At 67.9% G+C, this 55,819-nt stretch carries 50 protein-coding genes and 1 tRNA gene (1 of these 51 cut by a window edge); 30 read left to right on the plus strand and 21 right to left on the minus strand.

Going from position 1 to position 55,819, the window contains the following annotated elements:
• Window positions 1–683 precede the first annotated feature (683 nt).
• Together TSB10GB4_RS19020 and TSB10GB4_RS19025 are read left to right on the plus strand one after the other, a co-directional pair.
• Window positions 684–1,700 carry a TIM44-like domain-containing protein gene (locus TSB10GB4_RS19020; RefSeq protein ID WP_186387321.1) on the plus strand — a complete coding sequence of 339 codons (1,017 nt, stop codon included), beginning with the start codon at window positions 684–686 and terminating at the stop codon, window positions 1,698–1,700.
• A 366-nt stretch (window positions 1,701–2,066) separates the two neighbouring features.
• Window positions 2,067–3,830, plus strand: a complete 1,764-nt coding sequence (locus TSB10GB4_RS19025) for a methyl-accepting chemotaxis protein (RefSeq protein WP_208984880.1) — start codon at window positions 2,067–2,069, stop codon at window positions 3,828–3,830.
• Between the two features lie 93 nt (window positions 3,831–3,923).
• On the opposite strand, the gene TSB10GB4_RS19030 is transcribed toward TSB10GB4_RS19025, so the two are convergent.
• On the minus strand, window positions 3,924–5,063 hold the full coding sequence (locus tag TSB10GB4_RS19030; RefSeq protein ID WP_186397045.1) for an endonuclease/exonuclease/phosphatase family protein: 1,140 nt from the start codon (window positions 5,061–5,063) through the stop codon (window positions 3,924–3,926).
• Between the two features lie 206 nt (window positions 5,064–5,269).
• On the opposite strand from TSB10GB4_RS19030, the gene TSB10GB4_RS19035 reads away from it, so the two are divergent.
• Entirely contained in the window at window positions 5,270–5,602 is a 333-nt protein-coding gene (locus TSB10GB4_RS19035; RefSeq protein ID WP_186387320.1) for a hypothetical protein, read from the plus strand.
• A gap of 97 nt (window positions 5,603–5,699) precedes the next feature.
• Here the strand turns inward: TSB10GB4_RS19035 and TSB10GB4_RS19040 are convergent, their stop codons facing one another.
• Together TSB10GB4_RS19040 and TSB10GB4_RS19045 are read right to left on the minus strand one after the other, a co-directional pair.
• On the minus strand, window positions 5,700–6,623 hold the full coding sequence (locus TSB10GB4_RS19040; protein ID WP_244570966.1) for an alpha/beta hydrolase: 924 nt from the start codon (window positions 6,621–6,623) through the stop codon (window positions 5,700–5,702).
• A 51-nt stretch (window positions 6,624–6,674) separates the two neighbouring features.
• On the minus strand, window positions 6,675–7,439 hold the full coding sequence (locus tag TSB10GB4_RS19045; protein ID WP_186397046.1) for a HugZ family protein: 765 nt from the start codon (window positions 7,437–7,439) through the stop codon (window positions 6,675–6,677).
• Window positions 7,440–7,636: 197 nt separating this feature from the next.
• Here TSB10GB4_RS19045 and TSB10GB4_RS23700 point away from each other — a divergent pair, with 197 nt between their 5' ends.
• The 3 genes from TSB10GB4_RS23700 (at window position 7,637) to TSB10GB4_RS19060 (ending at window position 10,260) form a co-directional block, all read left to right on the plus strand.
• On the plus strand, window positions 7,637–8,176 hold the full coding sequence (locus TSB10GB4_RS23700) for a BA14K family protein (protein ID WP_208984881.1): 540 nt from the start codon (window positions 7,637–7,639) through the stop codon (window positions 8,174–8,176).
• 133 nt (window positions 8,177–8,309) lie between these two features.
• A complete protein-coding gene (locus tag TSB10GB4_RS19055; RefSeq protein WP_208984882.1) occupies window positions 8,310–8,831 on the plus strand; it encodes a BA14K family protein in 522 nt (173 codons plus the stop codon).
• A gap of 172 nt (window positions 8,832–9,003) precedes the next feature.
• On the plus strand, window positions 9,004–10,260 hold the full coding sequence (locus TSB10GB4_RS19060; protein WP_186397047.1) for an amidase: 1,257 nt from the start codon (window positions 9,004–9,006) through the stop codon (window positions 10,258–10,260).
• Between the two features lie 104 nt (window positions 10,261–10,364).
• Here TSB10GB4_RS19060 and TSB10GB4_RS19065 read toward each other — a convergent pair whose 3' ends face one another.
• Window positions 10,365–11,453, minus strand: coding sequence for a DUF2336 domain-containing protein (locus tag TSB10GB4_RS19065; RefSeq protein WP_186397048.1), 1,089 nt, complete (start codon window positions 11,451–11,453; stop codon window positions 10,365–10,367).
• Window positions 11,454–12,520: 1,067 nt separating this feature from the next.
• Here TSB10GB4_RS19065 and TSB10GB4_RS19070 point away from each other — a divergent pair.
• The 4 genes from TSB10GB4_RS19070 to metH all read left to right on the plus strand — a co-directional run bounded on the left by TSB10GB4_RS19070 (window position 12,521) and on the right by metH (window position 20,762).
• Window positions 12,521–14,614: a mechanosensitive ion channel family protein gene (locus TSB10GB4_RS19070; protein WP_208984883.1), complete on the plus strand. Its 2,094-nt coding sequence runs from the start codon at window positions 12,521–12,523 to the stop codon at window positions 14,612–14,614.
• A 430-nt stretch (window positions 14,615–15,044) separates the two neighbouring features.
• On the plus strand, window positions 15,045–16,103 hold the full coding sequence (locus TSB10GB4_RS19075; RefSeq protein ID WP_186397050.1) for a metalloregulator ArsR/SmtB family transcription factor: 1,059 nt from the start codon (window positions 15,045–15,047) through the stop codon (window positions 16,101–16,103).
• A gap of 1 nt (window position 16,104) precedes the next feature.
• Window positions 16,105–17,022, plus strand: a complete 918-nt coding sequence (gene metF / locus TSB10GB4_RS19080) for a methylenetetrahydrofolate reductase [NAD(P)H] (RefSeq protein ID WP_186397051.1) — start codon at window positions 16,105–16,107, stop codon at window positions 17,020–17,022.
• 8 nt (window positions 17,023–17,030) lie between these two features.
• Window positions 17,031–20,762 (plus strand): methionine synthase, encoded by a 3,732-nt coding sequence (gene metH / locus TSB10GB4_RS19085; protein WP_186397052.1) that lies wholly within the window; start codon window positions 17,031–17,033, stop codon window positions 20,760–20,762.
• Window positions 20,763–20,854: 92 nt separating this feature from the next.
• Here metH and TSB10GB4_RS19090 read toward each other — a convergent pair whose 3' ends face one another.
• Window positions 20,855–21,934 (minus strand): DUF2336 domain-containing protein, encoded by a 1,080-nt coding sequence (locus TSB10GB4_RS19090; RefSeq protein WP_186387312.1) that lies wholly within the window; start codon window positions 21,932–21,934, stop codon window positions 20,855–20,857.
• Between the two features lie 367 nt (window positions 21,935–22,301).
• Window positions 22,302–24,323: a methyl-accepting chemotaxis protein gene (locus TSB10GB4_RS19095; RefSeq protein WP_186397053.1), complete on the minus strand. Its 2,022-nt coding sequence runs from the start codon at window positions 24,321–24,323 to the stop codon at window positions 22,302–22,304.
• A gap of 396 nt (window positions 24,324–24,719) precedes the next feature.
• Here TSB10GB4_RS19095 and tsaA point away from each other — a divergent pair, with 396 nt between their 5' ends.
• The gene (gene tsaA, locus TSB10GB4_RS19100; protein ID WP_371328916.1) at window positions 24,720–25,268 is read left to right on the plus strand and encodes a tRNA (N6-threonylcarbamoyladenosine(37)-N6)-methyltransferase TrmO; all 549 of its coding nucleotides are present in this window, start codon (window positions 24,720–24,722) and stop codon (window positions 25,266–25,268) included.
• Here tsaA and TSB10GB4_RS19105 read toward each other — a convergent pair.
• Window positions 25,246–26,322: an acyltransferase gene (locus TSB10GB4_RS19105; protein WP_186397054.1), complete on the minus strand. Its 1,077-nt coding sequence runs from the start codon at window positions 26,320–26,322 to the stop codon at window positions 25,246–25,248. The genes tsaA and TSB10GB4_RS19105 overlap by 23 nt on opposite strands.
• Window positions 26,323–26,443: 121 nt before the next feature.
• Between TSB10GB4_RS19105 and TSB10GB4_RS19110 the strand changes: the two genes are divergently transcribed.
• Genes TSB10GB4_RS19110 through TSB10GB4_RS19120 form a run of 3 tightly spaced genes read left to right on the plus strand, consistent with a single transcriptional unit; the run spans window position 26,444 to window position 28,410 of the window.
• Window positions 26,444–27,403, plus strand: a complete 960-nt coding sequence (locus tag TSB10GB4_RS19110; RefSeq protein WP_371328917.1) for a hydrogen peroxide-inducible genes activator — start codon at window positions 26,444–26,446, stop codon at window positions 27,401–27,403.
• Complete coding sequence (locus TSB10GB4_RS19115) at window positions 27,396–28,043, plus strand: helix-turn-helix transcriptional regulator (protein ID WP_186397055.1); 648 nt, start codon at window positions 27,396–27,398, stop codon at window positions 28,041–28,043. The genes TSB10GB4_RS19110 and TSB10GB4_RS19115 overlap by 8 nt, the downstream gene beginning before the upstream one ends.
• A 25-nt stretch (window positions 28,044–28,068) precedes the next feature.
• Window positions 28,069–28,410, plus strand: a complete 342-nt coding sequence (locus TSB10GB4_RS19120) for a DUF2293 domain-containing protein (RefSeq protein WP_186387308.1) — start codon at window positions 28,069–28,071, stop codon at window positions 28,408–28,410.
• Window positions 28,411–28,420: 10 nt separating this feature from the next.
• Here the strand turns inward: TSB10GB4_RS19120 and TSB10GB4_RS19125 are convergent, their stop codons facing one another.
• Together TSB10GB4_RS19125 and ettA are read right to left on the minus strand one after the other, a co-directional pair.
• Window positions 28,421–29,035, minus strand: a complete 615-nt coding sequence (locus tag TSB10GB4_RS19125; RefSeq protein ID WP_186387307.1) for an MOSC domain-containing protein — start codon at window positions 29,033–29,035, stop codon at window positions 28,421–28,423.
• A gap of 171 nt (window positions 29,036–29,206) precedes the next feature.
• Window positions 29,207–30,856 carry an energy-dependent translational throttle protein EttA gene (gene ettA / locus TSB10GB4_RS19130; protein WP_186397056.1) on the minus strand — a complete coding sequence of 550 codons (1,650 nt, stop codon included), beginning with the start codon at window positions 30,854–30,856 and terminating at the stop codon, window positions 29,207–29,209.
• Window positions 30,857–31,056: 200 nt separating this feature from the next.
• On the opposite strand from ettA, the gene TSB10GB4_RS19135 reads away from it, so the two are divergent.
• The 3 genes from TSB10GB4_RS19135 to TSB10GB4_RS19145 all read left to right on the plus strand — a co-directional run bounded on the left by TSB10GB4_RS19135 (window position 31,057) and on the right by TSB10GB4_RS19145 (window position 33,076).
• On the plus strand, window positions 31,057–31,314 hold the full coding sequence (locus tag TSB10GB4_RS19135; RefSeq protein ID WP_186387305.1) for a hypothetical protein: 258 nt from the start codon (window positions 31,057–31,059) through the stop codon (window positions 31,312–31,314).
• Between the two features lie 330 nt (window positions 31,315–31,644).
• Window positions 31,645–32,307, plus strand: a complete 663-nt coding sequence (locus TSB10GB4_RS19140; protein ID WP_186387304.1) for a sulfotransferase family 2 domain-containing protein — start codon at window positions 31,645–31,647, stop codon at window positions 32,305–32,307.
• Window positions 32,308–32,422: 115 nt separating this feature from the next.
• Window positions 32,423–33,076 (plus strand): FkbM family methyltransferase, encoded by a 654-nt coding sequence (locus TSB10GB4_RS19145; protein WP_186397057.1) that lies wholly within the window; start codon window positions 32,423–32,425, stop codon window positions 33,074–33,076.
• Here TSB10GB4_RS19145 and TSB10GB4_RS19150 read toward each other — a convergent pair.
• Window positions 33,019–33,777: a hypothetical protein gene (locus tag TSB10GB4_RS19150; RefSeq protein WP_186387302.1), complete on the minus strand. Its 759-nt coding sequence runs from the start codon at window positions 33,775–33,777 to the stop codon at window positions 33,019–33,021. The two genes, TSB10GB4_RS19145 and TSB10GB4_RS19150, sit on opposite strands and share 58 nt — an antisense overlap.
• Window positions 33,778–33,889: 112 nt before the next feature.
• Between TSB10GB4_RS19150 and TSB10GB4_RS19155 the strand changes: the two genes are divergently transcribed.
• Complete coding sequence (locus TSB10GB4_RS19155; RefSeq protein ID WP_186397058.1) at window positions 33,890–34,873, plus strand: hypothetical protein; 984 nt, start codon at window positions 33,890–33,892, stop codon at window positions 34,871–34,873.
• Between the two features lie 15 nt (window positions 34,874–34,888).
• Here the strand turns inward: TSB10GB4_RS19155 and TSB10GB4_RS19160 are convergent, their stop codons facing one another.
• Both TSB10GB4_RS19160 and TSB10GB4_RS19165 read right to left on the minus strand, forming a co-directional pair.
• A complete protein-coding gene (locus TSB10GB4_RS19160) occupies window positions 34,889–35,926 on the minus strand; it encodes a hypothetical protein (protein ID WP_186397059.1) in 1,038 nt (345 codons plus the stop codon).
• A gap of 207 nt (window positions 35,927–36,133) precedes the next feature.
• Complete coding sequence (locus tag TSB10GB4_RS19165; RefSeq protein WP_186397083.1) at window positions 36,134–36,496, minus strand: BA14K family protein; 363 nt, start codon at window positions 36,494–36,496, stop codon at window positions 36,134–36,136.
• A 374-nt stretch (window positions 36,497–36,870) separates the two neighbouring features.
• On the opposite strand from TSB10GB4_RS19165, the gene TSB10GB4_RS19170 reads away from it, so the two are divergent.
• Both TSB10GB4_RS19170 and TSB10GB4_RS19175 read left to right on the plus strand, forming a co-directional pair.
• Entirely contained in the window at window positions 36,871–37,302 is a 432-nt protein-coding gene (locus tag TSB10GB4_RS19170) for an MbcA/ParS/Xre antitoxin family protein (RefSeq protein WP_186397060.1), read from the plus strand.
• A gap of 39 nt (window positions 37,303–37,341) precedes the next feature.
• Window positions 37,342–38,103, plus strand: a complete 762-nt coding sequence (locus tag TSB10GB4_RS19175; RefSeq protein ID WP_371328918.1) for an RES family NAD+ phosphorylase — start codon at window positions 37,342–37,344, stop codon at window positions 38,101–38,103.
• 61 nt (window positions 38,104–38,164) lie between these two features.
• Here TSB10GB4_RS19175 and TSB10GB4_RS19180 read toward each other — a convergent pair whose 3' ends face one another.
• Window positions 38,165–39,169: a murein L,D-transpeptidase family protein gene (locus TSB10GB4_RS19180; RefSeq protein ID WP_186387298.1), complete on the minus strand. Its 1,005-nt coding sequence runs from the start codon at window positions 39,167–39,169 to the stop codon at window positions 38,165–38,167.
• 162 nt (window positions 39,170–39,331) lie between these two features.
• Between TSB10GB4_RS19180 and TSB10GB4_RS19185 the strand changes: the two genes are divergently transcribed.
• Both TSB10GB4_RS19185 and TSB10GB4_RS19190 read left to right on the plus strand, forming a co-directional pair.
• Window positions 39,332–39,745, plus strand: a complete 414-nt coding sequence (locus TSB10GB4_RS19185) for a helix-turn-helix domain-containing protein (protein ID WP_186387297.1) — start codon at window positions 39,332–39,334, stop codon at window positions 39,743–39,745.
• Between the two features lie 110 nt (window positions 39,746–39,855).
• On the plus strand, window positions 39,856–42,099 hold the full coding sequence (locus tag TSB10GB4_RS19190) for a heavy metal translocating P-type ATPase (RefSeq protein ID WP_186397061.1): 2,244 nt from the start codon (window positions 39,856–39,858) through the stop codon (window positions 42,097–42,099).
• Here TSB10GB4_RS19190 and TSB10GB4_RS19195 read toward each other — a convergent pair.
• From TSB10GB4_RS19195 to TSB10GB4_RS19210, 4 genes are all read right to left on the minus strand, one after another.
• Window positions 42,081–43,733, minus strand: coding sequence for a carboxylesterase/lipase family protein (locus TSB10GB4_RS19195; RefSeq protein ID WP_186397062.1), 1,653 nt, complete (start codon window positions 43,731–43,733; stop codon window positions 42,081–42,083). The genes TSB10GB4_RS19190 and TSB10GB4_RS19195 overlap by 19 nt on opposite strands.
• A 230-nt stretch (window positions 43,734–43,963) precedes the next feature.
• The gene (locus TSB10GB4_RS19200) at window positions 43,964–44,170 is read right to left on the minus strand and encodes a hypothetical protein (protein ID WP_186387294.1); all 207 of its coding nucleotides are present in this window, start codon (window positions 44,168–44,170) and stop codon (window positions 43,964–43,966) included.
• Window positions 44,171–44,270: 100 nt separating this feature from the next.
• Window positions 44,271–44,666 carry a hypothetical protein gene (locus TSB10GB4_RS19205; protein ID WP_186397063.1) on the minus strand — a complete coding sequence of 132 codons (396 nt, stop codon included), beginning with the start codon at window positions 44,664–44,666 and terminating at the stop codon, window positions 44,271–44,273.
• Between the two features lie 144 nt (window positions 44,667–44,810).
• Window positions 44,811–44,886 (minus strand) — tRNA-Ile (locus tag TSB10GB4_RS19210).
• 201 nt (window positions 44,887–45,087) lie between these two features.
• Here TSB10GB4_RS19210 and TSB10GB4_RS19215 point away from each other — a divergent pair.
• From TSB10GB4_RS19215 to TSB10GB4_RS19235, 5 genes are all read left to right on the plus strand, one after another.
• Entirely contained in the window at window positions 45,088–46,218 is a 1,131-nt protein-coding gene (locus tag TSB10GB4_RS19215) for an AI-2E family transporter (RefSeq protein WP_186397064.1), read from the plus strand.
• Window positions 46,219–46,579: 361 nt separating this feature from the next.
• Window positions 46,580–47,518, plus strand: a complete 939-nt coding sequence (locus tag TSB10GB4_RS19220; RefSeq protein WP_208984884.1) for a TRAP transporter substrate-binding protein — start codon at window positions 46,580–46,582, stop codon at window positions 47,516–47,518.
• A 1-nt stretch (window position 47,519) separates the two neighbouring features.
• The gene (locus tag TSB10GB4_RS19225; protein WP_186387288.1) at window positions 47,520–48,065 is read left to right on the plus strand and encodes a TRAP transporter small permease; all 546 of its coding nucleotides are present in this window, start codon (window positions 47,520–47,522) and stop codon (window positions 48,063–48,065) included.
• On the plus strand, window positions 48,062–49,309 hold the full coding sequence (locus tag TSB10GB4_RS19230; RefSeq protein ID WP_186397066.1) for a TRAP transporter large permease: 1,248 nt from the start codon (window positions 48,062–48,064) through the stop codon (window positions 49,307–49,309). Before TSB10GB4_RS19225 ends, TSB10GB4_RS19230 begins: the two co-directional genes overlap by 4 nt.
• A gap of 213 nt (window positions 49,310–49,522) precedes the next feature.
• On the plus strand, window positions 49,523–50,263 hold the full coding sequence (locus tag TSB10GB4_RS19235; protein ID WP_186397067.1) for an SIMPL domain-containing protein: 741 nt from the start codon (window positions 49,523–49,525) through the stop codon (window positions 50,261–50,263).
• 96 nt (window positions 50,264–50,359) lie between these two features.
• Here TSB10GB4_RS19235 and TSB10GB4_RS19240 read toward each other — a convergent pair whose 3' ends face one another.
• Window positions 50,360–50,944, minus strand: a complete 585-nt coding sequence (locus TSB10GB4_RS19240; RefSeq protein WP_371328919.1) for a GNAT family N-acetyltransferase — start codon at window positions 50,942–50,944, stop codon at window positions 50,360–50,362.
• 143 nt (window positions 50,945–51,087) lie between these two features.
• Between TSB10GB4_RS19240 and speD the strand changes: the two genes are divergently transcribed.
• Entirely contained in the window at window positions 51,088–51,627 is a 540-nt protein-coding gene (speD, locus tag TSB10GB4_RS19245; protein ID WP_186397069.1) for an adenosylmethionine decarboxylase, read from the plus strand.
• Window positions 51,624–52,496, plus strand: coding sequence for a polyamine aminopropyltransferase (gene speE / locus TSB10GB4_RS19250; protein WP_186397070.1), 873 nt, complete (start codon window positions 51,624–51,626; stop codon window positions 52,494–52,496). Before speD ends, speE begins: the two co-directional genes overlap by 4 nt.
• 465 nt (window positions 52,497–52,961) lie before the next feature.
• Here the strand turns inward: speE and TSB10GB4_RS19255 are convergent, their stop codons facing one another.
• The 3 genes from TSB10GB4_RS19255 to TSB10GB4_RS19265 form a co-directional block, all read right to left on the minus strand.
• Window positions 52,962–54,059: an FAD-binding oxidoreductase gene (locus tag TSB10GB4_RS19255; protein ID WP_186397071.1), complete on the minus strand. Its 1,098-nt coding sequence runs from the start codon at window positions 54,057–54,059 to the stop codon at window positions 52,962–52,964.
• A 32-nt stretch (window positions 54,060–54,091) separates the two neighbouring features.
• The gene (locus TSB10GB4_RS19260) at window positions 54,092–54,502 is read right to left on the minus strand and encodes a ketosteroid isomerase-related protein (RefSeq protein WP_186397072.1); all 411 of its coding nucleotides are present in this window, start codon (window positions 54,500–54,502) and stop codon (window positions 54,092–54,094) included.
• 117 nt (window positions 54,503–54,619) lie between these two features.
• Window positions 54,620–55,051, minus strand: a complete 432-nt coding sequence (locus tag TSB10GB4_RS19265) for a VOC family protein (protein ID WP_186397073.1) — start codon at window positions 55,049–55,051, stop codon at window positions 54,620–54,622.
• A 163-nt stretch (window positions 55,052–55,214) separates the two neighbouring features.
• On the opposite strand from TSB10GB4_RS19265, the gene TSB10GB4_RS19270 reads away from it, so the two are divergent.
• Window positions 55,215–55,819, plus strand: the 5' portion of a protein-coding gene (locus TSB10GB4_RS19270) for a TetR/AcrR family transcriptional regulator (RefSeq protein WP_305849864.1). It continues 22 nt past the right edge of the window; 605 of the gene's 627 nt are visible here — the first part of the coding sequence; the start codon lies at window positions 55,215–55,217; its stop codon lies beyond the right edge, outside the window.

Below are 55,819 nucleotides of genomic sequence, written 5' to 3' on the forward strand. Positions count from 1 at the left end.
GCGGCAGGGACCCTGATGACGACGGGCGAAAGCCCAACCCCGGTCCGGTCGCCTGCCACTGGTCTCCCGGCGGTTCAGGCCGGGAGACCGCCCAAACTCTACCACCTCTTCAGACGAACAACCCCGGGCAAGGCGGAGCCGCGACCCGGGGCCCATTCGTTGCCAGAGCACTGATGAGGACGCGCTGGCCGAGCCCCACTCTCCGGCTGTCGTCCCGGTTTCGGCGAAGCCGAAGACCGGGATCTAGCAACCCCGAACGGTTCGGCTCACGCCCCGGTGCTGCAGCATCCTCCCGGACGCAATCCTCTCCTTTCGTCTTCCCGGACGGCGCGTAGCGCCGAGCCGGGACCGGCGAGCCAAGGGCCTCGCGAAGGCACTCACGAACGAACCCACGACTGCCGTGCCTCCCCGATCCCGGATCGTCGGCCTTCGGCCTCGTCCGGGAAGACGCCAAGGAGGGGTATGTGCGTAAGGAACGGCGGAAACGACTCTCCGCCGGCCCCCCTCCGGTTGTCCTCCCGGACCGGCGCGCCGAGCATGGTTCTCCGGACGTCCCCCGGGGCCGCCCTTCATTTCTTGCGCACACAACGAGAACGGCCAGCCGTTTGCGCTGGCAATGCGCCCGCCGGACTCCCATATGACGGGCGTTGTTCTCGACCTGAGCCGATCGGAGGAAATCCCTGATGCAAGCTGCCGCCCGCCGGATGCGCAAGACGACAGCCGTTATTGCCCTTGGAATTGCCGCGCTTTTCGCCGCCGTCGACTTTGCCGAAGCCCGCCGCGCCGGCAGCGGCGGCTTCGGCAGCCGCGGTGCCCGCACCTTTTCCGCCCCCGCCCCGACCAACACCGCCCCCGGCACCGCCGCGCCGATGCAGCGCACGATGACGCCGCAGCCGGCGCAGGGCCAGCAGGCAGTGCCGGGCGGCGCCCGCCAGCCGCAGGCGGCCCAGCCCTCGCGCGGCCTCTTCGGCGGCATGGGCGGCGCCCTGCTCGGCGGCCTTCTCATGGGCGGCCTGATCGGCATGCTCTTCGGCGGCGGCCTCGGCGGGTTTGCCGGCTTCCTCGGCCTTCTCCTGCAGGTGGCGCTGATCGGCTTTCTCGTCGTCCTGGCGATGCGCTTCTTCGGCGCGCGGCGCGAGCAGCCCGCAGCCGCGGCGGCCGGTGGCGCCCGCCCGAATTTCGGCGGCCATGCCGGGGACACCACCCGCACCCCGTTCAGCTTCGGCGGCATGGGGAGCACCGGCATGGGCAGCGGCACGGCCACCCCGGTCCAGGCTTCTGTCATGGAAACGCCGCTCGATCTGGAGGAGGCCGACTTCGACCGCTTCGAGCAGATGCTGGCCGACGTGCAGGACGCCTATGGCCGCGAGGACTACGCCGCGCTCCGCCGTCTGGCGACGCCCGAGGCGATGTCCTTCCTCGCCGAGGAACTGGGCGAACTCGCCTCTGCCGGCAAGCGCAATGCCGTCTCGGACGTGAAGCTGCTGCAGGGCGACCTCTCGGAGGCCTGGAGCGAGGGTGACGACGACTACGCGACCGTCGCCATGCGCTTTTCCGCCCTCGACGCCATCCTCGACCGCAATTCCGGCCGCGTCCTCTCGGGCAGCCTGGAAGAACCGCAGGAAAGCACCGAACTTTGGACCTTCCGCCGCCAGAAGGGCGGCGACTGGGTGCTCGCGGCCATCCAGGGCACCGAGTAAGCCTCTCCGGCCGCTCCGCGCGTCCTTTGAAACCGCCCCAGCCGGGGCGGTTTTTTTGCGACCGCCGCGCGATATAAGCTTTTTCTAATATATATCCGAATTGAGATGGCGCTTATCACCGATGATTCCATAAGGGAAAATACAAATACATTGATTTTGAGGAAAAAAGACTTAGGCAATTTTTACGATGCAACCAACTGAACTAAAAAATATTTTCAAATTGTTTATATGCAACTTCAGGTTATTTTATGTTTTTGTTAATTGGCGATGAGGATCATGAGGCGCACGGAAACCTGCATCAGTGTCGAAGCTGCAACCTTGACGATTGACGACTTGACGCCGATTCTCAACACAAGGTTTTGAAAAATGATCTCTTCGCGCCACCGAACCAGCCGCCTGCGCTCAATCGCCGCGAAAATTCTCGGCCTCGTCGCGTTCCTCGGGGCAATGATGCTCGTCATTGCCGCAACCGGTCTCCTGCAAATGCAGAAGATCGGCGAGGAACTGACGGAGATTGCCGAGGAGACCATTCCCCTGACGGTGAACGTCACCAATGTCACCCTGCACCAGATGGAGCAGGCGCTGCTGCTGGAACGGCTGCTGAGGGCCGCCGATCTGAAGGCGTCCGAGGCCACCGGCACGATCGCCGACCTGACAGCCGGCCTGACGAGGCTGGCTGCGACCGTCCAGGCGGAGATCCTCCAGGCGGAAGACCTGGCCGAGCACGGCATCAAGCTCGCGACGACGCCGGAGCACCGGCTGAAATACGAGGCCGTGCTGGCGCAGTTGAAGCGCATCGAGACGGAACACCAGACCTACGACCGGCACATCCGCGAGGTCATCGACCGGATCGGCGCCGGGGACATCGCCAGGGCCTCGACTGTCGCGGTGGAACTGGAGCGCGAGCAGCAGGCGCTGAACGCGGAACTGGCGGCGCTGACCGCGGATCTCAACAGGTTCACCGAGGACTCCGCCCGCGAGGCCAAGGCGCACGAGCTGCACGGGCTGAAGATCATGGCGACCGTGTCGCTCTTCGCCCTGACGGCGGGGCTCGCCATCGCCCTGCTGCTCTCGATCTTCGGCATCAGCCGGCCGCTGCGCGCCGTCGTTCATGCGCTCAACCGGCTGGCGCAGGACGACACCAGCGTGCAGATCGCCGTGCGCAGCCGCGACGAGATCGGCGAACTCGCCGTGGCGTTCGAGTCCTTCCGCGAGAAGACCATCGAGATCCGGCGCCTGCAGGAGCAGGCGAGGGAAGAGGAAGAGCGCATCGAGCACGAGAAGCGCGCGGCAACGCTCCGCCTTGCCGACAGTCTCGAGACCACGGTCAAGGGCGTTTCCGACAGTATCGCAACCGTCGTGAAGGAGCTGGAAGCCACAGCGCAGATGCTGGCGAAGAACGCCAACGAGACCTCGGGCACCGCCAACACGGTCGCGGCCGCCGTCGAGGAATCGAGCCGCGGCGTCCAGACCGTCGCCTCGGCGGCCGAAGAGCTCTCCGCCTCCATCGGCGAGATCAGCCGCCAGGTGACCGCCGCCCTCGGCGCCGCCGGCACCACCTCCGAGAATGCCCGCAGCTCCAGCCAGACGGTCGGCGCGCTCTCCGCCTCCGCCCGCAAGATCGACGCGGTGGTCAAGCTCATCAACGACATCGCCGAACAGACCAACCTGCTCGCCCTCAACGCCACCATCGAGGCGGCGCGGGCCGGCGAGGCCGGCAGGGGTTTTGCCGTGGTCGCCGGCGAGGTCAAGGCGCTGGCCAACCAGACCGGACGGGCGACCGAGGACATCAGCCGCCAGGTCGGCGACATGCAGTCGGGCGCCGCCCTCACCTCCTCCGCCATCGAGGCGGTGGTCGCCGCCATCGGCCAGATCAACGGCCAGATCTCGGCCATCGCCTCGGCGATCGAGGAGCAGAACGCGGTGACCGCCGAAATCGCCCGCAATGTCCACGAGGTGGCACAGGGCAGCGACGAGATCACCCGCAGCATCACCACCGTGCGCGAAAGCGCCATGGACTCAAGCTCCAGCGCCCGCCAGGTGCTGTCCACCGTCGGCGTGCTGTCGCAGCAGTCGAACACCCTGCAGCACGAGTTGGCGACCTTCCTGGCCAACATCCGGGCGGCCTGACGGCCGCCCCGCCTCCGCAACATCCGGGCGGCCTGACGGCCGCCCCGCCTCCGCAACATCCGGGCGGCCGTCAGGCCGCCCGGTTCGCGCCGGTCAGGCGGAGGGGCGGGTTTCCTCCCGCCGGTCGAACACCATCGACACCGGCTTGTGATCGCTGGTCATCGCATAGGCCGGGCGCGGGCCGGTCACCGCATGGTGCAGCGCATGCTCGACCAGGCCGCCGCCCTGCCTTGCCCGATAGGCGAAGGGCGTCACCTGGCGATTGCCGGTGAAGCTCTGGCTGAACAGGATGTGGTCGAGCAGAATATGCGGGCTGCGGCCCGGATCGAGCGCATCGCGGAAGAACACCGACCAGCGCTCGTCCTCCGGCGCGTCGAACAGCGCATGGTTGAGGAAGCGCCGCGCGAAGAAGATCTCGCCCTGCAGCGTGCTGATCAGGTCGTGGTAGAGGAAGCGCCGCTCGATGCGCTCCTTGCCCGGCCCGTCGTTCAGATCGCCGGCGACGATGATCGGCGCGCTCGCATCCGCCTCGAAGCGCGCGTCGATATAGTGGCGGATGTCGGCGCATTCGGTGGTGATCTTGGTCCGTGCCTTGATCAGCTCCGCCACCAACTGCGGATTGTTGGCGAAGAAGGCCGCGTCCGACACGTCGCCCGTGCCGCGCACCTGGGTGTATTTGCTCTTCAGATGCGCCCCGATGATCTCGAAACGATGGCCATCGATCGCCGCCAGCAGAACCTGCGGATGGCGCCAGTGCATATGATTGCCGTCGATGTCGAACTGCAGGCTGCCGCCGACATATTTCGGGAAGGACACCTGCCAGCGGCCGCCCCGGTGCTCGCCCCCGGATGCCGCGTCGGTGAGGGCCCGCCAGCGGTCGAGATGCAGCAGATCCGCCTCGATCGGCGCGCCCCGGCGAACCAGGAACCACAGCCACTGCCGGCCGGTCGCCGCGTCGGTGCCCTGCATGCCGTAGTCGCGCCGTTCGCTCGACCCGCGCGTCACCAGCCGGTATCCGGGCGCCACCTGCTCGAAGAAGCCGCGCGCCCGGTCCTCCCCGTTCGGCCCTTCTCCCACCAGCAGGATGTCCGGATCGATCCGAGCGATCTCCTCGGCAATCGCCTCCCGCCGCGCCTCGGCCCGCTGTCGCTTCGTGGCAGTGCCATCGGCCAGCGCGTCGATCAGCTTGTCGGCATGTTCGATGTTCCAGCAGGTGAACTTGAAGCTCAGCATGACCACGCCTCCCCGCGCCGCGACTGCAACCGCTGAGCGCAGTCTCGCGCCGTCTCGCGCCAAGTCAACCCCTGCCCGCCCCGACCTCCGCCGTCGGCGGCCGATGCCGCGCCGGGCGGAAAAATTATCCGCTTTTCAAGGGAAACAGCCCGGCTGTATCGTCTTGCGCCGGCAATGGAGCCGCGCTTGACCCTGGGGCTAGTCGTATGACCGCAAAAACAATTCTGGCCGCCGTGACCCTGCTGCTGGTCACCGCCGGCACCGCTGCGGCGACCGAGTGGAAGTTCGATCTGGAAAACCGCTCGGCCGCCAATGTCACCTCGTTCCGCACCCAGGAAAACGGCGTGTGGAGCGACAACTGGCTCGACGAGATCATCCTGCCGGGCGACACGTTCGAGATGGACTTCGGCACCAATGAGGGCGAGTGCACCGTGCGCACCCGCATCGACTTCACCGACGGCACCTATGTCGACGCCAATATCGACTATTGCAACATGACGACGATCACCGTCCGCAACAAGGACGTGGTCTGGAAGTAGCCGCACCGATCGCGGAAGCCGATGGCAGCGGGCCGTCCCACCGGGCGGCCCGCATCCGGTTGCGGCAACAGCACCACGCCGCCGCCACCGCGCTCCCCTACCTGCCCGCCGCCGCGAACATCCAGTTGAGCACCAGCCGCCAGTCGGTCATGCGGATCGGCGTGCCGTGGGTGCCGGTCTCGAACAGCACGAAGCGCGCCGGATAGTCGGACTTGCGCGCCTTCAGCCGCTCGTAGAAGGCGGCCTGCCGCTTCCAGTTATAGACCTCGTCCCAGCTCCCATGGCCGAAATAGATCGGCAGCCGCCCGGAGCGGAACGTGCCGCTCGACAGGAAATCCTCGTCCCAGGTCGAGCCCATCAGCAGCATGCCGCCCATCATCGCCGCCGCGCCGCTGTCGCGCGCCAGCCGCCAGCACAGGAAGCCGCCCATCGAGCCGCAGGCGACATAGACCCGCGCCTGCGGCGCCTGGCTCACATAGTGCTGCATCAATGCCTTGACGTCGCCCGCCCCGCGCGCGTCGAAATCCTTGACGTCCAGCGTCATGTAGAGGCCGGAATTGCGCACCATCAGGTTCTTGATGCGGTTGAAATTGCCGCCGAAGCTGACGTCGTTCATGCCCTGGAAGCGGTTGCCGCCCTGGCCGTGCACATAGATGACGATCGCCCTGGCGCCGCGCGGCTCGCCGACCCGCATATAGGTGATCGTCCGCCCGCCGGCCGTCAGCTTCAGGTCCTTCTGCGAGCTGCTCGGCCGCATCGAGACATATTCGCCGAAGACCTCGCGCTCCCATTCCTTGTCGCGCTGGTGGATGTCGCGGCGCTTGTCGTAGTCGACGATGACGAAGGCATCGTCCGCCTTGCCGGCCAGCAATCCCGGATAGGCGAACAGCCGGTCCTTGAACGGCTCCAGTTGATAGGCCGCGGCCGGGCTTGCGCCCACCAGCGTCAGCAGGAGCAACAGAGCGGCGACGACGCGCGGCGGCAGGGTCGGGGTGCGGGTCGCGATCATAGGCACGGTCACGGTGCAGGCTCTCTCCTCGGCAGTCGGCCGGCGCTTCGGCCCGGTTCCGGATCATTCACCAGCCCTGGCCCGTTTCGCAAGGGCGACCAGGCGCGGGCGCAGCTCGCCCGCGCTTTCCAGCGGCGGATCGAAGTCGAGCCGCGCCACCCTGTCGCCGTCGACGAGATCGAGCCCCGCCGGATCGAGCGAGGACAGGCGCCAGGGGCCGGGCCGCGCCTTCGCCAGCGTCTGCGCGTAGAGCCGAACCGCGTCGAGATGATCCTGGTTCATGTGCTCGACCGCCCCTGCCTCGGCGGCGGCAAGCTCCGCCAGGACCTCTCCCGACAGCAGCAGGTCCTCCGCCGTCAGGTGATAGGCCTTGCCGAAACCGCCATTGAGGCTCGCGCGCTCGGGGACGATGCGGAAGAAGGCGAAATCGGCGAAGTCGACATAGAGCTTCGCCTTGGGATGGCGCAGCAGATAGCGCCGCCGGGCCGCCTCGTGCCCCGGATCGGCCGGGTCGATTCGTTCCGCGCGGGCAACGATGGTCAGACGCGGATGCGCCAGCGGATCGCCCTTGCCGGGCTCTCCGACCAGCAGCGAACAGCGCGGATCGCCGAGGATCGCGCCCGTGTGCTGCGACAGCCGCGAGACCAGCATCACCGGCGTGCCGTCGATTTCGGTGGCAAGGCCGACGCGCGAGACGAAGGGCATGCCGTCTTGCGGGTCGAGCACGCCGAGCGCGCCGTAGCGCGCCAGCCGCATCAGCCGGCGCGACAGCAGACGCGCCTCGTCGTCGGTGGGCCGGATCACCTCCGGCCGGTCGTCTTCAGCCATGACGGAGCTCTGCTCGTTCGGGATCGAAGGGTGGGGCGAACTGGCTGGCGCGGCAGCGCGTGGCTGCCGGTGTTTTGCCCGCGCCGCGGCCGGAAAGCAATGGCCGGCGACGGCCGGGCCGGGCCTCCGGGCCTTGCTGTCGCCACATTGCGAGCAATGCTTGCAAGGAAAAGAGGTCTTTGCAAGGGAGGCCTGCCATGGCCGCAAACACCGACCACCGCGCAGAACGACTGATCTCCTGGGCCGTCAGGGGCGTCCTCGTCGCCGTGCTCGCGCTCGCCGTCGACATCACCGCGCCGCGCCCCGCCGCCGCCGAGACCGTGATCCCCGTCGGCAGCCATGCCGGCCAGCACCGGGGTGGCCAATATCGGGGCGGCCAATATCGGGGCGGCCGGCATTGGGGCGGCCACCGCACGCATCGCCACTATCGGCCGCAGCGGCATTACCGGGTCCAGCGCCACTATCGACCCTATCGCGACGACTGGAACTACCGCTATGGCGGCAGCGGCGTCTATTTCGGTGGCGGCGCTGCGACGGTGTTCGGCCTTGCCGCCGGCGCCATCCTCGGCCAGGCACTGGTGGCCCCCCAATATGTCGCTCCGCCCCGTGCCGTCCGCGGCGCCTACGCTCCCTGGACGCCGCAGTGGTACGCCTATTGCACGCGCAAATATCGCAGTTTCAACCCCAACACCGGCTACTATCTCGCCTATTCGGGCCGCTATCGCTTCTGCCGCTGAGCGGCGGTGTGCGGCCCCTGGCGGCAGCCTGCGAAACCTGAACGCCAGATGAACGGGCGTCTCAGTCGACGTTCAAGCGCCGGGTGGCACTGTCGCCCCATGAACACTTAAAGCCACTGGAAGGAACGACCCCATGGCCCTGAAGCAACTCTCTGCCCGCGCTCTTGCCGTTGCGCTTGCCGGCGCCCTGCTGGTGCCGACGCTCGCCCCTTCCGCCGAGGCCCGCGACGGCCGCAACGGCTGGGGCAATCGTGGCGGCAACCAGCATCACCGGGTCTACCGGCCGCACCGCCCGGGTCCGGACTATCGCCATCATCGCGGCAACCGCGGCAACGATGTCGGCGCGGCCGTTGCTGCCGGCGTGATCGGCCTTGCCGCCGGCGCGATCCTCGGATCGGCGCTCAGCGCGCCGCAGCCGGTCTATGAGCCGGAATACATCTACCGCGATCCGCTGCCCCCGCGCGGCACCGTCTATTTCGACCCGGCCGACCGCAGCAATCCCTACACCCCGGCCCCGCCGGTGGTGGTGACCCGCGGCACCCTGCAGCCCTATACCCCGGAATGGTATTCCTATTGCGCGGCCAAGTACCGGAGCTTCAATCCGAACACCGGCACCTACACGACCTATCAGGGCCAGCAGCGCTTCTGCCAGTAACGGCGCAAGCCCGCTGACGGCCCCCTCCCCGAACGGCCCGGCTCCTCCCGCCGGGCCGTTTCGCGTTTGCCGCGCTTCCCGGCTTGCGGCAGCCGCAGCGTGTATCCACCTGAAAACACTTGCGGCCCGGCCGTATGTGGTGATGATCGTCCCCCGCTGAGCGGAGGAAACCATGCTGTCTGCCCTTGATCTTGCCCGGTCGCTGGATGCCGGGACGCTGACCATCGATGCGCTGTACGACGAGATCGCCGCGCGCATCGCCGGGCAGGAAGCGGTGGTCCAGGCCTTCGTCCAACACGACCTGCAGGCCGCCCGCCGCGCCGCCCATGCCGCCCACGGCCCGCTGATGGGCCTGCCGCTCGCCGTGAAGGACAATATCGACACGGCCGGCTTCCCGACCAGCTACGGCTCGCCGATCCATGCCGGCCATCGTCCGGCGGTCGACGCGGTCATCGTCGCGCTGGCGAAGCGTGCCGGCGCCGCGATCCTCGGCAAGACCGTCACCACCGAATTCGCCTTCTTCCAGCCCGGCCCGACCCGCAACCCGCACAATCCCGAGCACACGCCGGGAGGTTCCTCCTCCGGCTCCGCCGCCGGCGTTGCCGCCGGCTTCTTCCCGCTGGCTCTCGGCACCCAGACCGGCGGCTCGGTGGTGCGGCCGGCCTCCTTCTGCGGCGTCGCCGGTTTCAAGCCGTCCTTCGGCCATCTACCGACCGTCGGCCTGAAATATTTCTCCTGGACGCTGGACACGCTCGGCCTGTTCGGCAAGGGCATCGCCGACGTCGCCTTCGCCGGCAGCGTGCTGTCGGCGCGTGACTGGCGGGTGGATGCGATGGTGTCGCTGCCGCCGCGCATCGGCGTCGTCGATCCGCAGCCCTGGGCCCAGGCCGACGACGACATGCAGGGAGCGCTCGATACCGCCATCGCCCGCGCCGGCCGCGCCGGTGCCGCCGTCTCCCGCGTGTCGCTGCCGCCGGTCTTCCGCGAGGCCTTCGCCGCCCACCAGACCATCCAGGATTTCGAGGCGACCCGCGCCCTCGCCGCCGAGGTCGACGCGGCGCCCGACCTGATCAGCCCGATCCTGACGAAGGCGCTGGAAGACGGCGCGGCCATCGCGCCGGCCGCCTATGACGCGGCCCTGGAGGTCGCGCGGCAGGCCCGCCATGCCTTCGCCGAGGTGATCACCCAGGTCGACGTGCTGATGATGCCCTCCGCGCCGGGCGCGGCCCCGGCCGGGCTCGCCTCCACCGGCTCTTCCGTCTTCAACCGGCTCTGGACGCTGATGGGCGGGCCCAGCGTCAACGTGCCGGGCCTTGCGACGGCGGGCGGCCTGCCGCTCGGCATCCAGTTGATCGGGCTGCACGGCCGCGACCGGGCGACGCTGCTCGCCGCGCGCTGGCTGGAGGAGTGTCTGGCGAAGGGGGCCTGAGCCCCGCGCAGGGTTCGGGCCGGGCCGGGCCGGGTGACCGGGGCCAGGCCTGTCGAGGATAACCGATCCGGGGCAGACGGGCTGAAGCGGGGACAGGTCCGGGCTCAGCCCTGGCCGATCTCCACCGGCAGCTTCATCTTGCGGGCCATGGCGATGAACTCGCCGCGCGCCGCCTCCGGCGTCAGCGCCGCATAGCGGCGCACCGACTCGGTCGAGCTTGCCGACGACATCCGCATCTTCTTGGCGCGCATCCGCACGACCTTGCCATAGGCCTCGTCGGAGACGCCGGCGATGCGGGCCAGCACGAACAGCGGATGCTCGTCCTCGCGGGACAGCAGCGGCACCACGACGTTTTCCGGCCAGCCGACCCGGCCGGCCAGCACCTTGCCGAGGTCGAAGGCGCGGTCCTTGTCGGCAAAGGCGGCGACCGCCTGGTCGACGGGCACGGTGCCGGCGATCGCCCCCTCGATCAACTGCTCGACCTTCGACTTGGCGCCGCCGATCTCGCGCAGGCGGATCTCGATCTCGCGCGCGGAATGCTCGGCCATCGCCTTGGTCAGCACCGGATTGACGTTCTCCTCGCGCAATTGCTGCGCGAATTCGCGCGACAGCATCGGCACCAGTTTCGCCGCGATCGGCTCCGGCAGGTCAGGCCGGTGCGCCAGCGCACCCTGCAGATCGGCATCCTTGCGGGCGCGCGCGACCAGCAGCTCAAACGACCCCGTGTCGATCCTGGCGGTCTCGTTGCCGAGCAGCGCACACAGCACCGCGCTGTCACCCTTCTGAGCGAGCACCCGGCTCAGAACCGGCTTGATCCCCCGCCTTTCGCACAGCACCGCCAGATGCCGCGCCGACACCCCCCCACCGGCGACTTCAGCGAGTTCCTCGTCGTTGAGCAGCCCGCCGTCCTCCAGCACCGGCCGGGCGACGGCCAGTTCGCTGTCTTTCGCCAGCGCCTTCAACAGATCGCGCGGCGCCTCCGTCTCGGCGCGCATGCGCGAGGCCATCTGCTTGCGGACCGGGATGTCGAGTCGGTCGAGCACGCGCAGCACCACATCGCCAAACACCGGACTGACCCGGCTGCGCTCCTGGCTCTCCGCCCTGAGGAACAGCTCGGTCAGCGCCGAGATGAGTTCGCCGATGCTCTCCGGCGACCCCTGACGCGCCAGTTCCGTCAGATCCGCAGTTTTCATCCCAAGCCCTTCCAAATCTTTCACGCCAGAGCATAGACCGATCCAGTTTCTCTCCAGTTAACCCAGGTCGAACTCTGTAACTTCCGGTAGGGAATTGTTAGCTAAGGGCTTTTCGGGAGAGGAGCGGAGGCGGCGAGGCGATTTCCGCGATGCTGCAGTGCAGCATGGATTGTCTGGCGGTGCCGCGCAACCGGCCCCCTGTTCCGCCTGCCCCGCGCAAATGACCGGAGACGCGCCCGGCGAAACCGCGGCTCGCGCTCGCCATTCCTGACGAGGCCAACGCCGCGGCGATGTGGCTGCGACGCAACGCAGCATCTTTTTCGCTTTGCCGGCTGGCCACGGTAACTTATCCTTCACCCATCGAGAGACTGCGGGAGGCCACAACATGACACTTGTCCGCAACATCAATCTCTTGGCCGTGTGTGCGGCATTCGCCTTCGTCGGTGCCATCGTCATCGGCGTGTTCTGAGGCCGAGAGGCCCAGGCAGGGGCATGCAGGTCGAGGTTCGAGCCCTCCTCTGAGGGAGGGACGCAGGAGACATGCACTTTCCGGATTTGTAGAGCCGCGTATCAATTTTTGGCGATTTCGGAACGGAATTTTGCAAAATTCGTCGCAAAATTCACGCGCCCCCAACAAGCAATCCTGAGAGGCCGGATGCCGGGGACAACCGGCATCCCCTCGATTCTCGGCTGTTGTCGAGGATCCACCAGTTTCGACGCCCGGGCCTTGCCCCGGGCGTTTGCATGTAGGGTGCGCGCCGGCGGCCCCGCTTTGCCCGAAGCTCCTGCTTTTGCGCGAAAATCTCCGGTCTCCCGGTGTCTTGCGGAAAGGTTCTGTAAGTTTGCCCCGCTACAGTGGCGACTGGGTTGATGGCAAGCGCGCGGCACGGCAGCCGTGCCGCGGCGTTTGCGGGCAGCGGGGGACAGAGTCCATGAGCAAGGTGTCGCGACAGGTCGCAGGCGGCCACTGGACCAGAATTTTTGCGAGCGCGGTTGCAATCGCCGCAAGCGCGGGAACCGCAGCCGCCCAGAGCGCGACAGCCATGGAGATGGCTGCCGATAAGCCCTTGGTTCGACTTGGACTTGAGCTACGAGCGGCGCTTGCCGAGACGCTCGGCGCGGCCACCGCGATGCCTTCGATGATCTCCGCTGCCATTGCCGGCCGCGCCGGGGATAACCCCGACTGGCTGCTGGCGACGCTCGGCGTGCTCGCCGCTTCGCTCATTGTCGGCGGCTTCGCTCTTGCTGCCTGCGAGCGCTGGTTGTTCGCCCGGCTGCTGCCGGCCCGCCCGCCCGAGGCGACGCGGGCGGCCCGCATCAGCCGCCTGATCGCCCGCGCCGTCCTGATGGCGATCGCCGTCGCCGCCTTCTATGCCGCCGCCCTGGCCGCCGCCTTCCTCCTGGCCTCACATCACGCGGCGGGTCGGGTCACCCTGCTCATCGGCCTGCAGAGCTTTGGAATCCTTCTGCTTCTTCGCATCGTCCTGACCGCTGTCCTGTCGCCCGGCAACGCCGGCATACGGATGCTGGACCTCGACGAGGCCAGCGCCGTCAGCCTCTATCGCTGGCTGCTGGCGACCGGCGCGGTCGCCGCCCTCACCATTGCTCTGCACGAATGGCTGGATGCGATGGACCTCGATCCGGGCGGCCACCGGCTGCTGGCGATCCTCTCCGTCGGCGTCACCTGCCTGATGCTGTCGGGGGTGGCGGTGGCCCATCGCGGCGCCCTCGGCCGCCTCGTTGCCGGCCCCGACGCGGACGGGGACAATCGCGGCCGCCGGCTGCTGTCGCGCCTCTGGCTTCCCGTCCTTCTCCTCTATTTCGCTGTTGCCTTCGTCGTCTCCGCCGGCCGGCTTTTGCTGGAGCGCGAGGCCGCCATCGGCCTCGTCGCCGCGCCGGTTCTGGCCGGCCTGATCTGGGCCGCCGCCTATGGCGCGCTGGTGCTGGTCATCGACCGGCTGCTGCTGCCGCGCCTCGACAGTTCCACCCGGCAGGCGCGGCGCAGCGAGGATTTGGCAAGGGCGGAGGAAGCGGCCGGAGAGACGCCGGACCGCGAGGCGGTGCAGGCACAGGCCGCCGCCGAGGCGGTGGAGGCCGAGGGGAGGCGTTCGCCCTATCGCAACCTGCTCGACCACGGGGCGACGATCCTGTCGGCGGTCGTCGCCATCGGATACGTGCTGTCGCGCTGGGGGATAGATCCCCGCGACAAGAGTTCCATCGTCGGCAACCTCTTCGAAATCGGCGTCGTCATCTTCCTCGCCTATATGAGCTATCGGGCGGTGGAACTGACCATCGACCGCCAGCTTCACCGCGAGCGCGACCAGCCGGGCGAGCGCAGCGACGAGATCGAGATCGGCGGGCCCGGCGAGAGCCGGCTGTCGACCCTGCTGCCGATCTTCCGCCATTTCCTGCTGATCACCATCGTGGTGATCGGCGGCATGATCGTGCTGTCGCAACTCGGCATCGACATTGCCCCGCTCTTCGCCGGAGCCGGCGTCGTCGGCCTCGCCGTCGGCTTCGGCGCGCAGACGCTGATCCGCGACATCTTCTCCGGCGCCTTCTTCCTGATCGACGACGCCTTCCGCAGGGGCGAGTATATCGACATCGGTAACGTCAAGGGCACGGTCGAGAAGATCTCGATCCGCTCCATGCAACTGCGCCACCACAACGGACCGCTGAACACCGTTCCCTTCGGGGATATCAAGTATGTGAAGAACTTCTCGCGCGACTGGGCGGTGATGAAGCTGGCCTTCCGCATCACCTATGACACGGACGTCGAGAAAATGCGCAAGCTTATCAAAAAGTTCGGCCAAGACCTGATGGAGCACCCGGAGTACGGTCCAAAATTCCTTCAGCCGGTGAAGTCGCAGGGCGTCACGGCGCTGGAAGATTCGGCGATGATCGTGCGCGTCAAGTTCATGACCCGGCCGGGAGACCAGTTTGCCCTTCGCAAGGTCGTGTATTCCGGCATTCGTGACCTGTGCGAAGCCAACGGAATACATTTCGCCCACCGCGAGGTTACCGTGCGTGTGGCGCAGGACCCGGCCGACCCGCGCCATTTCACGGACGCCGAAAAACAGGCGATCGCCGGTGCCGTTCGCCCGTTGCTGGAACAGCCACCGGTGGCGGACCCGCTGGTGGAAGCCGCCGAAACCCGATAGGCCGGGCCAGGACCCGGTCAGGCGGTCGAAACCCAACCGCGAAGGTGAAGCCGGCATAGAAGAGCGAAATGGCGGAAAATCCGGCCTCCGCCAGCAACACCTCGTCCTCCTGCGGACTGAGCAAGGGCAGGCGCTCGGCCATGGCCGTCGCTGCCCCCTTGCCGTCTCCGGCTCGATCCCTGAGGCCGCCGCAAAGACGGCGCAGCGGGACAACCACAGCCCCCCTCGGCCACGTCTGCGGGGACACTGTGAGGCGCGAAGCCTCACCGTGTCCGCGCCCTCAAGCCGGCGACATGAGGATCACGCCACAGCCGGCCCTCTCCCCATCCGGGCATATCCGCCCTTGCATCTCGAGCGATTTAGGCATAAAGATATCTTTATATCTTCCTGCGATGCTGAAATTCGAGCAGGCCTGCTTTCGAGGATGCGCATGACCACCAACGCCAAGACCGCCCGCACCCCTGCCGCTGCCGCCCCTGCAGCCGGCGAGCCGCTGCTCAGCGCCGAGCAGTTGCTGGCCGGCCTGCGCACGGTCGGCGAGGACACGCGGCTGCGCCTCCTGGCCCTGCTGGCCGATGGCGAGTTGACCGTCAAGGACGCGACCGTCATTCTCGGCCAGAGCCAGCCGCGAATCTCGCGCCATCTCAAGCTGTTGACCGAGGCCGGCCTCGTCCAGCGCTTCCCGGAAGGCGCCTGGGTGTTCTACCGGCTCGGCGACGGGCCGATGGGCGATCTCGCCCGCCTGCTGCTGTCGCGGCTCGATCCGCAGGACGCGGTGCTGGCCGGCGACCGGGTGCGCCTTGCCGCCACCCGCCGCGCCAAGGCCGAGGCCGCAGCCGCCTTCTTCGCCTCGCGCGCCAAGACCTGGGACCAGGAGCGCTCGCTGCATGTGCCGGAAGCGGCCGTCGAGCAGGCCCTGCGCGAGATGGTCGGCGAGCGGCCGTTCCGCTCGCTGCTGGACCTTGGCACCGGCACCGGCAGCCTGATCTCGCTCTTTGCCGGCCAGTATGAGCAGGCACTCGGCCTCGACGCCAGCCACGACATGCTGACCGTCGCCCGCGCCAATCTCGCCCGCCAGGGCCTGCGCAACGTGCAGGTCCGCCAGGGCGACATCTACGCGCTCAACATCCCGGCCGAAAGCCATGACCTGATCACCCTGCATCAGGTGCTGCATTTCCTCGACGACCCCGGCCGGGCCATCGAGGAGGCGGCGCGGGTGCTGCGGCCCGGCGGCCGGCTGCTGATCGTCGACTTCGCCCCGCACGCGTTGGAATTCCTGCGCGACGAGCACGCCCATCGCCGCCTCGGCTTCTCGCGCGAGCAGATGGGGCGCTGGCTGCATGCCGCCGGCCTCGAAGTCACCGAGATCCGCGACCTCAACCCGGAAGCGGGCGAGGCCGACCGGCTCACCGTCACCATCTGGCTCGCCCGCGATCCGCGCATCGTTTCCGATTTCCCAGAACTTAGCCTGACCCAGGAGGTCGCCTGACATGTCATCGCCCGAGAGATTCCGCCGCTTCGAGCTGGACCAGGGAACCGGCGTTTCCGTCTCCTTCGAGTTCTTTCCGCCGAAGAGCGACAAGATGGAAGCCTCGCTCTGGTCGGCCGTCCAGCGGCTTGAGCCGCTCGGCCCCTCCTTCGTCTCGGTGACCTACGGGGCCGGTGGCTCGACCCGAGAGCGCACCCATCGCACCGTCGAGCGGATGGTGAAGGAGACCCGCCTTGCGCCGGCCGCGCATCTGACCTGCGTCGGCTCCTCGCGCGCCGAGGTCGACGAGATCGTGCGCGGCTACCACGAGATCGGCGTGCGCCACATCGTGGCCCTGCGCGGCGATCCACAGGAAGGGCTGGGCGCCATCTACCAGCCGCACCCGCAGGGCTATGCCTATGCCTCCGACCTGGTGGCCGGCATCCGCCGCGTCTCCGACGATTTCGAGGTGTCCGTCTCCGCCTATCCGGAGCGCCACCCCGAGAGCCCCGACTGGGCGGCGGAGATCGACAACCTGAAGCGCAAGGTGGACGCCGGCGCGAGCCGGGCGATCACCCAGTACTTCTTCGACAACGACCTGTTCGAGACCTTCCTGGAGAAGGTGCGCGCGGCCGGCATCACCATCCCGATCGTTCCGGGCATCCTGCCGATCGTCAATTTTGAGACGACCATGGTGTTCTCGGCGAAATGCGGCACCTCGATCCCGCACTGGCTGGCGCGGCGCTTCGCCGGGCTCGACCAGGACGCGGAGACGCGCAAGCTGGTCGCCTCGGCGGTGGCCAGCGAGCAGGTGCTGGACCTGGTTGACCGCGGCGTCACCGACTTCCACTTCTACACCATGAACCGCGCGGACCTCACTCTCGCGATCTGCCACATGCTGGGCCTGCGCCCGGCCTCTCTGGAACAGCAGGCAGCCTGAGACCGATCATGCAAGACAAGACCAAGACAGTGGCGTCGGCCCTTGCCGCCGCCGCCCGCGACCGCATCCTGATCCTCGACGGCGCCATGGGCACGATGATCCAGGCCTTGAGGCTGGACGAGGCCGGCTATCGCGGCGAGCGGTTCAAGGACTGGCCGCAGGACGTGAAGGGCAACAACGACCTGCTCAGCCTGACGCAGGGCGAAGCGATCCGCGACATCCACATCGCCTATCTGGAGGCCGGTGCCGACATCGTCGAGACCAACACCTTCTCCTCCACCACCATCGCCCAGGCCGACTACGCCATGGAGGAGCTGGCCTATGAGCTCAACCTCGTCGGCGCAAAGCTCGCCCGCGAGGCCTGCGATATTGTCACGGCCCGCGATCCCTCGCGCCCGCGCTTCGTCGCCGGCGCGCTCGGGCCGACCAACCGCACCCTCTCCATCTCGCCGGACGTCAATAATCCGGGCTATCGCGCCGTCAGCTTCGACGAGATGAGGGAAGCCTACGCGCAGGCCGTGCGCGGCCTGATCGACGGCGGCTCGGACATCCTGCTGGTCGAGACCATCTTCGACACGCTGAACGCCAAGGCCGCCCTCTTCGCCATCGACGAGGTGCTGGAGGAAAAGGGCGTCAGCCTGCCGGTGATGATCTCCGGCACGATCACCGACCTGTCCGGCCGCACCCTGTCCGGCCAGACGCCGGAGGCCTTCTGGTACTCGGTGCGCCATTCCAGGCCGTTCTCCATCGGCCTCAACTGCGCGCTCGGCGCCAGGGAAATGCGCGCCCATGTGGCGGAGCTCTCGCGCGTTGCCGACACGCTGGTCTGCGCCTATCCCAATGCCGGCCTGCCGAACGAGTTCGGCGAGTATGACGAAAGCCCCGAGGCGATGGCCGAGCTGGTCGGCGAATTCGCGGCGAGCGGCCTCGTCAACATCGTCGGCGGCTGCTGCGGCACCACGCCCGACCACATCCGCGCCGTTGCGCAGGCCGTTGCCGGCCATGCCCCGCGCAAACCGGCCGAGCCGCCGCGCCGCATGCGCCTGTCGGGCCTCGAGCCCTTCGTGCTGACGCCGGAGATCAACTTCGTCAATGTCGGCGAGCGCACCAACGTCACCGGATCGGCCCGCTTCCGCAAGCTGATCAAGGAGGGCAACCACGCCACCGCGCTGGAAGTCGCCCGCCAGCAGGTGGAGAGCGGTGCCCAGATCATCGACGTCAACATGGACGAGGGCCTGCTCGACTCCAAGGAGGCGATGGTCACCTTCCTGAACCTGATCGCCGCCGAGCCGGACATCGCCCGCGTGCCGGTGATGATCGACAGCTCCAAGTGGGAGGTGATCGAGGCCGGCCTGAAATGCGTCCAGGGCAAGCCGGTGGTCAACTCCATCTCCATGAAGGAAGGCAAGGACGCCTTCATCGCCCAGGCCAAGCTGGTGCGCCGCCACGGCGCGGCGGTCGTCGTCATGGCCTTCGACGAGCAGGGCCAGGCCGACACCCAGGCCCGCAAGACCGAGATCTGCCGGCGCTCCTACGAGATCCTGGTGAACGAGGTCGGCTTCCCGCCCGAGGACATCATCTTCGACCCGAATATCTTCGCCGTCGCCACGGGCATTTCCGAGCACGACAATTACGGCGTCGATTTCATCGAGGCGACCCGCTGGATCCGCCAGAACCTGCCGCATGCCCATGTGTCGGGCGGCGTGTCGAACCTGTCCTTCTCCTTCCGCGGCAACGAGCCCGTGCGCGAGGCGATGCATTCGGTGTTCCTGTACCACGCGATCGCGGCCGGCATGGACATGGGCATCGTCAATGCCGGCCAGCTCGCCGTCTATGACGACGTCGATCCGGAGCTGCGCGAGCTCTCCGAGGACGTGGTGCTGAACCGGCGCGCCGATTCCACCGACCGGCTGCTGGAGATCGCCGAGCGCTTCCGCGGCCAGGGCGGCAAGCAGAAGGTGCAGGACCTCGCCTGGCGCGAGCGCGCCGTCGAGGACCGCCTGTCCCACGCGCTGGTCAACGGCATCACCGACTATATCGAGGAAGACGTCGAGGAGGCCCGCGCCAAGGCCGAGCGTCCCCTGCATGTCATCGAAGGGCCCTTGATGGCCGGTATGAACATCGTCGGCGACCTGTTCGGCGCCGGCAAGATGTTCCTGCCGCAGGTGGTGAAGTCGGCCCGCGTGATGAAGCAGGCGGTCGCCTATCTGATGCCCTACATGGAGCAGGAAAAGCTCGAGCAGGGCATCGAGGACATGCCGAGCGCCGGCAAGATCCTGCTCGCCACCGTCAAGGGCGACGTCCACGATATCGGCAAGAACATCGTCGGCGTCGTGCTCCAGTGCAACAATTTCGAGGTGATCGATCTCGGCGTCATGGTGCCGGCGGCGAAGATCCTCGAGACGGCGCGCAAGGAGAAGGTCGACGTGATCGGCCTGTCGGGCCTGATCACCCCGTCGCTGGATGAGATGTGCCACGTGGCGGCCGAGATGGAGCGCGAGGGCTTCGACCTGCCGCTGCTGATCGGCGGCGCGACGACCAGCCTGATCCACACGGCGGTGAAGATCCACCCGAACTATCGCCGCTCGCAGGCCGTCTATGTGACGGACGCCAGCCGCGCGGTCGGCGTGGTCTCGAAGCTTTTGAACAAGACCGAGCGCGACGGCTATGTCGAGGCCCTGCGTGCCGACTATGCCAAGGCGGCGGAGGGGCATTCGCGCTCGCGCGGCCAGTCCCGCCGCACCAGTCTGGAGGAGGCGCGCAAGAACCGCTTCCGCCCGTCCTTCGACAGCTACCGGCCGCAGCGCCCCTCGTTCCTCGGCATCCGCCCGATCGAGGTGCCGCTGGAGGACTTGGTCGAGGTGATCGACTGGACGCCGTTCTTCTCCACCTGGGAGATCAAGGGCAGCTATCCGGCGGTGCTGACCGACAACCGCTACGGGCCGGCCGCCAGGGCGCTCTACGACGATGCCCGCAAGATGCTCGCCGAGATCGTCCGCGACCGCCTGCTGCAGCCGAAGGGCGTCGTCGGCTTCTGGCCGGCGGCCGCGCGCGGCGACGACATCGTGCTCTACGAGGACGAGGAGCGCACCGGCGAGCGCGCCATGCTGCACACGCTGCGCCAGCAGATGGCCCGCGCCGAAGGCACCCGCGCCAATGTGGCGATGGCCGACTTCGTCGCCGACGAGGCGAGCGGCATCGCCGACTGGGTCGGCGGCTTCGCGGTGACCTCCGGTCATGGCGAGGAGGAGTTCGTCGCCCGCTACGTCAAGGCCGGCGACGACTACAACAAGATCCTCGCCCAGGCCCTGTGCGACCGGCTCGCCGAAGCCTTCGCCGAGAAGCTGCACCAGATCGTGCGCACCTCGCTATGGGGCTATGCCCCGCAGGAGGAGGCCAGCGTCGAGGACCTGATCGCGGAGAGATACCAGGGCATCCGCCCGGCGCCGGGCTATCCGGCCCAGCCGGACCACACCGAGAAGGGCACGCTGTTCGAGCTGCTGGACGCGACGCGAACCGCCGGCATCGAACTGACGGAGAGCTACGCCATGTGGCCGGGCTCCTCGGTCTCCGGCCTCTACTTCGCCCATCCCGACAGCCACTATTTCGGCGTCGGGCGCATCGAGCGCGACCAGGTCGAGGACTATGCCTCCCGCAAGGGCTGGGATCTTGCCACCGCCGAGCGCTGGCTTGCCCCGATCCTCAACTACGATCCGCTGAAGCTGGAGGCGGCGGAGTAGTCCGCAGCCTTGCAGCACATGCTGTGAAATGACAGCGGGCGGGACCCTGTTCCCGCCCGTTTTCCGTCTTGTCAGGTCTTCGCGCTCGCCGGTCAGGCGACCCGGCCGTGCCACTGGCTGAGCAGCAGGCGCGCCGAGTGCGGCTTGATCTCCCGATAGCGGACCAGGATGCGCGCGCGGTCCTGCGCCCGCAGGCGGTAGCGCCACGGGCCGACGGTCAGCAGCTTCTCGACGGTGGACGGCGCAAGATCGGAGGCCTTGGCGACGATCAGGAACGGATCGGTGTCCGTGCGCATCATCCAGTGCTTCGCCTCTTCGATGCCGATGTCGCCGATGATCGCGAAGGTCGCGACCGCCTCGGGAAACCGGTCTTCCTCGGCAAAGCGCAGCAGCGTCGCCTCGTCGAGGCCGGGGCCGCGGGCCAGCGCATAGACCCGGCCGATCGCCGTCTCGAAATCGTAGCGGCCGAGCCAGAACTCGTTGGAGAGCTTCTGCGCGGCGACACGGGCGGCACGCGGGACCTCGCCGCCCTCGGACGTGCCGGCGTCGAACAGGCGTGCGCGCACCCGTTCGCTTGCCAGCGCCGCCAGTGTCGACACCGCCTGTTCGTCGAGATCGTCGCGATCGGCAAGCGCCATCTGCAGGTCCTCGTCGAGACCCGAAGCCGTGATCAGGGCAAGCGCGCCGGCGCTCGACAAGCTGGCGCCGTCATTGCGCGCCACCGTGCGGCGGACGACCAGATTGCCGGTCTCGACCAGCACGTCGGTGACCATTTCCGACAGGATCTCGCGCGCCGCGATCGCCAGCTTGTGGTCGTCGCCGCGGGTCATGACGATCTCCACCAGATCGCTGTCGCGCAGCACCGTGGACTTCTCCAGCACCGGGCGGGCGACGGCGATCTCGTCGCCGGCAAGCCGGCGAATGGTCTCCTCCGGCGCCCGCCGCAGCGAGGCGAGGCGACCGGCGATGAAGGCGCGGGCCTGCGTCTCCACCATGTCGGAGAGCCGCACCAGCACCGAATCGTAGACTTCGATCTGCTCGTCCGAACATTTCTCGGAGGTCAGCGAGAACAGCGTCGCGACATTGCACGCAAGTTCGTTGCGCCGCGCCATATTCGGCTCGTTCGCAAGGGCCTCGAAGTTTACGAGCTCGGTATTTGGCATGTTCGACATTGCGATTTCCCCGACCAAGAGACCTGATCCGGCACGGGTAGCACGATTCGAATAAACAAAAGGTCGCCGAGATCCTTTAATTACTTATGTTGTTTTGAGATTGATTTGGATAAAATTTGAATATAATGAAACGCCCCGAAAAGAGCGGAGGGGCTCGACGGAAATACGTGAGCCCGCAAAGCAAAAAGACGACGAGGCCGCGCTGCGGCCTCGTCTGGTTCCGTCGATGGGGTGTTTGCAAGAGGGGCCGGCCAAGAAGAGGGGTCGCCAAGAGGGGCCGCCGCAGCGCGCTCGCCATTGGCGGCCCGCTCCGGCATGTGCCCCCCGGACCGTTGCGGCGGGGGCGGCACATGCCGGCGGCGGATCGTCAGGCGGCGCGCACCTTGTGCAGGAAGCTGTCGACCTGCCCTTTCAGCCGTTCGGACTGCTGCGACACTTCGCCCGAGGCCGACAGGACCTGCGCGGCGGCGGCGCCGGTGTCCTCGGCGGCCTGGCTGACCCCGCCGATGTTGCTGGACACTTCCGTGGTGCCGGTGGCGACCTGCTGGATGTTGCGCGCGATCTCCTGGGTGGCGGAGCTCTGCTCCTCCACCGCCGAGGCGATCACCGAGCCGATCTCGTTGATCCGGTCGATCACCTTGGAGACGCTGCCGATCGAGGTCACCGCCGTGTTCGTCTCCGCCTGCATGTGGGAGATCTGATCGGCGATCTGCGACGTCGCCCGCGCGGTCTGCTCGGCGAGTTGCTTCACCTCGGAAGCGACCACCGCGAACCCGCGTCCCGCATCGCCCGCCCGCGCCGCCTCGATCGTGGCGTTGAGGGCAAGCAGGTTGGTCTGGTCGGCAATGTCGTTGATCAGGCCGACGACCTCGCCGATGCTCTGGGACGCCGCGGCAAGCGACTGGATCCGATCCGAGGCGGTCTGCGCCTCGGTCACCGCCTGCAGCGAGATCTGGCTGGAGCTGCCGATCTGCTGGGCGATCTCCCGCACCGAGGCGGACAGTTCCTCGACCGCCGAGGCGACCGACTGCACGCTGGCCGCCGCTTCCTCGGACGCCGCGGAGACGGCCGTCGACTGGGCGCTGGTCTCCGCTGCGGTTGAGGCAAGGGTGTGGGCAGCGGTCTGCAGCTCGGTCGAGGTGGAGGCGAGCCCCTGGACGAAGCCGCCGACGGCCCGCTCGAACTCATCGGCGAGATTCTGCATCATCTGCCGCTTCTCGGCCTCGGCGCGCGCCTTCGCCGCCTCCTGCTCGCGCTCCAGCGCGATCTTCTCGATGGCGTTCTCCTTGAACACCTGCACCGCCCGCGCCATCTCGCCGATTTCGTCCTTGCGGCTGCGCGCCGGGATATCGCAATCGACATCGCCGCCGGCAAGGCGCGTCATGGCCCGGGTCATCGCCAGCACCGGATTGGCGATCTGACCGCCCAGCACAAGCGCCATCGCTGCACCGATCAGCAGGCCGCCGATACCGGCAATCGCGACGCCGAACTCCGCCGCCAGCAGCTCGTCCGCGACCTCGGTCTCGATCTGCTGCTCGGCCGCCGCCGCCCGCTCGCGCAGCATCCTCAGGTCCTTCTGCAGGATGCGGGTCTGCTCCAGCATCTCGCCATGGACCAGTTCATCGATCTTCACCTTGTCTTCCACGGCCTTGGCAAAGCTTGTGCGATAGGTGCCGAGAAGCTCGGTCATCTCCGCATGCAGTTCCCGCTCGCGCGGGGTCCGCATGGTGCCGCCGAGGCGCTCGAGTGCCTGCCGGACGGCGTCGAAGTCGCGCTGCGCCGCGTCCAGTCCCTTGCGGTCCTGGTAGCCGAGGGCGATGTTGGAATTGAGCTGCGCGCTGAGGCCGTAGCGGATCGCCGCCTCCACATGGAGCCTCGCCTCCTCGTTGCCTTCGGCCATGGCGATCTTGAGGATCTCGTCGAGATCTTCCATGAACTTCGCCGCGCTCGGCATCATGGTCTTCTCGACCTGCTGGAGATAATCCTCGGTCAGATGCCGCGTTTCCTGGAAATCCTTGGTATAGACCGAGACCGCCTGCTTGGCCTCGTCGAACAGCCCGCGCCAGCTATCGTCGACGATCTTCCTCTCCGCCTCCGCCATCAGCGCGTCGAGCTTGGCGATCTCCTGCGTTGCGACCTCCGCCAGTTCCGCCTTCGAGGAGACGGAATATTCGCGCACCGCCGCGTCGAGGCGCAGGAACTCGGCCTCCACGGCCGCCATGGCGGACGCAGCCTCGACATTGGTCTTATAGGCGCCGATGCGATCGGACGTCCCGAGGAAGGTGATAAAGCTGTAGGCCGACACTCCGATCAGGATCGTCAGCACCAGGGCGAACCCGGAGAGTATCTTGTACTTCAGCCGCATGTTCGCGAAAAATCCAAGTCCCATGTCATCACCTCTCGGACGATTGCCTTAACTGCCCGCTCGCAAGACCCGAATACGGCATTCGCGAACAGATCTTTCCCCACTCACCCTGCGGAACAATGTGGTGCAGATCGCACATCCTCGTAGGAGGCGCTAGGTAATTTTCACGGGGTTGAATTAATGAAACTCTAATTCGGCAATGTAACTAGTCACATGACCAAAATTTAATCTTTTGTTTTCAACCCTTAGTGCGTAGACGCCGGGACCCTTCTTCTCCTGTCAGGTGGTCGCCCGACGCTACGGAAGGCTCCCAAGCCCAGTCGATTCGACCGGTGCCGCCCGGGAGGGGCCACCGGCAAGACCGCCCCGCGCCCCGCGCAAATGGTATACCTGTGCGGACCTTGGACTGAGGAGACAGCCGTGACCGACACGTGCGCAGATGAAATGATGGCACGACCCGGCGAACAGGCCTTCGACCACGACCCGGCGCAGGGGCCGTTCGACGCCGGTCTCGTCTTCATCGGCCATGTGGAAACACCCTGGACGCGGCGCGCCGACTGCCCGCGCAACGGCCGGGGCAGCGACGCGGTCTGCCGCGTCCGGCTGAAGCCGGAATACCGCAGGGGGCTGAAGTCGGTGGCGGACTGCAGCCACCTGATCCTGCTCTACTGGATGCATCAGGCGCGCCGCGACCTTGCCGTGCTCGCGCCCGGCTTCGCCAGCGAGACCCATGGCTGCTTCGCCCTGCGCGCCCCGGTGCGGCCGAACCCGGTGTCGCTGTCGGTGGTGCAGGTGCTGGAGATGACCGAAGACGGTTTCCTGGTGCGCGGCCTCGACTGCCTCAACGGCACGCCGCTGATCGACATCAAGCCCTATTTCGCGACCACCGACAGCGTACCGGAGGCGCGGGTAGGCTGGCGCGAGCGCCTGAAAGACGCAGAGGTGGTCAGCCCACCGGGCGACGCCTGAACGACAGCGCCCGCATCCGCACCCACTCCCCTGCCCCGCGGACCAGGCGGGCGGCCGGCCGCTCCACCCCCACGGTCAGCAGCAGCGATACCAGCGCGACCCCGGCAAGGATCACCGCCGCCGAGCCGGCAAGGCCGATGACCGGCACCAGCAGGAAGAAGCCGGCATAGCCGACATGTTGGTGCAGCAGATAGAAGGGATAGGTGGCCCGCCCGGCAACGGTGACCGGACCGGCAGGCAGCCAGGGCGCCTGCAGCCGCGTTGCCAGCGCGAGGACGACGAGCGAGACAGCAACGATGCCGCCGACGGCAAGCGGCGGGAACGGCTCGCCCCGGTAGACCTCGACCAGCCCGCCGGCGAACAGCACCGCGGCGGCAATGGCCTGCACAAACGCCGCAAGCAGCACCAGCCTCGCTCCCGCCTCTCCGCGCTCGCATGCCCGCAGCATCATGCCGAAGGCGAAGAAGCCGGCGAAATCGGTCAGCAGCACGCGGCGAAGAACATCGCTGCCGATCACCGCCTGGTCGAGTGTCGCGACGGCCAGCCAGGCAAGGGCGAGAAGCACCTGATGGCGCGACCATAGGCCCGCGAGCATCAACAGCCCCACCCAGCCGTAGAACAGGATCTCGGCGACGATGGACCAGTAGGCCCCGTCCATGAAGGGCTGTCCCAGAAACGGCGACAGCATCGTCAGGTTGGCGAGATATTGCGGCAGCGACAGGGGGAAGCCGAGCGCCGGCACCGCAAGGGTGACGAGCGCGGTCAGCGTCATCGCCACCACATAGACCGGCCACAGCCGGGCGACCCGCGCCACCGCGAAGGTGAAGGGGTCGCGCCCCTCCGTCGAGATCGAGATGACATAGCCGGAAATCGCGAAGAAGACCGAGACGCCGAGATAGCCGAACCGCGCCCAGTCTCCCGGATCACCGGACCCGCCGGCCGGCCCCGCCTCGCCGGTGACCTGCATGCGAAAGCCGTAATGGAACCAGGCGACCGCCGCGACGGCCACCACCCGCATCACGTCGAGACCCGGCCGCCGCGCAGCAGCGCTCATTGCATCCACTCCCCTCGCCTCGGCCCGGAGTATCGCCTTTTCCGGTTAAGGGAGTTGAAATTCCACGGCCACCTTGATCAGCGTCAATCGCATTGAAGGCCGGCGCCGATAAGCTTATCCAATGACGATGATCACGCTTCGCCAGTTGCGCTATTTCGATGCGCTCGCCCGTCACCTGCATTTCGGCCGAGCCTCGGAGGCCGTCGCCGTGTCGCAACCGGCGTTGTCGATGCAGATCCGCGAGTTGGAGGCGATCCTCGGCGTTGCGCTGGTCGAGCGGCGACCGGCCGGCATCCGCCTGACCGCCGAGGGACAGGAGATTGCCCGCCGTGCCCGGCGCATCCTGTCCGAGGCCCGCGATCTTCTCGACTATGGCCGCCATGCCGGCGAGGTGCTGAGCGGGCCGCTTCGGCTCGGCATCATTCCCTCCATCGCCCCCTATCTGCTGCCGCGCATCCTCCCCGCCCTGACCCGCGCGCACCCGCAGGCCGAGTTGCAGCTCCGCGAGACCCTCACCCAGGCGCTGGTCGGCGAATTGCAGCAGGGCGAGTTGGACGTGATCCTCGCCGCCCTGCCGGTCGCGGGGGCGGATCTGGAGACCCGCTCGCTGTTCCAGGACCGGTTCCTGCTCGCCGTGCAGTCGCGGCCCGATCTGGACGAGCGCCGCCGCGTCGACCCGCGCGACGTCGACGGCGCATCGCTGCTGCTGCTGGAGGAAGGCCACTGCCTGCGCGACCAGGCCTTGAACTATTGCGAGGGGCTGCGGCCGGCGGCGCGCACCGGCTTCGGCGCCACCAGCCTGTCGACGGTGATGCAGATGGTTGCCGCCGGCTACGGGGTGACCTTGCTGCCGGAACTGTGCGCCTCGGTGGAGGTGCGCGACGAGCGGGTGGCGCTGCTGCGCTTCCAGGATCCGCAGCCGCAGCGCACCGTCGGCCTGGTCTGGCGGCGCTCCTCGCCGCGCAAGCGCGATTTCGAGGCGCTCGGCGCCTGCATCCTGGCCGCCCTCGGCCCCGCCGGACAGCCGCTGCCGTCGCCTGCGGCCGAAATCTTCGCGCCGGGATCGCATGCCGATGCCTGACCGGTCGGTGCGCGGCGACGGGACGGCGGTTGCCGATGGAGTGCGGCTGGTGCTCGATCTGCTGGACGGCCAGCACCGCGCCGGCTTCCTCATCGATCCCGCATCGACTGTCTGTGCCTGCAACCGGACCGCGGAGGGACTGGCCCGCAGCGCCCCCGGCCTGCTCGCCGGGTCCGACAAGACCTGCGCCGAGGCCAGCGCACCGCGTCTCGAATTCGCCGACCCGGCCATGCAGCGCGGCCTTGTGCGGGCGCTCGCCGAGCTTGCCCGCGGTGCCGGGCCGCAGGCCTTCGCCGCCTCCACGGCGCAGGCGGACGAGCGCACCGGGCCGCTGCCGGGCGCGCATCCCCCGGCACTTGCCGAGGTACGCCGGGTCGGCAGGGACATGCGGCTGCTGGTGGTGACACTGCTGGACGGGCACATTCCGGCGCTCGAGGGGCGGCTGCGGCTCGTCTTCGGCCTGACGGCGCGCGAGGCGGCGGTGGCGGCCGAACTCGTCTCCGACGCGGGCGAGGAAACCATCGCCATCCGCCTCGGCATCAGTCCCAACACGCTCAGAAGCCACCGCAAGACGATCTATGCGAAGCTCGGCGTCGGCAGCCGCGCCGGCCTCGCCGCCCTGCTCTGCCGGTTGCCATGAGGCAGGCAGGCACGGAGACAGGCGGATGACAGCGGGAGCGGCAAAAGCGGGGGGAACCCGCCGCCAGAAGGAGATGCGCAAGGCCTTGCGGGCGAGCGTGCCGCGCATCCCTTTCGCCGATGCCGAGCCGGTGCTGGCCGGGGCGCTCGCCCCGCATCTGCGGCACCTGCCGCCCTCCGTCGCCGTCTGGCTTGCCCTCGTCGCCCATGTCCGCCATGCCCATAGCGACTATGACGCGCTGCTCGACGAGGGCTACGAGCGCGATGCGGCCCGCCATTTCGCGCTCCCCTCGATCAACGACACGCTGCTCGACTGGGGATCGACGCGCCAGGTTACCGGCGAAGAGGAGGAGATCGGCGAGGACTGAGGCCGAACCCTCAGCGATAGAGCCAGTGCTCGGGGATATGCGCGGTGACCGCCTCGCCGGGCCGGATGACGCCGGGGCGTTCCACATAGGCGACGAGACCCCGGCGGCGGCGTGCCGTCTTGGGGAACAGCAGGTCGATGCCCTCGCGGTCGGGATAATGCTCGCCGATGGAAGCTCCCGCGATCCGGCAGGGCATGTTGTCGCCGTCGACCCGCAGCACCGCACCGCCGGCGAAGACCAGGCGCGTGCGCGGCGGCACCAGCGACAGGCGCGGCAGGCCTTCCAAGAGGACATTGCCGCCGATCCACTCCGCCTCGATGCGCGGCAGGCCCATGTCGGCAGCGACCTCGGCCAGTTCCTCGGCGGACAGGATCGACACCTGCCGCTCGTTGCACATCTCGGTGCCGCGCGGATACCAGGGCTCGCGCGAGCCCGAGCGGCGGGTGTGACCGACGTGACGTCCGCCGGGAATGCCCTCGAAACCAAGCTTCAGCGCCGCCGTCCAGGTGGTGCGGAAATCCTCCGGGTCCTGGTTGGCGAGCACCTTGACCGTGGTGGCGGCAAGCTTGCGAGCCGGCACGCTCTGCAACTCGTCCATGTGCTCGCGTCCGAACAGATCCGCCATCGCCCACCTTCCTGTCTCGTCCCGCGGGCGGACACCGGCGGGGACCTGAAGGAATACAACGAGTCTTTCCGGCGGGAAAGCCGCAGCCCGCCGGGTCGCCGGGCGCTCAAACCAAAACGGCGGCGCGAGTGCCGCGCCGCCGTCCGCTATCTGTCGGCCGTGTCCGCTGCTTCAGCGCGTCAGCGGTTTGTACTTGATGCGGCGCGGATCGGCCGCATGGGCGCCGAGGCGGCGCACCTTGTCCTTCTCGTAGTCCTCGAAGTTGCCCTCGAACCACTCCACATGGCTGTCGCCCTCGAAGGCGAGCATATGGGTGGCAAGACGGTCGAGGAACATGCGGTCGTGGCTGATGACCACGGCGCAGCCGGCATAGTTCTCCAGCGCGTCCTCCAGCGCCGCCAGCGTCTCGGTGTCGAGATCGTTGGTCGGCTCGTCGAGCAGCAGCACGTTGGCACCCTGCTTCAACACCTTGGCAAGATGCACGCGGTTGCGCTGGCCGCCGGACAGGTTGCCGACCTTCGCCTGCTGGGCCGGGCCCTTGAAGTTGAAGGACGAGCAATAGGCGCGCGAATTGATCTCCTTGCCGTCGAGATAGATGATCTCGTTGCCGCCGGAGATTTCCTCCCACACCGTCTTGTTCGGGTCGAGCGTGTCGCGCGACTGGTCGACATAGCCGAGATGCACGCTGTCGCCGATGGTGACGGTGCCCGAATCCGGCTTTTCCTGTCCGGTCAGCAGCTTGAACAGGGTCGACTTGCCGGCGCCGTTCGGGCCGATGACGCCGACGATGCCGCCGCGCGGCAGCTTGAACGTCAGGTCCTCGATCAGCAGGCGGTCGCCGAAGCCCTTGGAGACGTTCTCCAGGTCGATGACATTGTTGCCGAGCCGCTCGCCGACCGGAATGAGGATCTGGTCGATGGTCGGCAGACGCTCCTCCTGCTTGGCGAGCAGGTCCTCATAGGCGCGGATACGCGCCTTGGACTTGGTCTGCCGGCCCTTCGGCGACATGCCCATCCACTCGCGCTCGCGGGCGATGGCGCGGGAGCGGGCCATGTCCTCGCGGCCCTCCTGCTCCATGCGCTTGGTCTTCTTCTCCAGATAGACCGAATAGTTACCCTCGTAGGGAATGCCCTGGCCGCGGTCGAGCTCCAGGATCCAGCCCGTGACATTGTCGAGGAAGTAGCGGTCGTGGGTGATGATCAGCACCGAGCCCTTGAACTCGCGCAGGTGCCGCTCCAGCCAGTGCACCGTCTCGGCGTCCAGGTGGTTGGTCGGCTCGTCGAGCAGCAGGAGGTCCGGCTCCGACAGCAGCAACTGGCACAGCGCCACGCGGCGCCGCTCGCCGCCCGACAGGTTGTCGACCGGAGCGTCGGACGGCGGACAGCGCAGGGCCTCCATCGCCATCTCGACCTTGCTCTCCAGGTTCCACAGGTCCTCGGCGTCGATGATGTCCTGGAGCTGGGCCCCCTCTTCCGCCGTCTCGTCGGAATAGTTCATCATCAGTTCGTTGTAGCGGTCGACGATCGCCTGCTTGTGGGCGACGCCCAGCATGACGTTCTCAAGGACCGTCTTGGTCGGGTCGAGCTGCGGCTCCTGCGGCAGGTAGCCGATACGTGCGCCCTCCGCCGCCCAGGCCTCGCCGGTATACTCCTTGTCGAGGCCGGCCATGATCTTGAGGAGCGTCGACTTGCCCGCGCCGTTCGGGCCGAGGATGCCGATCTTGGCGTCCGGGTAGAAGGACAGGTGGATGTTGTCGAGGACCTTCTTGCCGTTATAGGCCTTCGACAAACCATGCATGTGATAGATGAACTGGCGCGCCATAGGTGCTTGCCGCTCCATTCTGGACATGAGGGGAAACTGGCCGCTTCTTAGTCGATGGCGGCCTTCGGGGCAAGGGAAACTCCCGTGGCGCGCGCCCTCGCCGTGCCGTACCGGCAGGCGCGCCGCTCCCCGCGTTTACGTCTCGTTCACCCTCTCGCCCCATGCTGGCGGCGGGCTGGGTGCTCAGAAGGATTCATGTCATGCGTATCCCGAGACCGGCCGGTCTTGCCGGCATTCTTGCTCTTTCCCTGCTTGTCGCCGCCTGCGGCTCGAACCGGTTCGAGCGCGGCGTCACGGGCGGCGCCATCGGCAGCGCGGCCGGTGCCGGCGTTCTGGCAATTGCCGGCGGACCGATCCTGGTCGGCGCGGCGGCCGGTGCCGTGGGTGGTGCCGCCATCGGTGCGCTCACCAACGAGTGCCAGATCGACCTCGGACCGCAGCGCCCGAACAACTGCTGAGGCGCCGGCAGGCGCCCGCGGCACCGCTCCCAGACCCCATTCCTTCCGCGAAACGGACACGCCGCGGAACCGGCACGCCGATGGCGGAGGCCGGTTCCGCGGCTTTGAACTTGCGCGGCTCACGCAAGCGCCTGACTTCGCGCGCTCTTTTCCGATGAATCCATCGGCGCTTGGATATCGCCATCAAAGAAAGTCATTGGTAAATATTGCGATACTAAAAGTATCCATAAAACATCTCCCGCAATCAGGACATATTTTAGCCAGATACGAAAGGACAATACCGGCTGCACGGTCGAGGCGACACCGAGCAGCAACGGGACGGACAGAGATTTGCTTGTTCCGCAAAACACCCGCCAGGGCCTGTTCAGGCGCCTGAAGAAAAACATCCTTTTCCTGCATGTGCCGAAATGCGGCGGATCCTTTGTCGAGCAGACCTTCCTGCCCTGGATCCTGAAATGTCCCTCGCGCCGCCTGCGCGAGGCACGCGGGCACCTGACCTGGTGCGAGTATGCCGGGGTGTTCACCCGCAACGGCATCGATCTCGGCGCGATGCATGTCTTCACCGTGGTTCGCAATCCCTGGGCCTGGCACGTCTCCTGGTTCCATTACCTCAAGCAGGATCTCGGTCGCGGCCGATCCGGCATGCCGACGGAAGTGGAGCTGTTCCAGGACTACGACTTCTCCGACTACCTGCGCTGGCTGGCGGACGACGACGCCCCGACCTCGCCCTCCCGCTACATCCGCAAGCAGCAGATCGACTACCTGACCGACGAAACGGGCCGGATCGCCGTCGATCGCGTCCTGCGGCAGGAATGCCTGTGCGAGGACCTGCAGCAGATGGCGAGCGACCTCGACCTCGCCGTCACCGTCTGCGACCGCCGCGCCAACGCCTCCGCCCACGGTCACTATCGCGACTATTACGACGACTTCGGCATCGACCTGATCGCCCGGCGCCACAGGGACGACATCGCGACCTTCGGCTACACGTTCTGAAGCCTTACGCGGGGTGGCTGCGGACTTGCAATTCGCCGCCCAAGCTGCAATGGCTCAGCCGGGGCCCGTGCGGCCCCGGCCGTTTCCGACACCATCCGCGAGTTCACGATCCCCAATGGGCTTCAACCTGATCCGCTTCGTCCTCGACCCGCACTACCGGGCCGTCAAGCGCTGGAAGCTCGCCAAGGGCGACGCGCGCCTGCTGACCGATGTGCCGCTGGACGCGGGCTCGCTCGTCGTCGATGCCGGCTTCTACAAGGGCGATTTTTCTGCCCGCATCTCGCAGAAAGGCTCGCCGAAGGTGCTGGCCTTCGAGCCGGCGCCCGAATTCTGCGAACGCGCCAAGCCGCTTCTCGCCGGCCTGCCGAACGTTACGCTGGACTGCGCCGGCCTGTCCGACTTCAACGGCACCGCCAAGCTCGTCTACGACAATGACGGCAGCAGCACCCAGCGACAGCAGGAGGGCGAGAGCGTCGAGGTGCATCTGCGCCGCGCCGCCGACGTGGTGCGCGCCGCCGGCCAGCCCGTCGACCTGATGAAGCTCAACATCGAGGGCGACGAGTATCCGGTGCTGGAGAACCTGATCGCGGAAGGGCTGATGGGCGAGGTGCGCCACCTCATCGTCCAGTTCCACCTGATCGACGGGACCAGCCGCGAGCGCTATGCCCGGATCGCCGAGGGCCTGTCGAAGACCCACGATCTCGCCTGGCGCTATCCGTTCGTGTGGGAGCGCTGGGACCTGCGCGAGACCGCCTCGCCGAGCAGGTAGAGCCGGCGGCGAATGCCGTCGCTGAAGCGCAGCCGGCGGCCGTCGAGATGGCCGACCGTGCGCGGATGGCCGTAGGCCCCATAGAGATAGCCGCCACCGACATAGCGGCAGAGGCCGCCTTCCAGCCCGACCGAGCTCCCGTCCGGCCTCTTCAGCAGCGGCAGAACCACCTCGCGGTAGCGCGCCGTATCGAGAATATGCGGGTTGTTCGAGCGTCCGCTGATGCGGCAGATCGGGAAATCGGCATCGCCCGCCGGCTCCACCCCGAGGTCATAGGCGGCCGGCCGGTTGCGCCGCTTGTTGAAGCGCAGGTAATCGATGCCGCGAGCGCGCATCTCTTCCAGCATCCGGTCGAGCGAATGAGGGATGCGGCTCTTCACGAAGACGAAATCATGCTCGAGCTGCATCGCATAGGCGCCCTCGCCGACCTCCAGCGACCGGGCGAAGCCGTCGAGCATGCCGTTGGTCCGCACCAGCTCGAAGGGGATGTCCGGCAACGCCTCGCGGATCGTCGCCACCCAGGGCTCGAAGCGATCCGGATTGGGGTTTGGGTCGATGAAGATCCGGGTGACGATGCGGTGCCGGCTCTCCCAGCCGAACGTGTCGAAGAACGAACGCACCGCATGCTGGGCCAGACAGTGGGACGGGTCCCGCGAGGCCACGTTGGTGAAGACGTTGAGGTTGAAGACCTCGGACTTCATGCGGACTCCATGCTTGCTTTCCCGCTGCGCCGCCCGTAAGCGTGGCGCGTCCCGATCCGTTTCGCAGCCTTATAGGTGGCCCGCAGTGTCAAAGCCAGTCCCTCGACGCTGGATGAAGCGGCTGGACGCCGTGCTGATGCCGGCCCCCTATCGGGCGCTGGCGAGCCGGCTGATGCTGCCCGCCTGGCCGCGCACCCGCCTTGCCGACAACCGCATCGCGCGCCTTGCCGAGGAGACGCAGGTCCTTCCCGGCGACGCCGGCACCGACCGGCTGGGCTGCCTGCGGCTCGAGGGTCCCTTCGATGTCGATCCGCTGTCCGGCCTTCTCTTCGACGACGCCCGCCTTGTTGCTCCCCAGCCTGGCGAGGAGCTGCTGCCCTGGCCGCCGGCGCGCCCCGACGTCACCCGGCGGCTGCGGATGAAGCCGGTGCTGCGCGAACCGCTGACCGTGCTGCATCACGGCGGCGAAGGCTCCTTCGCCGCCTTCTGCTCGGACGTGCTGCCGCGCTTCTTCGCGCTCGACCATCTCGCCCTGCCGCAAGACCTCTTGGTGGTGGTGCCCGTGTCCATGGGCATGACCGACCATGTCCAGGACGCGATCACCGACGGCATCTTCCGCCCGCGCCCGGTGGAGCTGATGCGCACCGGCCGGGTGACCCGCGCCGACACGGTCTTCGTGGTCGAGCGCCCCCTTGCCCATGCCGGCATCCTCGCCCGCATCGCGGAAAAGCTTGCGGCCGTCTATCCCGACGACGGCGCATCGGTGGAGCCCGCCGATCTCTTCCTGTGCGAGGGCGGCAAGGCGCGGGCCGAGCGGCTGGCGGCCGGGCTGCCGGAACTGCGCGAGGCGGTGGCGAGCGGGCGTCTCGAGGTCGCCGATCCGCGCGACCTGCCCTTGCGCGCGCTGGTCGCCCGGCTGCGGCGAACGGCCGGGCTCATCGCCCCGTCCAGCGGCGAACTGTCGGCCGCCGTGCTGGCCGGCGGCGGCTTGACGCGGCTTGTCGAGATCGCCGACCCGTTCCGCCCGGCCGACCCGCGCCCGGCGATCATCGCCGCCGGGCTCGGCCTCTCGCTGGAGCGCCTCAGCGCCCGGTGATGCCGGAAAAGGCGTTCAGCCGCGCTCGAACAGCGCCAGATGCAGCCGGTCGGCGGCGCGGCGCAGCGGTCGCAGCGCCTGGGTGAGCCGGCGATAGGGCGCGCGCGCCGGCGGGCGGATCGGCTCTGCCTCGGCCAGCAGCGACGGCGCCCCCTCCCCCCGCCCGGCGACGAGCCGGTCGAGCACCGGAAACACCTGGTGCTCCTCCATCAGCCGGCGACGGTTCTCCCGCATCGCCTCCTGCACCTCGACCCGCGCCACCGGATCCGCCTCCAGCACCGCCAGCAGCGTCTTCAGCGCCGTGTCCGGGCGGGTGATGTCGAGCGCGGTGAAGCCGAGCGGATCGAAATAGCTGTCCAGCTCCGGCCCTCCCGCCACGATTGGATAGGCGCCGGCCAGCAGCGGATCGGCCATCTTCTCGGTCCAGCAATGCGGATCGAGATTGTTCTCCAGCACCAGATGGTAGCGGTAGCCGTCGAGGCCTTCCGCCTTGTCGGCGACCTCGCGAAAGCCCCGCCCGTAGATGTCGAGCCGGGCGCCCAGCGCCGCCTTGGCCCGGCGCAGGAAGCGCAACCGGCGCACCTGGTTGCGGTTGAGCGTCTTGGTCGAGCAGACCGCCGAAATCAGCCCGCGCTCCGGCGCGCAGGGCACGTCGGGCGCCGCAAGCTCGGCGAAGCCGAGGCGCGGCATTCCGCCGGCCGAGGCGCCGAGCCCGGCGCCGTAGAACCAGGGCGAGGACGGCTGCATGTGGAAAGCTTCGCCGTCGAAGCCGGGCAGCGGCGAGGAGGTGACGGCGATGCCGAACTGCGAGATGAAGGCCGGATCGTAATGCTTGATCGACACCGGCTCGGGCAGGAAGACGATGCGGCGCGCGCGCGGCAGGCGGGTGGCGAGCCCGCGCGGCGGCTGGTCATAGACCACCAGCCAGTCCGCCCCCTCGCCGGTGCCGCTGCCGGGCACGAGGCGGATGCCGCCCCAGCGCCCGTCGCCGTCCCGGCTCTGACGCAACAGGAAGTCGAAGGTTTGGGCGGTGGCGAGCTGGATGACGGTCATGCCGGGAGGGCCATGCGCTGGATGTTCCGATGACGATGCCGGCGCGGCCACCGGCTGTCCCGCAGCGATAGCGCATCGCGGCCCCTCGGCATAGTCCGCAATGAGTGGCCCGCAAAGAGGCGACCGCCGCCCGCGGGGTCCGCAAGGGAACCCCCGCCGGACGGCGGTGTCGGCGCGGACCGCGTGGGAGGCGGCCCGCAACCGGGGTCAGCGCATATAGGGCGACACGCAGATCCGCCGCGGTCCGTTATACGGCTGGAACGTGTTGTCGTACGACCGGTAGGACCGGTAGCGCTGGCTGCACCAGGCGACGTGCTGCCTGGGCAGGACCAGCCCGCGCCGCGGCGGCGGTGCCACGGGATAGCGGGAGCCGTAATAGCGCGGCCCGTAATAGCGCGGCGGATAGACGGGACGCGGGCGGTAGTGATGCGGCCGCCCGCGATGCCAGACCTTCTCGATCTGGCCGTCCTGCCGGACCTCCGGCGTCGCAGCGATCACCGGCGCCAGCGCACTGGCGGCGGTGGCGGCGGTGGCGGCTTCGGCTGGCGCACCCGCCCCGAAGCCGATCATAGAAGCAACGGCTATGGCGGCCGCTGCGCAAGTCTGTCTGAAACGCATGGTCCTGTCTCCTCTCGGCCTTGCGATCCCGGTTCGCCGCCCCACCACCAGACACTGCCGGAGGGGAGCGATCCGGGCGATTGCGCGGGGGCCTTGCCGGTCTCCGCGGCACAAGCTGGCGCCTTCGCGCCGCACACCATCGCGATCAGCGATCATGATGGATCAACAGTAGCTCCGCGAGCGGGGCAGGACTGTGACGCAGATCATCCCGGCGCCGTTCCTGCCGAAAACCCGTTCGCAAAACCCCTTCGTCCCGGTCGGAGTTCCGCGTCTCTTGCCATTTGTCGCTTCTTTCTTATATTAACGACAAATGACAGGAGGCAGCCATGCCCGCACTTCATCCCGTAACGCCCGCCAGTCCCGACCCGGCAGCAGGCCCCAATCCGGCATCGGCGTTTTCCGACGCCGAGATCCGTGCCATGCAGCGCGCCGTGGTCGCGCTTTTCGAACGCTGGGGCCTCACCGACGACCAGGCCAGCCGCCTGCTCGGCGACATCTCCGTGCGCACCTACCAACGCTGGAAGGCCGGCGCGCCCGGCCGCGCCGGCATCGACCTTGCCGAGCGCATGTCCAACCTGCTCGGCATTCACAAGGCGCTGCGGCTGCTGTTTCGCGATGCCCAGCGCGGCTATCGCTGGGTGACGCGCGCCAATGCCGATTTCGGCGGGCGTTCGGCGCTGGAGGTGATGCTGGACGGACGGATCACCGATCTGATGCGGGTGCGCCGCTATCTCGACGCCCGCCGAGGCCAGTGGTGAGGGGCCAGTGGTGAGGGGGCCAGTGGTGAGGAGCCAGTGGTGAGCCTGTCTGCCGCCCTGCCGAAGGGCCTCGCCATGACGCGGCTCGTCTGGCCGCGCTACCACCGGCTGATCGGCTCCGCCTATCCGCCCATCGACCTGTTCGAGGACATTGCCGACCCGGCCGACTGGGATTTGCTCGCCGCCGCCGAGGCCAGGAGCAACCCGCGCGTCGCCGAGACCATCGGCGCGCTCGACCTGGTCGCTCCCGAACGGCGGGTGAGCGGCCCCGGCGCCTCCTATGTGATGGCGCCCTTCACCCATGTCTCGCCGGAGCGCAAGGGCCGCTTCCACGATGGCAGTTTCGGGGCCTTCTATGCCGCCAACGCCTTCGACACGGCGCTGTTCGAGGTGATCCACCACCAGGGGCTTTTCTATGGGGCGACGGACGAGGCGCCCGGCTGGATCGCCGACATGCGCGAACTGGTCGGCGAGATCGATGCGAGCCTCGTCGATCTGAGGACATCGGGACAGGATGCAGCCGGGGCGGACACCGCCGCCCTTCTCGATCCGGACGACTACGCCGCCTCGCAGGCCTTCGCGGCGCGGATCCGGGCGGCGGGCTGTGACGGCATCGTCTATCCTAGCGTGCGCCATGCGGGCGGCGAGTGTTTTGCCGCCTTCCATCCGGATGTGATGTCGGTGCCGCTGCAGGCAAGCCACCTCACCTGCCACTGGGACGGCCAGCGCATCGACATGGTCAAGATCCACGACCAGCGTCAGGCCGAGCGGGCGGGCCAGGTCTTTAGGATCGAGGCCTGAGCGGATCGAGACCTGCGCGGCTCGTCTTCCGCCTCACTCCTGGGGCCTCACTCCTGGGGTCTCACTCCTGGGGCACATGCGGATCGGCGAGCGCGTCGCTCGGCCGGCTGACCGGCACGGAGGACTTCGACGTGCGCCGCGACAGGGCCGCCTCGCCATCCCGCTCCAGCAGGCGGCGGAAGGCGAGATGCATGCCGCCATCCGAATAGGACGGCGGGTTCAGCGCCAGCCCGTTGGAAATCAGCGACTGCATCGCCAGCCGATCCGCCTCGGCCTTGCTGGCCACCGCCGGGTCGGCCTTGTCGACCGTCGGCGGACAGGCGGCAAGCGGGTCCTTCGGCTCGCCGCCGACGAACTCCTTGTCGAACACGTAGCGCCCGCCGCACATCGACACTTTCGGCGCCCGGCGGGTCACGTGGAAAATGTCGTAGCCGCGCTTCAGGTTGCTCCAGAACGCGAAATTGGGGTTGTCGCGATGCTTGGCCATGTTGGCCGGCGTCATCCGGAACGGGAAGACCTGCACCTGGAACGATCGCTGCCCGCCCTTCAGCGCCTCGCGCACCACCGGATAGATCTCCTCCACCCCCTCGTCGGTCAGCGCGTAGCAGCCCGACGACGAACAGGCGCCATGCACCATCAGCGCGCTGCCGGTATAGCCGAGCGCCCGCTCCAGCCGGTTGGGGAACCCAAGGTTGAAGGCCAGGTGATATTGCGAGCGCGGATTCAGCAGGCCGACATGCACGTCGTAGAAGCCCTCCGGCGCCTGCCGGTCGCCCTGCTTGCGCTTGGGCCCGAGCGTCCCCGACCAGCGGCAGATCGGATAGGTCTTGAGCAGGGCGTAGCGGCCGGTGCGGTCCGTCTTCCACACCTCCAGCTCGCTTTCCTGCTTGAAGATGCGCACCAGCACGGGCGCCGACGGCGACATCGATTTTTCCGACATGGCCGCCAGGAGCTTGGCCGGAATCGGCTTGGAGCCCCTGCCGTCATCCGCGTAGTCGCTGGACACACACCCGCTCAACAGGGCCGCGAGCATCACCAGGATTGCCGCTTTCGCTGCGTTCAACATCTTTCGCTTGCCAGGATCTCTTGCGCGCGCCCCACCCGCCAACGGACGATCAGTCTCGCCCGTCACGGTTAACGACTGGTTGCCGGAACTGCAATTCGCGATTACGTGAACTTGACCCGGCACGCGTGCGACGGCCATATCTCCAGAAACTGGAGCTGTGCGATGTACTCGATTGGTGATCTTTCGCGAAAGACCGGCGTCAAAGTGCCGACGATCCGCTACTATGAACAGATGGGTCTTCTGGCGGCCGCCGGCCGGACGGAAGGCAACCAGCGCCGCTACGACGCAGCCCATCGCGACCGCCTCGCCTTCATCAAGCATGCCCGCGACCTCGGCTTCACGCTGGAGGCGATCCGCGAACTGCTCGACCTCAGCGGACATCCCGAACTGCCCTGCACCCATGCCGACGAGATCGCCGCGCGCCAGCTCGACATCGTCCGCGACAAAATCGCGCGGCTGCAGCGGCTGGAGGGCGAACTGGCGCGGATGGTCGGCACCTGCCACGGCGACAACGTCAGGGATTGCTACGTGATCCGCTCGCTCGCCAATCACGAGATGTGCAGCGCCGACCACTGATCCGGCGCGCCCGCCCGCCTCGGCGACACGCGCAGGCCGGCCTAACCCCCTTGATCCTCTAGTCGCTAGAGGTCCTATGGTCCTGCTCCTGACCAACAGGAGTTGACCGCATGAGCGTGACCGACCGCCTCACCCGCTTCCGCGTGGACGGCATGGACTGTGCCAGTTGTGCCGAGAAGATCGACCGCGCCGTCCGGCGTCTGCCCGGGATTGCCGATGTCCGCGTGTCGGTCGTCGCCGGCACCCTGACCGTGACCCATGGCGAGGAGGCGGACCTTGCCGGCCTCGCCCGCAAGGTCGACAGCCTCGGCTATCGCGCCGTGCCGCTGGACGCCCGCTCGCCGGCCGAACCGGGCGCGCCGGCATCCACGCCCTGCTGCGGCCACGACCATGATCACCACCACCACGCCCCTGACCACGCCCCTGACCGCACCGCCGCCGAGCCGCGCGGCTCTCACCACCACGCGCCGCTCGAAGGCCCCTGGTGGCGCAGCGCCAAGGCGCGGCTGACGATCCTGTGCGGCCTGGCGCTGGCGGTGGCTTTCGCCGCCGCGCAGCTCTTGCCCACAACCGCGTTCTGGGCCTTCACCCTCGCCATGGCGGTCGGCCTCGTGCCGATCGCCCGGCGGGCGCTGGCCGGCGCAATGAACGGCAGTCCCTTCTCCATCGAGACCTTGATGACCGTCGCCGCCGCCGGTGCCGTCGTCATCGACGCCGCCGAGGAAGCGGCGGTGGTCGTCGTCCTGTTCCTGATTGGCGAATTGCTCGAGGGCATTGCCGCCGGCCGCGCACGCGCCTCGATCCGCGCCCTTGCCGAGCTGATGCCGAAGACCGCGCTGCTGGAGCGCGACGGCGAGACCGAAACTGTGCCGGCCGACAGTCTTGCCGTCGGCGCGGTGGTGCTGGTGCGCCCCGGCGACCGGATCCCGGCGGACGGCACCGTGCTGTCCGGGGAAAGCGCCGTCGACGAGGCGCCGGTGACCGGCGAATCCGTGCCGAAACGCAAGGAGCCGGGCGACACGGTCTTTGCCGGCACCGTCAATCAGGACGGCGTGCTGCGCTTGGAGGTCACCGCCGCGGCGGCCGACAACACCATCTCCCGCGTCATTGCCCTGGTCGAGGAGGCGCAGGAGTCCAAGGCCCCGACCGAGCGTTTCATCGACCGCTTCTCGCGCTATTACACGCCCGCCGTCATGGTCGTCGCCGCGCTGATCGCCGTGCTGCCGCCGCTCGTCGGCGGGGCTGAGTGGGCTACCTGGATCTATCGCGGCCTTGCCGTGCTGCTGATCGGCTGCCCCTGCGCCCTCGTCATCTCGACCCCGGCGGCCATCGCCGCCGCCCTGTCGGCGGGCGCCCGCCGCGGCCTGTTGATGAAGGGCGGCGCGGTGCTGGAGGGGCTGGGGCGGATCGACCGCGCCGCCTTCGACAAGACCGGCACGCTGACGGAAGGAAAGCCCAAGGTCACCGACCTCCTCGGCCTTGCCATGGATGAACGCGAGGTGCTGCGCCTTGCCGCCGCGCTGGAAGCCGGCTCCAGCCATCCGCTGGCGCTGGCGATCCTGGCGCGGGCGCAAGCCGACGGCATCAAGGTCGTCGCCGCTTCGCAGGCCACCGCGCTGGGTGGGCGCGGCGTCGCCGGCATGCTGGAGGGGCGGCGGCTGTTCCTCGCCTCCGCGCGCGCTGCCGCCGAGACCGCGCCGCTGGACGCCGCGCTGACACAGCGGATCGCCGCCCTCAACGATGCCGGCAAGACCGTCTCCCTGCTGCTGGTCGACGGCACTATCGCCGGCCTGTTCGCCCTGCGTGACGAACCGCGCGAGGACGCCATCCAGGGGCTCGCGGCCCTGCGCGCCCTCGGCGTTGAGGCGGTCATGCTGACCGGCGACAATGCCCGCACCGCCAGTGCCATCGCCAGATCGCTGGGGATCGAGGCCCATGCCGACCTGCTGCCGCAGGACAAGCAGCGGCTCGTCGGCGACATGCGGGCGAAGGGTTACCGCGTCGCCAAGATTGGCGATGGCATCAACGACGCCCCGGCGCTTGCCGCTGCCGATGTCGGCATCGCCATGGGCGGCGGCACCGATGTCGCGCTGGAGACCGCCGACGCCGCCATCCTGCATGGCCGCGTTACCGACGTCGCCGACATGGTGGCGCTGTCGCGCGCCACCATGCGCAACATCTGGCAGAACATCGGCCTCGCGCTCGGGCTCAAGGCGGTGTTCCTGGTCACAACGGTGCTCGGCATCACCGGTCTGTGGCCGGCGATCCTCGCCGACACCGGCGCGACCGTGCTCGTCACCGCCAATGCCATGCGGCTGCTCGCCTGGCGAGGCGCCTATCGGCTGCCGAAGTGATCCGGATAGAGCCCGCGCCAGAAGTCGCAATTGGCATCCGCCCACGGGTCGAAGACATGCACATTGCCCGGCTCGAAGCGCATCGCCGTCTCGCCCTCGGCAAAGCGCTTCCAGTCCGGGATCTGCGCCGCTGCCGGATCGCCGTTACGGATGAAGCCGACCCAGCTTGCCATGATCTGCTCGCCCAAATCTGCCGACGCCGAGGAGGGCGACGGTGCCGACAACGCCGCCGTGTTGGAGAAACCGGGGAAGAAGACGTTGAGCTCGGACGAATGCGCCGCTCCGAGGTCAAAGCCTGGGTCCGGAGCGAGCGGCATGGCGACGCCGAGCACCCTCACCCCGCGATCGGCGAATTCCCACTGGTAGACCGGAACGTGCCGCGACATCAGCCGTGCCGATTCCACATAGAGGCAACGGTTGATGCCGACATCGGGGCGGAAGTCGGTCATCGCGGTGGCCAGCGCCACCGGCGCGGAGGAGAACCGCTCGAGCGGATAGCGCGCAAGGACCTCGGAGGACGTTTCGCCGTAGAGCGCCTCGATCGTCTTCGTATAGGTGTCGGCGGTGTAGGTCGCACCGGCCTGCACGTCGTATCCGACATAGAGCCGCAACTCGTCCCGGGTGCCGCCGTTGAGCACCGGCACCTGCACGAAGCGCCCGGTGTCGAGCGCCTCCAGTCCCTGCCGCGGCACGGTCTTGGTGCCGTAGGGCGGGGCGAAGGCCATCAGATCGCCGGCCCCGGCCTTGTCGCCGGCCGCGATCAGCACCTGCGGGTCCGTCGCGCGCAAGCATTCCAGCGCGGTGACCGGGTCGGCGCAGCCGGCTTCCTGCGCGACGCGCTCACCGAAGCTGTTGCGCTCCTCCACGCTGCGCAACTGAAAGGCGCAGGCACCGCTCTGCACGATTGCCTTGTGGAACAGGCCGGAGGTTTCCTCCGGCGCGATGAGATGCATGCACACCGAGGCGGCACCCGCGGATTCGCCCGCCAACGTGATGTTTTCCGGGTCGCCGCCGAACGCGGCGATATTGTCCCGCACCCAACGCATCGCCAGGCGCTGGTCCTCCAGCGCGAAGCCGCCGTTGATCTCGGCATCGAAGGCGGGATGCGGCATGAAGCCGAACACGCCGAGCCGATAGTTCATGGTGACGACGACCGCATCGGCCGCCAGCGCGAGGCGGTCGAGCCGGTAGAGCGCACCCGAGCCGCCGACGAAGGCCCCGCCATGGATCCACACGACGACCGGCCGCTTGGTCGTGCCCGGATCCTCGCCGGTATGGGGCAGGGAGATGTTGAGCGCCAGGCAGTCCTCGTTGTCGCTGCGCTCCGTCAGGCCGTAGCGCGCGGCCTGGGCGCAGTCGCCCTTGAAGTGCATGGCCGGCAACACGCCGTCCCAGGCAGCCGCCGGCTGCGGCGGGGCCCATCGCCCCTCGCCTCCCACCGAGGCACCATAGGGAATACCGCGAAACTCCAGCGCACCGTTGCGCACGAAGCCGGCCACCTTGCCGCCGCTGGTCTCGACGATGGCCGCCTCACCCCAGTGCGATCCGCCCTCCTGCTGCGCCTGAGCGCAGGCAAGACCGGGAAGCAGGAGAACGCCCAGCAGCGCGGGCAGGCCGGAGAGAGAAAAACGCATCACGAACTCCGTCAGGAATGGAATCGGTCGAATGCCGGACGTGCAGCCCGGTGATTTTGAGATCTGTAGGCCGGGCGGAAAAGTGCGTGCTTTTCCGGAGGCAACCGGCGGACGGGGGCGACCGGGTGCGTTCGCCAGAACTCTTTCTGGAGCGCTCTTTCTGGAGGGCGCTTGCTGGGGACGCAAGCCGCCGCCCGCGCATCGCAGGCGGCGGCCTGTCGTACCGGGTGTCAGGCGGCCGACGAGAGCAGGTTGGCCCCACCGGCGATCAGCAGGATCAGCCCGAACAGCAGCATCACGGTGATGCCCAGCGCCACGATCGAGGCGACTGCAGGCTTGGCGACGAGGACGGCGAACAGTCCCTCCTCGCGCGGCTTGGTGAAGATGATGGAAGCGATTGCGGCCGTGAACATGGCCAGTCCGGCAAGAAACTGCATGGTGATGTCTCCGCTGCGGCGCGCGCTCGCCTTGTGCGGCACGACCGCGAAATCTCTCGAAAATCTGTTGGCGGCCGCAATTGGCAGCCGTGAGAGGATTTCAGCGGGAAACGGGAGGCGCTCGGGGGTGGTGTGCCCCGGTCGGGCGGCTCGGCAGCGCGGGACGGACGGCGGCGGTCCGGCGCGGCTCCCAGCCATGCGGGCCGGCCGCCGCCGGCGGACGGGCGACGATGGCCGCATCCAGGTCGCCGCCGAGCGGCGTCGGCATCGCCAGCACCTGCCGGCGCTGGTCGGGTGTCCCGTCCGGCAGGCCGGCGGAGAGGGAAGGAAAGGCGGATCCGGCCTCGTCGAGGACGATCAATGCCAACGGTTGCGACGGCGCGGCACGGGCCCCGTGCGGCAGGGCCGCCGCCCATGCGAACAGCACCGCCAGGATCGCGATCAGCCATCGCGCCGGGCGGAGCGGGCATGCGGCATCCGGTCCGTGTGTCGTCATCGTGCAACGCTACACCATCGCCCGGCGAAACACGACGGGAATAGCGAGCCCTGCGTAAGCGGAACAAGGCCGCGACTGCGGCCCGGGCTTTCGCCCGCCCCCGCGGAGCCGGCGAACGCAGTGAGGTTTGCGTGAGCGAGAAGATGGTGGGCCCGGCAGGACTCGAACCTGCAACCAATCCGTTATGAGCGGACGGCTCTAACCATTGAGCTACAGGCCCATACCGCCGGCTGACAAGGGACGAAAGGTCCGCCTGCGCGCGGCGCGATCCTTCCTATAGCACCTCTTCGGGGGCTTGCAAGGCGGGGCGTGCCGGGCGACAAGCAGGAAGCTGCGCAACCCGGTGTGGGGACCGCATGCGAGCAGCAGGACCCTCGCAACGGGGAGCCTCGCAACAGGGAGCCTGGCCACAGGGAGCCTCATGCCGCAATTTCCGCTCCTGGTCGCCTCGACCCTGATTTCGGTCTTCCTGTTCGGCTGGCTGCTGGTTCTCGGCCGCTCGCTGCTCATTCCCTTCGTCATCGCCCTCCTGGTCTGGTATCTGATCGTCGCGCTGGCCGAGGCGATCCGCGCTATTCCACTCGGTCCGCTGCGCCTGCCCGGCTTCATCGCCCTGCCCGCCGCGCTGGCGGTGATCTTCACCGTCTCAGGGATGGCCGTCGACATCGTCGCCGCCAACCTGCGGGAACTCGCCCGCGACGCGCCCGTCTACCAGGCCCGGCTCGACCAGGTGCTGCAGACTGCCTCCACCTGGGGCGGGCTCGCCGATCCGGTGCAACTGCGCGACCTCGTTCCCGACAATGCCCTCAACCGAGCGATCAGCGCCGGCGCCAACGCCATCACCCAGATCGCCGGCTCCGCCTCGCTGGTCTTCATCTACGTGCTGTTCCTGCTGCTCGAGCGCTCGACCTTCGACCGCAAGATGGCGCGGCTGTTCTCCTCGCGCGAGCGGGCGGAGATCGCCTTTCTGATGCGCGAGCGGATCACCGGGGCGCTGCGCCATTATCTCGGCATCAAGACCGCCGTCAGCGTGCTGACCGGCAGTCTGACGGCCGGCCTGCTGACGCTGCTCGATCTTCCCTACGCGGCGCTGTTCGGCTTCATCGCCTTCGCGCTCAACTTCATCCCGACCATCGGCTCGCTGATCTCCGTGATCTTCCCCAGCCTGCTGGCGCTGGTGCATTTCGACACGCTGACCCCCTTCCTGGTGATCAGCCTCGGCCTCGGCACCATCCAGTTCCTGATCGGCAACTTGCTGGAGCCGCGCTTGATGGGCAACAGCCTCAACCTGTCGGGCCTGGTGATCATGCTGTCCCTGTCGTTCTGGGGAGCGGTGTGGGGCGTCACCGGCATGCTGGTCTGTGTGCCGCTGACGGTGATGGTGCTGATCATCTGTGCCCAGTTTCCGGCCTCCCGGCCGGTCGCCGTGCTGCTGTCCGCCGACGGCGAGGTCGGCGAGCCGATGGTGGCGCGCGCGCTCGATCCACCGGCGCCCCCCACGCTCCCCGAAGCGATGCCGCCCGAAGCGGCACCGCCCACGCTCCCGCGGTAACTTGCGGCTTTCGCCTCCCCCTCGCGCCTCCCCCCGCGCCTCCCTCCCCGCACCCCCCCCCGCACCTCCTCTGTCGCGCCGGTGCCTGTGCCGGCGCCGCCCGGGCAAGGCGCTACAACTCGACGTTATAAGCCACTGCATCGCCATCCTTGACGCGAAACGTTTGGTCAGCTTATGAAACGACATAAACCTGACGCCATTCGGTAGACTAATTCGGGAATGTCGGCTCCATCATTCACAGAACAATGACACGCTTGCGGGCGCCGTTCGACTTAAAGTCTTTCGCGCTCTCCTTAAATATCCAGGAGGAAACGTTATGAATATCTTAAGGGCAGCGGCAGTCGCCATCATGACGATTGGCGTGAGCGCGCTTCCGGCTCTCGCAGAGATCGATACGGTGACCCTGCGTCTTGCGCATGTGGTTAACGAACAGGACGGGTTCCACGCCGCCGCGACGAAGTTCAAGGAGCTGGTTGCCGAGCGGTCCGACGGCAAGATCACCGTCGAGATCTTCCCCAATGCCACGCTGGGCGACGAGCGCACCCTGCTCGAGGGCATGCAGATCGGCACCGTCGACATGGGCGTGATCACCAACGGCCCGGTGTCCAACTTCCTCGAAGAGATGGCCGTGTTCGAACTGCCCTTCCTCTTCCCCTCGCCCGAGGCCGCCTACAAGGTGCTTGACGGCGAGATCGGCCAGGAGCTGCTCGACCGCCTGTCGGAGGTCAATCTCAAGGGCCTCGCCTATGCCGAGCGCGGCTTCCGCAACCTCACCAACTCCAAGCGCCCGGTGAACAGCCCGGCCGATCTCAGCGGCCTGCGCGTGCGCGTGATGGAGAACCCGGTCTATATCGACAGCTTCCGCCAGCTCGGCGCCGATGCCATTCCGATGGCCTGGACCGAGGCCCTCACCGCCATGCAGCAGGGCACGATCGACGGCCAGGAAAACCCGGTCGGCGTGGTCTACTCGTTCAAGCTGAACGAGACCCAGACCAACATGACCATGACCCGGCACACCTATGCCCCGGCGCTCTTCGTCATGGGCATGCCGAAATGGAGCGAGCTGTCCGGCGAGACGCAGGAGATCGTCCGTCAGGCTGCCCAGGAAGCGGCCGAATACGAGCGCGCGCTCAATGCCCGCCTTGAAGGCGAGCAGCTTCAGGCGCTCAAGGATGCCGGCATGACCGTGATCGAGAACGCCGACCTGTCCGCCTTCTCCGCCGCCGTTCAGCCGGTCTACGAGAAGTACGGCGAGAAGTTCGGCGACTACCTGCCGCGCATCCAGGAGGCGCTGAAGTAGGATGCTGGCGCGGTTGGCGTGGATTGACCGCCTTCTGGGCGAGGTGCTCAAGCCCGTTGTGTTCGTGGGGATGGCCGCGCTGATCGCGGTCATCACGCTCCAGATCGTCTCGCGGGTGTTCTTCACATCCGTGAGCTGGACAGAGGAAGTCGCCCGCTTCCTGCTGATCTGGATCACCTTCCTCGGCGCCACGCTGGCCTACCAGCAGGGGCGGCATATCGCGGTGACGCTCATGCGCGACAACCTGCCACCCGCGTTCAAACGGATCGTGACGGGGGCAGCGCTCCTCGTCACGATCGCCTTCCTGGTCGCACTGGCCTGGGTCGGCTGGCGCTATACGATGCTGCAGAGCTTCCAGAAGTCGCCTTCGCTGCGCCTGCCGATGAACTACGTCTATGTCGTCATGCCGATCACCGCCGCGTTGATCGCCCTCCTGTCATCCATCGACCTGATCCGGCTCCTGGCCGGACGAGGCGTGCGAGAGCCGCATTCTGAGATCGAGGCGGAGATCGAACCCCAGGTGCCAGCGAAGGATCACCGGGCATGAGCCTCGTTCTCTTCGGGCTGTTCGTCCTGTTCCTGCTCATGGGTCTGCCGGTCGCCATCGTGATCGGCGCGGCCACCATGACGGCCCTTCACATGGCCAACACCTCGCTGATGGCAGTGCCGCAGCAGATGTTCTCCGGCATCAACTCCTTCGCCCTCGTCGCCGTGCCGATGTTCATCCTGGCCGGCGATGTCATGGCGCAGGGCGAGATTTCCAAGCGTCTCGTGGCGTTTGCCGACAGCCTTTTCGGCTTCATCAAGGGCGGGCTGTCTATCGTCTCCGTCTTTGCCGGCATGTTCTTCGCCGCGATTTCCGGCTCGGGCGCGGCGACCACCGCCGCCGTCGGCGCGAGCCTCGTTCCCGAGCTGAAGCGCAAGGGCTACGATCCAGCCTCGGCCGCCTCGCTGATCGCCGCCTCCGGCACCATCGGCGTTGTCATCCCGCCCTCCGTGCCGATGATCATCTACGCGGTGATCGCGCAGGAATCGGTCGCCAAGCTCTTCCTCAACGGCTTCATTCCCGGCGTCGCCATGGGCGTGGGGCTGATCATCGTCGCGCTCATCCAGGGCCACCGCCGCGCCTATCCCCGCGGCACGGCGCTGAACCTGCGGACCATCTGGCGCAGCTTCGTCGCCGCGAGCTGGGGCCTGATGGCGCCGCTGATCATCCTCGGCGGCATCTTCTCCGGCATCTTCACCCCGTCAGAGGCCGCCGTCATCGCGGTGAACTATGCGATCCTGATTTCCTTCGTCATCCATCGCGACATGACGCTCAAACGGCTCTACGACATCGTGATCCGCGCCGGCGTCACCACTGCGGTGATCATGTTCGTGATCGCCGCCTCGTCGGTTCTCAGTTGGACCCTGTCAAGCTGGCAGGTGCCGGGCCAGATCGCCAGCGCTGCCCTGTCGCTGTCCTCCAACCCTTACGTCCTGCTGCTGCTGGTCATGGCGGTGATCCTGGTCGCGGGCGTCTTCCTGGAGACCGCCTCGGCGCTGATCATCCTGACCCCGATGCTGCTGCCGCTCGCGGCCCAGCTCGGCCTCGACACGGTGCATTTCGGGATCATCATCGTGGTCGGCCTTGCCATCGGCATGGTGACGCCGCCGGTCGCCATCAACCTCTTCGTCGCCTCGAGCATAGCCGGGCTGCCGATCGAGCGGATCGCCAGGGCAGTGCTGCCGTATCTGGCGACCCTGCTCCTGGTCTACCTGCTGATCGCCTTCGTGCCTTTTGTCTTTTGAGCGGGTGCGGGCCGAGCCCGCACCCATCGGCGCAAGCCCGGCGCACCGCGTTTCGGCTTTGCCGGCGCACCGCATTCGCAATGACCCGAAAGAACCCGAAAGCCACCGGAGAAGCGCCTTCCGTCCGCCGCAATTGCTCGCGAAGGTCGCGCCGTTCCGCTTTCGCGCCCGAGGGCTGCGGCGGACCTGTACCGCTTTTCAAGGAGAGATTTCATGACCCCGCTCCCGACCGCCGCCCGCCTTGCTTTCGTCGGCGCGCTCGCCCTTGCCGCCGCCACCCTGCCCGTGCGGGCCGCGGAGACCCCGCGCATCGCCACCATCGACATGGTCGGCACCGGCGTGGTCAGCGCCGCGCCCGACATGGCGGTGATCACCAGCGGCGTCGTCAGCGATGCCGACACCGCCGCTGAGGCGCTGGCCGCCAACACCAAGGCGATGACAACCGTCATCGCCCGCATCAAGGAGGCCGGCATCGAGGATCGCGACATCCAGACCTCCGGCTTCTCGGTCCAGCCGCGCTACCGGCAGATCAAGAGCGCGAGCTATGAGGACTATCGCAGCGAGGTCGTCGGCTACCGCGTCAGCAACAATGTCGGCGTGCGCGTGCGCGACCTTGCCAAGCTCGGCGGGCTGATCGACGTGATGGTGCGCGACGGCGCCAACCAGATCGGCGGCGTCAGCTTCATCGTCAGCGAGGAAGGCAAGCTGAAGGACAGCGCCCGCAAGGAGGCGATGGCCGATGCGATCCGCAAGGCCGAGATCTATGCCGAGGCGGCCGGCGTCAGGCTCGGCCGGGTGCTCTCGGTCAACGAGCAGGACTTCGGCGGCCCGCGCCCGATGATGATGATGGCGCGCAGCGAAGCCAAGATGGACGCCGCCCCCGCGCCGATGGAGGCCGGCGAGAGCTCGCTGGAGGTGCGCGTCAACGTCACCTGGGAACTGGTCCAGCCGTAACGGCCGCCCTTTCCCTGCTCCAACACCGTCCGGCGCGGGTCACTCTGCGCCGGTCCTGTTTTCGCCGCCCATTTTTCGCCGCTCGTTTTTCGCCGCTCACCCTGCACCGGACAGCAGGCCGTCCCGCATCCACACCTGCATCCGCTTGCGGCTGGAGGCCGTCTCGCCGACATCCGGCCAGTCGAAGCCGACCGTCAGCCCCTCGACCGGCAGATAGCCGCGCTTGCGCCAGAACGGGTCGAGCGGGCGGTAATCCTTCGGCCGCGCCGGGTGGTCCATGGGGCGGATCACCGCGCAGAATGCCGCGCGGTCGAAGCCGAGGGCGCACGCATGCGCCTCGCGCGCATCGAAGAAGCCGTGGCCCAGCCCCTGCCCCCGCCACTGCGCGTCCAGCACGGATTCGGCGAAATAGAAGATCGTCGCGGGATCGAATCCCGCAGCCTCGAAGGGATCGCGGAACTCCGCCACCTCGCCGGCCAGTGGCTGGCCGGTCGCCGCCCCGACAAGTTGTTTGCCGGCTAAGGCCGCGACCACGACGGCGCCCTCGCTTTCGGCGTAGCGGCGCAGATAGCTCCGCTCGTAGTCCGGCGAGCCCTCGTAGAGATACGGCCAGTCCCGGAACACCTTGACCCGCAGCTCCGCCAGCGGTTCGAGCACGCCCTCGATTTGCTTACCCGTCAAAGTAAAAAGCTCTGCCGTCATGCGCTCTCGCCGGTTTCGGGGGACTTGCGGAAAAACGTCCATTGCATCGCAGCACGAAGCACCCTATAGCATGCCCGTTCGGGACTGAACCCGGGTTTCATCTGCTGGTTGGGGAGACCGCCATGTCTGACGACGGCCTCTTCCAATTGGGGATGGACTTGGAGGCACGTCACATTGAGGGCGCCGACGCATCGTTTGCGGACGCATATGCCTTCGACGTGCCGAGAAGCACCACCCATACGGAAGACAACAGAATTACCGCGCCTGCGGCCAACACGCAGGACGACCGGCTCGATCACTTCATCGAGCGCGAGGGCGTCCGCTGTGCCGGTTCGCATCTGATCATCGACCTCTACGACGCCTCGCGTCTCGACGATCTTCCCTTCATCGAGGAGACGTTGAAGACCTGCGTCGAGGAGGCCGGGGCAACGCTGCTGCACATCCACCTGCACCCGTTCGAGCCGACCGGCGTCAGCGGCGTCGCGGTGCTGGCGGAGAGCCATATCTCGGTCCACACCTGGCCCGAGGCCGGCTATGCCGCCTTCGACGTGTTCATGTGCGGCGACGCCCGGCCGGAAAAATGCGTCGAGGTGTTGGAGCGCGCCTTCCGTCCGGGGCGTTCGGAAGTCAGCGAGCTGCTGCGCGGAAAGAAGGTCGCATGAGCGACGGGCTGGTCTTCCGCGAGACGCTCTATCCGGGCGTCCAGGTGCAGTATTCCTGCGACGACATCCTCTACCAGGATCGTTCCGAGCATCAGGATCTCGTGCTGTTCACCAATCCGGTGTTCGGCAAGGTCCTGATGCTCGATGGCGTCACCCAGGTCACCACCGCCGACGAGTTCATCTATCACGAGATGATGGCGCATGTGCCGATCCTCGCCCATGGCGCGGCGCGCGAGGTGCTGATCATTGGCGGCGGCGACTGCGGCATGGCCGAGGAAGCCTTGAAGCACAAAGGCATCGAGCGGCTGACCCAGGTGGAGATCGACGACGCCGTCGTCGCGTTCTCCAAGGAGCATTTCGCCGATTTCAACGCCTCCGTCTTCCAGGACGACCGGTTCGACCTGGTCATCGCCGACGGGGCGCGCTTCGTCGCCGAAACGGATCGCCGCTTCGACGTGGTGATGGTGGATTCCACCGACCCGATGGGCCCCGGCGCCGTGCTGTTCACGCCCGAGTTCTATCGCGGCGTCCATCACTGCCTGAAGCCGGGCGGCGTGCTGGTCACCCAGAACGGCGTCCCCTTCCTGCAGAAGGGCGAACTGGTCTCCTCCATCGGCCACTTCTCGAAGATCTATCGCGACGCCTATGCCTATGTCGCGGCGATCCCGACCTATTTCGGCGGCCACATGGCGCTCGGCTGGGCCAGCGACGATCCGGCCCTGCGCCGGCAGCCGCTCGACGTGCTGGAACAGCGCTTCGAGGCCGCCGGGCTCGACACCCGCTACTACACGCCGGAAGTGCATGCAGCCGCCTTCGCGCTGCCGCGCTTCATCCGCGATGCGGTGGAGGAAGGCAGGACCGGCGCCTGACGCCTTTGCCTTTGCCCGAAAACGACAAGGCCGCCGCCCCCCGGGACGGCGGCTTTTTTGCGGCGCGCGAGACGGGAGGGGCTGACCTGTTTTCGCAACCGCTCTGGCAGCCAATAGCCCCCGGATCTCGCGATGCTCGTCCGGGGTGACGGCAGAGGGGATGCGGGGTCGTGCCTCCCTCTCAGGAGGTCATCCCGGGCAAGCGCAGCGCGACCCGGGACCCATTGGCACCCTCGGCGGGCGTGAGGCGGGACGTTGGCAGCGTAGCTCATGCGCTCCAACCTCTCCTTTCGTCTTCCCGGACGAGGCCGAAGGCCGAAGATCCGGGACCGGAGAGCCACGGCGCTCAAGGGGCGTCCTCGCGCTGCCACCAGCCCCTCGGCCCTCCGATCCCGCATCTGGCTCACGCTGCGTGCGGGATGACGAAAGGAGAGGCCCAGCCAGGGGCGGCAGGCGAGACGCCCCTCACTCCCGCGCCTCGAGCCACTCCCTCAAGCCGGCCCGGTCGCCGGACAGCACCCCCTCGGCCACCCGCCGGCCGACGGCGGCGCCGAACTTGTAGCCATGGCCCGAGCAGGCCGAGACGATGGTCAGCCGGTCCTCCCCGGCGACGAAGAAATGCTCGTCCGCGGTGAACGTGTAGGCGCAGGTGACGACCTCGCTCACCCGGTACTCTTTGATCCGCGAAAACGGCGGGGCGAAATGATCGCGCAGCCGCTCGCCTTCGCCCGGCTCCGCCACCCGCCGCTCGTCGGCGCCGGCGCGCACCTTGTGGATGCCCGCGCCCACCTTCAGCCCCGTGCCGCGCACCGGCGGCAGCACATAGCCGTCGACCGTGCCGCCGACATCGAGGATCACCGGCGCGGCCTCCCAGGCGGCGACGAGATCCGCCGGCGGCGCGAGATAGGCGACCGCCGTGCGATAGGAGGTCAGCCGGTCGGCAAGCTGCGGGAACAGTTGCAGCACCCAGGCCCCGGCCGTCACCACCACATGGTCGCCGGCAAGCTCCTCGCCGCCGGCAAGCCGCACCTTTCCTGCCGCCGCATCCACTGCCACCACCTGCGTCTGCGCGCGGATCGTCACACCGGCGCCCTGCAGGAAGGCCAGCAGATCGCGGCCGATATGCCGGCACAGCAGCACGCCGCCTTCCGGGCTGAAGGCCGCCGAATGCACGCCGCCGGGATCGAGGAACGGGTGACGGCGCACCGCCTCCTCGCAGCTCAGGTCTTCAACGGGATAGCCGCCGGCAATGAGGCTGTCGCGATAGTCGACGGCCGCGTCCCGCCCGGTCTGCGACACCAGCAGGAAGCCGGTATCGGCCAGATGCTTGTCGCCGAGATCGGCCCACATCTCGTCCCAGGCGGCATAGGCCTCGTCGATCCGCCGCTGATAGCCGCCCTGCGCCCCATAGGCGCGGCGGATGATCCGGTGATGGTCGCCCGAGGCCGACAGCGGATTGGGGATCGGCCCCTGCTCGACCAGCACCACCTCGACGCCGCGCTTCATCAGCGACCAGGCGGTGGAGAGCCCGGCAATGCCGGCGCCGACGACGATGACCTTCATGGCAACGGCCTCCTTGCCGGCGTGAACGGGGATCAGGCGCCCACCTGGGCGATCCACTCCTGCAGATTGTAATAGGTGGTGATGCGGGCGATCCGCCCCTCGCGAATGTCGAAGAACGTGCCGGCCGGCAGGCGATAGGTCTGCCCCTCCGCCTCCGGCAGGCCCTCGTCGGTGACGAGGTAAGTGCCCGAGACGATGAACTCCGCCGCCGCGCGGCGGCCGTCCTCGCTGGCGAAGAGCACGATCTGCGACAGTTCTTCCTTGTAGCAGCGCGTCATGTGGTCGTTGAACGCGGCGAACAGCGCCTTGCCCTGCCGCCGTTCGCCCTGGTTCACGTCATGGGCGATGTCGTCGGTAACGAGTTCCAGCATCGCTGCCGTGTCGCCGGCGTTGAAGGCGGCGTAATAGTCCTGGAGCAGCTTGAGGGTCGCAGCATGCGGCATGTCTGGTTCCGGTGTTCGGGAGAGAAGAAGGCAGGTGTTCGGCCCGCATTCTGACCTCCCCGTCCCGGCCTTGGCAAGCCGCGCCCGCCCCCCTTGTCCACACTCTCCAGCCCGTGCTCACGCACCCGGCACCGCACCTTCCGCATATTGCGCCAGGAAGGCCGCGCTCGGCGGGATCGGCTTGATCACGTCGATCAGCACGCCGCCGGGATCACGCGTGATGAAATGCCGCTGGCCGAAATCCTCGTCGCGGATGTCCAGCAGGATCGGCAGGCCCGCCGCCGTCGCCCGCGCATATTCGGCGTCGACATCCTCCACCTCGAAATTGAGCAGCAGGCCGGCGGCCGACTGTCCGCGCGCTGCCGCCGGGATCGTCTCATGGCTGCCGTCCAGCACGGCAAGGTTCACGGACGGATCGCTTTCCGACTGCAGATGCACATACCAGTCGGCGCTGAAGGCGCGATGAAAGCCGAAATGCGTCTCGTAGAACCGCGCGGTCGCCTCCACCTCGTCCGTCATCAGCACCGGGTAATAGCTCGTCACCTTCATGGCCTGTCCTTCCGTTTCTCGCCCGCCGCCCCTGCGGCCCGGCCGTCTCGCCGCTCGTTCGGTCCCGGCATCGAACCCTTGCCTGCCGGCATCGCGCCATGTCACATACAAACTGCCTGTATCCATATACATACAGGCAGTCTGTATGTAAAGAGACGAAGCCATGACCGACACGATGACCGAAAAGCCCGACCGGCGGCGCGGCAAGGGCCGCGGCAATTCCGAGCGCTCCGCCGAAATGCGCGGCGAGCTGATCGCCGCCGGCCGGCGCCTGTTCGCGCAAAAGGGCTTCGCCGACACCTCGACGCCGGAGATCGTCACTGCTGCCGGCGTCACGCGCGGCGCGCTCTATCACCATTTCGCCGACAAGACCGCGCTCTTCGCCGCCGTCTTCGAGGCGGAAAGCCGGGCGGTCGCGCGGGAGATTGAGGACGGGTCGTCCGAGGCGCCGTCCGCGCGCGAGGCACTGCTCGCCGGCGCGCGGGCCTATTTTGCCGCCATGCGCGCGCCCGGCCGCTGCCGCATCCTGCTGGTCGACGGCCCGGCGGCGCTCGGGCCCCGTGAGGCCATGCGGCTCGACGCGCTGCATGCCGGCCGCACCCTGCGCGAGGGGCTGTCAGAGGCTCTCGGGCAGGGCAGCTTGCGCCCCCTGCCGCTCGATGCGCTGACCGGCGTCCTCTCCGCCGCCTTCGACCGCGCCGCGCTCGACATCGCCTCGGGCGCCAATGAGGCCGGCTTCCTCGCCGTCTTCGCGGCGCTTATCGACGG

The organism is Stappia sp. TSB10GB4, from assembly GCF_900185745.1.
Classification (GTDB): Bacteria; Pseudomonadota; Alphaproteobacteria; order Rhizobiales; family Stappiaceae; genus Stappia.

Bases quoted from the DNA above. Each gene is read 5' to 3' on its own strand.
- TSB10GB4_RS19030 (WP_186397045.1), bottom strand. From the start codon at position 5,063: ATGCTGAGCTTCAAGTTCACCTGCTGGAACATCGAACATGCCGACAAG.
- TSB10GB4_RS19195 (WP_186397062.1), bottom strand. From the start codon at position 43,733: ATGCGTTTTTCTCTCTCCGGCCTGCCCGCGCTGCTGGGCGTTCTCCTG.
- ettA (WP_186397056.1), bottom strand. From the start codon at position 30,856: ATGGCGCGCCAGTTCATCTATCACATGCATGGTTTGTCGAAGGCCTAT.
- TSB10GB4_RS19110 (WP_371328917.1), top strand. From the start codon at position 26,444: ATGACGATGATCACGCTTCGCCAGTTGCGCTATTTCGATGCGCTCGCC.
- TSB10GB4_RS19135 (WP_186387305.1), top strand. From the start codon at position 31,057: ATGCGTATCCCGAGACCGGCCGGTCTTGCCGGCATTCTTGCTCTTTCC.
- TSB10GB4_RS19225 (WP_186387288.1), top strand. From the start codon at position 47,520: ATGCTGGCGCGGTTGGCGTGGATTGACCGCCTTCTGGGCGAGGTGCTC.
- TSB10GB4_RS19170 (WP_186397060.1), top strand. From the start codon at position 36,871: ATGCCCGCACTTCATCCCGTAACGCCCGCCAGTCCCGACCCGGCAGCA.
- TSB10GB4_RS19045 (WP_186397046.1), bottom strand. From the start codon at position 7,439: ATGGCTGAAGACGACCGGCCGGAGGTGATCCGGCCCACCGACGACGAG.
- TSB10GB4_RS19205 (WP_186397063.1), bottom strand. From the start codon at position 44,666: ATGACGACACACGGACCGGATGCCGCATGCCCGCTCCGCCCGGCGCGA.
- TSB10GB4_RS19060 (WP_186397047.1), top strand. From the start codon at position 9,004: ATGCTGTCTGCCCTTGATCTTGCCCGGTCGCTGGATGCCGGGACGCTG.
- TSB10GB4_RS19055 (WP_208984882.1), top strand. From the start codon at position 8,310: ATGGCCCTGAAGCAACTCTCTGCCCGCGCTCTTGCCGTTGCGCTTGCC.
- TSB10GB4_RS19125 (WP_186387307.1), bottom strand. From the start codon at position 29,035: ATGGCGGATCTGTTCGGACGCGAGCACATGGACGAGTTGCAGAGCGTG.
- TSB10GB4_RS19095 (WP_186397053.1), bottom strand. From the start codon at position 24,323: ATGGGACTTGGATTTTTCGCGAACATGCGGCTGAAGTACAAGATACTC.
- TSB10GB4_RS19185 (WP_186387297.1), top strand. From the start codon at position 39,332: ATGTACTCGATTGGTGATCTTTCGCGAAAGACCGGCGTCAAAGTGCCG.
- TSB10GB4_RS23700 (WP_208984881.1), top strand. From the start codon at position 7,637: ATGGCCGCAAACACCGACCACCGCGCAGAACGACTGATCTCCTGGGCC.
- TSB10GB4_RS19215 (WP_186397064.1), top strand. From the start codon at position 45,088: ATGCCGCAATTTCCGCTCCTGGTCGCCTCGACCCTGATTTCGGTCTTC.
- TSB10GB4_RS19160 (WP_186397059.1), bottom strand. From the start codon at position 35,926: ATGACCGTCATCCAGCTCGCCACCGCCCAAACCTTCGACTTCCTGTTG.
- TSB10GB4_RS19150 (WP_186387302.1), bottom strand. From the start codon at position 33,777: ATGAAGTCCGAGGTCTTCAACCTCAACGTCTTCACCAACGTGGCCTCG.
- TSB10GB4_RS19200 (WP_186387294.1), bottom strand. From the start codon at position 44,170: ATGCAGTTTCTTGCCGGACTGGCCATGTTCACGGCCGCAATCGCTTCC.
- TSB10GB4_RS19265 (WP_186397073.1), bottom strand. From the start codon at position 55,051: ATGAAGGTGACGAGCTATTACCCGGTGCTGATGACGGACGAGGTGGAG.
- TSB10GB4_RS19165 (WP_186397083.1), bottom strand. From the start codon at position 36,496: ATGATCGGCTTCGGGGCGGGTGCGCCAGCCGAAGCCGCCACCGCCGCC.
- metH (WP_186397052.1), top strand. From the start codon at position 17,031: ATGCAAGACAAGACCAAGACAGTGGCGTCGGCCCTTGCCGCCGCCGCC.
- TSB10GB4_RS19105 (WP_186397054.1), bottom strand. From the start codon at position 26,322: ATGAGCGCTGCTGCGCGGCGGCCGGGTCTCGACGTGATGCGGGTGGTG.
- TSB10GB4_RS19180 (WP_186387298.1), bottom strand. From the start codon at position 39,169: ATGTTGAACGCAGCGAAAGCGGCAATCCTGGTGATGCTCGCGGCCCTG.
- TSB10GB4_RS19020 (WP_186387321.1), top strand. From the start codon at position 684: ATGCAAGCTGCCGCCCGCCGGATGCGCAAGACGACAGCCGTTATTGCC.
- TSB10GB4_RS19090 (WP_186387312.1), bottom strand. From the start codon at position 21,934: ATGTCGAACATGCCAAATACCGAGCTCGTAAACTTCGAGGCCCTTGCG.
- TSB10GB4_RS19120 (WP_186387308.1), top strand. From the start codon at position 28,069: ATGACAGCGGGAGCGGCAAAAGCGGGGGGAACCCGCCGCCAGAAGGAG.
- TSB10GB4_RS19035 (WP_186387320.1), top strand. From the start codon at position 5,270: ATGACCGCAAAAACAATTCTGGCCGCCGTGACCCTGCTGCTGGTCACC.
- TSB10GB4_RS19115 (WP_186397055.1), top strand. From the start codon at position 27,396: ATGCCTGACCGGTCGGTGCGCGGCGACGGGACGGCGGTTGCCGATGGA.
- TSB10GB4_RS19155 (WP_186397058.1), top strand. From the start codon at position 33,890: ATGAAGCGGCTGGACGCCGTGCTGATGCCGGCCCCCTATCGGGCGCTG.
- TSB10GB4_RS19145 (WP_186397057.1), top strand. From the start codon at position 32,423: ATGGGCTTCAACCTGATCCGCTTCGTCCTCGACCCGCACTACCGGGCC.
- TSB10GB4_RS19190 (WP_186397061.1), top strand. From the start codon at position 39,856: ATGAGCGTGACCGACCGCCTCACCCGCTTCCGCGTGGACGGCATGGAC.
- speD (WP_186397069.1), top strand. From the start codon at position 51,088: ATGTCTGACGACGGCCTCTTCCAATTGGGGATGGACTTGGAGGCACGT.
- TSB10GB4_RS19260 (WP_186397072.1), bottom strand. From the start codon at position 54,502: ATGCCGCATGCTGCGACCCTCAAGCTGCTCCAGGACTATTACGCCGCC.
- TSB10GB4_RS19025 (WP_208984880.1), top strand. From the start codon at position 2,067: ATGATCTCTTCGCGCCACCGAACCAGCCGCCTGCGCTCAATCGCCGCG.
- speE (WP_186397070.1), top strand. From the start codon at position 51,624: ATGAGCGACGGGCTGGTCTTCCGCGAGACGCTCTATCCGGGCGTCCAG.
- TSB10GB4_RS19235 (WP_186397067.1), top strand. From the start codon at position 49,523: ATGACCCCGCTCCCGACCGCCGCCCGCCTTGCTTTCGTCGGCGCGCTC.
- metF (WP_186397051.1), top strand. From the start codon at position 16,105: ATGTCATCGCCCGAGAGATTCCGCCGCTTCGAGCTGGACCAGGGAACC.
- TSB10GB4_RS19065 (WP_186397048.1), bottom strand. From the start codon at position 11,453: ATGAAAACTGCGGATCTGACGGAACTGGCGCGTCAGGGGTCGCCGGAG.
- TSB10GB4_RS19230 (WP_186397066.1), top strand. From the start codon at position 48,062: ATGAGCCTCGTTCTCTTCGGGCTGTTCGTCCTGTTCCTGCTCATGGGT.
- TSB10GB4_RS19255 (WP_186397071.1), bottom strand. From the start codon at position 54,059: ATGAAGGTCATCGTCGTCGGCGCCGGCATTGCCGGGCTCTCCACCGCC.
- TSB10GB4_RS19075 (WP_186397050.1), top strand. From the start codon at position 15,045: ATGACCACCAACGCCAAGACCGCCCGCACCCCTGCCGCTGCCGCCCCT.